50 protein-coding genes and 1 pseudogene (1 of these 51 only partly in view) are annotated in these 57671 nt (G+C 43.4%); 23 read left to right on the top strand and 28 right to left on the bottom strand.

Features of this window, described 5'->3' with window-relative positions:
• The 7 genes and pseudogenes from JKP82_RS10510 to JKP82_RS10480 all read left to right on the top strand — a co-directional run.
• Nucleotides 1-1010, top strand: the 3' portion of a protein-coding gene (locus tag JKP82_RS10510) for an RHS repeat-associated core domain-containing protein (protein ID WP_218396941.1). Its footprint begins 208 nt before the window's first position; only the last 1010 of its 1218 coding nucleotides appear in the window; the start codon falls outside the window, past its left edge; it ends in the stop codon at nt 1008-1010.
• Between the two features lie 739 nt (nt 1011-1749).
• Entirely contained in the window at nt 1750-2070 is a 321-nt protein-coding gene (locus JKP82_RS10505) for a hypothetical protein (protein WP_218396939.1), read from the top strand.
• A gap of 295 nt (nt 2071-2365) precedes the next feature.
• Nucleotides 2366-3117 (top strand): annotated as a pseudogene (locus JKP82_RS10500) (transposase).
• A 251-nt stretch (nt 3118-3368) separates the two neighbouring features.
• Entirely contained in the window at nt 3369-3674 is a 306-nt protein-coding gene (locus tag JKP82_RS10495) for a hypothetical protein (RefSeq protein WP_218396938.1), read from the top strand.
• A gap of 161 nt (nt 3675-3835) precedes the next feature.
• Nucleotides 3836-4777, top strand: a complete 942-nt coding sequence (locus tag JKP82_RS10490; RefSeq protein WP_218396936.1) for a transposase — start codon at nt 3836-3838, stop codon at nt 4775-4777.
• Nucleotides 4778-5000: 223 nt separating this feature from the next.
• Nucleotides 5001-6488, top strand: a complete 1488-nt coding sequence (locus tag JKP82_RS10485) for a P-loop ATPase, Sll1717 family (protein ID WP_159534052.1) — start codon at nt 5001-5003, stop codon at nt 6486-6488.
• A 121-nt stretch (nt 6489-6609) separates the two neighbouring features.
• Nucleotides 6610-6930, top strand: a complete 321-nt coding sequence (locus JKP82_RS10480; RefSeq protein WP_159534050.1) for a hypothetical protein — start codon at nt 6610-6612, stop codon at nt 6928-6930.
• A gap of 286 nt (nt 6931-7216) precedes the next feature.
• Here the strand turns inward: JKP82_RS10480 and JKP82_RS10475 are convergent, their stop codons facing one another.
• Both JKP82_RS10475 and JKP82_RS10470 read right to left on the bottom strand, forming a co-directional pair.
• The gene (locus JKP82_RS10475) at nt 7217-7534 is read right to left on the bottom strand and encodes a hypothetical protein (protein ID WP_218396934.1); all 318 of its coding nucleotides are present in this window, start codon (nt 7532-7534) and stop codon (nt 7217-7219) included.
• A 25-nt stretch (nt 7535-7559) separates the two neighbouring features.
• Complete coding sequence (locus JKP82_RS10470; RefSeq protein WP_159534046.1) at nt 7560-7919, bottom strand: hypothetical protein; 360 nt, start codon at nt 7917-7919, stop codon at nt 7560-7562.
• Between the two features lie 251 nt (nt 7920-8170).
• On the opposite strand from JKP82_RS10470, the gene JKP82_RS10465 reads away from it, so the two are divergent.
• The 3 genes from JKP82_RS10465 to JKP82_RS10455 all read left to right on the top strand — a co-directional run bounded on the left by JKP82_RS10465 (nt 8171) and on the right by JKP82_RS10455 (nt 10291).
• The gene (locus tag JKP82_RS10465) at nt 8171-8524 is read left to right on the top strand and encodes a hypothetical protein (protein ID WP_159534044.1); all 354 of its coding nucleotides are present in this window, start codon (nt 8171-8173) and stop codon (nt 8522-8524) included.
• A 25-nt stretch (nt 8525-8549) separates the two neighbouring features.
• Entirely contained in the window at nt 8550-8879 is a 330-nt protein-coding gene (locus JKP82_RS10460) for a hypothetical protein (protein WP_159534042.1), read from the top strand.
• Between the two features lie 236 nt (nt 8880-9115).
• Nucleotides 9116-10291 (top strand): MFS transporter, encoded by a 1176-nt coding sequence (locus JKP82_RS10455; RefSeq protein WP_159534040.1) that lies wholly within the window; start codon nt 9116-9118, stop codon nt 10289-10291.
• Here JKP82_RS10455 and envZ read toward each other — a convergent pair.
• The 4 genes from envZ to JKP82_RS10435 form a co-directional block, all read right to left on the bottom strand.
• Nucleotides 10282-11598: a two-component system sensor histidine kinase EnvZ gene (envZ, locus tag JKP82_RS10450; RefSeq protein ID WP_218396931.1), complete on the bottom strand. Its 1317-nt coding sequence runs from the start codon at nt 11596-11598 to the stop codon at nt 10282-10284. The genes JKP82_RS10455 and envZ overlap by 10 nt on opposite strands.
• 44 nt (nt 11599-11642) lie before the next feature.
• Nucleotides 11643-12365 carry an osmolarity response regulator transcription factor OmpR gene (gene ompR, locus JKP82_RS10445; protein WP_159534036.1) on the bottom strand — a complete coding sequence of 241 codons (723 nt, stop codon included), beginning with the start codon at nt 12363-12365 and terminating at the stop codon, nt 11643-11645.
• A gap of 111 nt (nt 12366-12476) precedes the next feature.
• On the bottom strand, nt 12477-13574 hold the full coding sequence (locus JKP82_RS10440; RefSeq protein WP_218396929.1) for a DUF2855 family protein: 1098 nt from the start codon (nt 13572-13574) through the stop codon (nt 12477-12479).
• 138 nt (nt 13575-13712) lie between these two features.
• Complete coding sequence (locus JKP82_RS10435; RefSeq protein WP_159534032.1) at nt 13713-14621, bottom strand: phosphoribulokinase; 909 nt, start codon at nt 14619-14621, stop codon at nt 13713-13715.
• 150 nt (nt 14622-14771) lie between these two features.
• On the opposite strand from JKP82_RS10435, the gene JKP82_RS10430 reads away from it, so the two are divergent.
• Entirely contained in the window at nt 14772-17432 is a 2661-nt protein-coding gene (locus JKP82_RS10430; RefSeq protein ID WP_218396927.1) for a DUF2339 domain-containing protein, read from the top strand.
• Between the two features lie 13 nt (nt 17433-17445).
• Here JKP82_RS10430 and JKP82_RS10425 read toward each other — a convergent pair whose 3' ends face one another.
• A complete protein-coding gene (locus JKP82_RS10425) occupies nt 17446-18417 on the bottom strand; it encodes an ion transporter (RefSeq protein ID WP_159534026.1) in 972 nt (323 codons plus the stop codon).
• Nucleotides 18418-18507: 90 nt separating this feature from the next.
• Here JKP82_RS10425 and JKP82_RS10420 point away from each other — a divergent pair, with 90 nt between their 5' ends.
• Nucleotides 18508-19254 carry a sugar-binding protein gene (locus JKP82_RS10420; RefSeq protein WP_159534024.1) on the top strand — a complete coding sequence of 249 codons (747 nt, stop codon included), beginning with the start codon at nt 18508-18510 and terminating at the stop codon, nt 19252-19254.
• A 140-nt stretch (nt 19255-19394) separates the two neighbouring features.
• Here JKP82_RS10420 and purD read toward each other — a convergent pair whose 3' ends face one another.
• The 6 genes from purD to prmA all read right to left on the bottom strand — a co-directional run bounded on the left by purD (nt 19395) and on the right by prmA (nt 26269).
• Nucleotides 19395-20687 carry a phosphoribosylamine--glycine ligase gene (purD, locus tag JKP82_RS10415; protein ID WP_159534022.1) on the bottom strand — a complete coding sequence of 431 codons (1293 nt, stop codon included), beginning with the start codon at nt 20685-20687 and terminating at the stop codon, nt 19395-19397.
• 41 nt (nt 20688-20728) lie between these two features.
• Nucleotides 20729-21544: a class I SAM-dependent methyltransferase gene (locus JKP82_RS10410; protein WP_159534020.1), complete on the bottom strand. Its 816-nt coding sequence runs from the start codon at nt 21542-21544 to the stop codon at nt 20729-20731.
• A gap of 605 nt (nt 21545-22149) precedes the next feature.
• Nucleotides 22150-23748: a bifunctional phosphoribosylaminoimidazolecarboxamide formyltransferase/IMP cyclohydrolase gene (gene purH / locus JKP82_RS10405; protein ID WP_159534018.1), complete on the bottom strand. Its 1599-nt coding sequence runs from the start codon at nt 23746-23748 to the stop codon at nt 22150-22152.
• An 81-nt stretch (nt 23749-23829) separates the two neighbouring features.
• A complete protein-coding gene (fis, locus tag JKP82_RS10400) occupies nt 23830-24123 on the bottom strand; it encodes a DNA-binding transcriptional regulator Fis (RefSeq protein WP_012520109.1) in 294 nt (97 codons plus the stop codon).
• Between the two features lie 30 nt (nt 24124-24153).
• Nucleotides 24154-25152 carry a tRNA dihydrouridine synthase DusB gene (dusB, locus tag JKP82_RS10395; protein WP_013786628.1) on the bottom strand — a complete coding sequence of 333 codons (999 nt, stop codon included), beginning with the start codon at nt 25150-25152 and terminating at the stop codon, nt 24154-24156.
• Between the two features lie 235 nt (nt 25153-25387).
• Complete coding sequence (gene prmA / locus JKP82_RS10390; protein ID WP_159534016.1) at nt 25388-26269, bottom strand: 50S ribosomal protein L11 methyltransferase; 882 nt, start codon at nt 26267-26269, stop codon at nt 25388-25390.
• A 351-nt stretch (nt 26270-26620) separates the two neighbouring features.
• Here prmA and JKP82_RS10385 point away from each other — a divergent pair, with 351 nt between their 5' ends.
• Both JKP82_RS10385 and JKP82_RS10380 read left to right on the top strand, forming a co-directional pair.
• Nucleotides 26621-27313 (top strand): substrate-binding periplasmic protein, encoded by a 693-nt coding sequence (locus tag JKP82_RS10385; protein ID WP_309475327.1) that lies wholly within the window; start codon nt 26621-26623, stop codon nt 27311-27313.
• Nucleotides 27314-27574: 261 nt separating this feature from the next.
• Nucleotides 27575-29224: an amidase gene (locus JKP82_RS10380; protein WP_218396923.1), complete on the top strand. Its 1650-nt coding sequence runs from the start codon at nt 27575-27577 to the stop codon at nt 29222-29224.
• A gap of 84 nt (nt 29225-29308) precedes the next feature.
• Here JKP82_RS10380 and JKP82_RS10375 read toward each other — a convergent pair whose 3' ends face one another.
• The 3 genes from JKP82_RS10375 to JKP82_RS10365 all read right to left on the bottom strand — a co-directional run bounded on the left by JKP82_RS10375 (nt 29309) and on the right by JKP82_RS10365 (nt 30726).
• A complete protein-coding gene (locus JKP82_RS10375) occupies nt 29309-29602 on the bottom strand; it encodes a high-potential iron-sulfur protein (RefSeq protein ID WP_013786614.1) in 294 nt (97 codons plus the stop codon).
• 256 nt (nt 29603-29858) lie between these two features.
• Nucleotides 29859-30542 (bottom strand): flavin reductase family protein, encoded by a 684-nt coding sequence (locus JKP82_RS10370; RefSeq protein ID WP_218396921.1) that lies wholly within the window; start codon nt 30540-30542, stop codon nt 29859-29861.
• Entirely contained in the window at nt 30535-30726 is a 192-nt protein-coding gene (locus JKP82_RS10365) for a zinc ribbon domain-containing protein (RefSeq protein WP_126872096.1), read from the bottom strand. The genes JKP82_RS10370 and JKP82_RS10365 overlap by 8 nt, the downstream gene beginning before the upstream one ends.
• Before the next feature lie 202 nt (nt 30727-30928).
• Between JKP82_RS10365 and JKP82_RS10360 the strand changes: the two genes are divergently transcribed.
• Both JKP82_RS10360 and JKP82_RS10355 read left to right on the top strand, forming a co-directional pair.
• Nucleotides 30929-33061, top strand: coding sequence for an exonuclease domain-containing protein (locus JKP82_RS10360; protein WP_218396918.1), 2133 nt, complete (start codon nt 30929-30931; stop codon nt 33059-33061).
• Nucleotides 33062-33348: 287 nt separating this feature from the next.
• A complete protein-coding gene (locus tag JKP82_RS10355; RefSeq protein ID WP_309475330.1) occupies nt 33349-33579 on the top strand; it encodes a TIGR03643 family protein in 231 nt (76 codons plus the stop codon).
• Nucleotides 33580-33583: 4 nt separating this feature from the next.
• Here the strand turns inward: JKP82_RS10355 and JKP82_RS10350 are convergent, their stop codons facing one another.
• The 7 genes from JKP82_RS10350 to JKP82_RS10320 form a co-directional block, all read right to left on the bottom strand.
• Nucleotides 33584-34027: a hypothetical protein gene (locus tag JKP82_RS10350; protein WP_159534005.1), complete on the bottom strand. Its 444-nt coding sequence runs from the start codon at nt 34025-34027 to the stop codon at nt 33584-33586.
• Nucleotides 34028-34277: 250 nt separating this feature from the next.
• Complete coding sequence (locus JKP82_RS10345; RefSeq protein WP_159534003.1) at nt 34278-35216, bottom strand: hypothetical protein; 939 nt, start codon at nt 35214-35216, stop codon at nt 34278-34280.
• Nucleotides 35217-35680: 464 nt separating this feature from the next.
• Nucleotides 35681-37024, bottom strand: a complete 1344-nt coding sequence (gene accC / locus JKP82_RS10340; RefSeq protein ID WP_129740410.1) for an acetyl-CoA carboxylase biotin carboxylase subunit — start codon at nt 37022-37024, stop codon at nt 35681-35683.
• Nucleotides 37025-37038: 14 nt separating this feature from the next.
• The gene (accB, locus tag JKP82_RS10335) at nt 37039-37506 is read right to left on the bottom strand and encodes an acetyl-CoA carboxylase biotin carboxyl carrier protein (protein ID WP_126872091.1); all 468 of its coding nucleotides are present in this window, start codon (nt 37504-37506) and stop codon (nt 37039-37041) included.
• A 14-nt stretch (nt 37507-37520) separates the two neighbouring features.
• A complete protein-coding gene (aroQ, locus tag JKP82_RS10330) occupies nt 37521-37961 on the bottom strand; it encodes a type II 3-dehydroquinate dehydratase (RefSeq protein WP_218396916.1) in 441 nt (146 codons plus the stop codon).
• A gap of 286 nt (nt 37962-38247) precedes the next feature.
• Nucleotides 38248-39099 (bottom strand): M23 family metallopeptidase, encoded by an 852-nt coding sequence (locus JKP82_RS10325; protein WP_232370707.1) that lies wholly within the window; start codon nt 39097-39099, stop codon nt 38248-38250.
• Between the two features lie 49 nt (nt 39100-39148).
• Entirely contained in the window at nt 39149-40903 is a 1755-nt protein-coding gene (locus JKP82_RS10320) for a protein-disulfide reductase DsbD (RefSeq protein WP_258544381.1), read from the bottom strand.
• Nucleotides 40904-41237: 334 nt separating this feature from the next.
• On the opposite strand from JKP82_RS10320, the gene JKP82_RS10315 reads away from it, so the two are divergent.
• From JKP82_RS10315 to groL, 3 genes are all read left to right on the top strand, one after another.
• Nucleotides 41238-41768: an FxsA family protein gene (locus JKP82_RS10315; protein ID WP_159533995.1), complete on the top strand. Its 531-nt coding sequence runs from the start codon at nt 41238-41240 to the stop codon at nt 41766-41768.
• A gap of 219 nt (nt 41769-41987) precedes the next feature.
• Nucleotides 41988-42278 (top strand): co-chaperone GroES, encoded by a 291-nt coding sequence (locus JKP82_RS10310; RefSeq protein WP_013786601.1) that lies wholly within the window; start codon nt 41988-41990, stop codon nt 42276-42278.
• Between the two features lie 40 nt (nt 42279-42318).
• The gene (groL, locus tag JKP82_RS10305) at nt 42319-43959 is read left to right on the top strand and encodes a chaperonin GroEL (protein ID WP_159533993.1); all 1641 of its coding nucleotides are present in this window, start codon (nt 42319-42321) and stop codon (nt 43957-43959) included.
• A 124-nt stretch (nt 43960-44083) separates the two neighbouring features.
• Here groL and JKP82_RS10300 read toward each other — a convergent pair whose 3' ends face one another.
• Nucleotides 44084-46327, bottom strand: a complete 2244-nt coding sequence (locus JKP82_RS10300; protein ID WP_218396912.1) for a winged helix-turn-helix domain-containing protein — start codon at nt 46325-46327, stop codon at nt 44084-44086.
• Nucleotides 46328-46553: 226 nt separating this feature from the next.
• Here JKP82_RS10300 and JKP82_RS10295 point away from each other — a divergent pair, with 226 nt between their 5' ends.
• A complete protein-coding gene (locus JKP82_RS10295) occupies nt 46554-47810 on the top strand; it encodes a serine hydrolase domain-containing protein (RefSeq protein ID WP_218396910.1) in 1257 nt (418 codons plus the stop codon).
• 447 nt (nt 47811-48257) lie between these two features.
• Nucleotides 48258-50069: a putative bifunctional diguanylate cyclase/phosphodiesterase gene (locus JKP82_RS10290; protein ID WP_218396908.1), complete on the top strand. Its 1812-nt coding sequence runs from the start codon at nt 48258-48260 to the stop codon at nt 50067-50069.
• A gap of 159 nt (nt 50070-50228) precedes the next feature.
• Here JKP82_RS10290 and zigA read toward each other — a convergent pair whose 3' ends face one another.
• Nucleotides 50229-51431 (bottom strand): zinc metallochaperone GTPase ZigA, encoded by a 1203-nt coding sequence (gene zigA / locus JKP82_RS10285; protein WP_159533986.1) that lies wholly within the window; start codon nt 51429-51431, stop codon nt 50229-50231.
• Nucleotides 51432-52140: 709 nt separating this feature from the next.
• Between zigA and ppiC the strand changes: the two genes are divergently transcribed.
• Nucleotides 52141-52419 (top strand): peptidylprolyl isomerase PpiC, encoded by a 279-nt coding sequence (ppiC, locus tag JKP82_RS10280; protein WP_159533984.1) that lies wholly within the window; start codon nt 52141-52143, stop codon nt 52417-52419.
• A 62-nt stretch (nt 52420-52481) separates the two neighbouring features.
• On the opposite strand, the gene JKP82_RS10275 is transcribed toward ppiC, so the two are convergent.
• Nucleotides 52482-54755, bottom strand: a complete 2274-nt coding sequence (locus tag JKP82_RS10275; protein WP_218396906.1) for a TonB-dependent siderophore receptor — start codon at nt 54753-54755, stop codon at nt 52482-52484.
• 184 nt (nt 54756-54939) lie between these two features.
• Between JKP82_RS10275 and JKP82_RS10270 the strand changes: the two genes are divergently transcribed.
• Nucleotides 54940-56436 (top strand): PepSY-associated TM helix domain-containing protein, encoded by a 1497-nt coding sequence (locus JKP82_RS10270; RefSeq protein WP_218396904.1) that lies wholly within the window; start codon nt 54940-54942, stop codon nt 56434-56436.
• Nucleotides 56437-56461: 25 nt separating this feature from the next.
• Here the strand turns inward: JKP82_RS10270 and JKP82_RS10265 are convergent, their stop codons facing one another.
• Together JKP82_RS10265 and JKP82_RS10260 are read right to left on the bottom strand one after the other, a co-directional pair.
• Nucleotides 56462-57160, bottom strand: coding sequence for a hypothetical protein (locus tag JKP82_RS10265; RefSeq protein ID WP_218396902.1), 699 nt, complete (start codon nt 57158-57160; stop codon nt 56462-56464).
• Nucleotides 57161-57269: 109 nt separating this feature from the next.
• Complete coding sequence (locus JKP82_RS10260; RefSeq protein ID WP_159533975.1) at nt 57270-57446, bottom strand: DUF6435 family protein; 177 nt, start codon at nt 57444-57446, stop codon at nt 57270-57272.
• Nucleotides 57447-57671: the final 225 nt, after the last annotated feature.

The raw sequence follows: 57671 nt of genomic DNA, 5'->3' as shown, positions 1-57671 counted from the left end.
TTCTAAATACAGTGGCACAAGCAGCAGCTTGCTTTTACGGCGGTCCATGGGGATGTGCGGCCTATGCTTCTGCTTCAACTTATGCCGTCACCGGAAGTTTAAGAGCTGCATTTACTAGTGGTGCAATTGCTTTTGCGTCTGCTCATGCTTTTCAAAAAATCGGGAATCATTTTAAGACGAAAGGAATTCTTAACGAAAGTAGCAATCGATGGGGTTTTAGTCTGTCTGGCGAAAAACTCCATAGTTTTGGAGGTAAATTATTGACTGCTGGCCAGATTTCCGAACAAATAGCAGCACATGCTGTTGTAGGTGGTATAACATCAGAATTGGCTGGAGGAAAATTTGGACATGGCTTCTTTAGTGCAGGAGTTACCAAAGGTCTTGGAGGAACGTTTTTACCCTCAGGAAGCAATCTAAGCACTGGTGAGGTTGTTGGAGGAACTGTTGTTTCTGCTGTGATTGGCGGTACTGCGTCAGCAATATCTGGTGGGAAATTTGTAAATGGCGCAGAGACAGCCTCGTTCCAGTATATGTTTAATCAGGTTTGGGGATTTAGTATTGGAGGCTCTTATACTACTAAGAAGGGCAAGGTGTCTGGCTTCTCTTTGACTGTAGCATTGGATGGAAATGGCGATTTTTCAATATTATACACACCTGAGGCGGGTGTAGGTGTTGGTAAAGGGTTTAGTCCTTTTCTCAGAGGTATCTTGGGCTTAGAAGATAACTATTACCATAATGTTGATGCCCTTGCTGGACCCGGTGTATCTTCTTCTTTCGGTGCAGGTCCAATAAGTGCTTCAGCTACCTTGCCATATTTGTATCAGCCTTTCGATGGTTCGGAATTCCCTTATGGAAGGCATGGAATCAATTATCCAATTTTTGAAGTTGGGGTCGGCCGAGGTGCGGGAGGTTCGGTAACATACGGTCATGGTATCCCAGTTTATCAGTCTGATATTTTTGGACGAATTGGAAGGCCTATAGGAGACTTTATTTTTGATATTACTCATTAGTGTCATATCTATTGCCATATTCTTAATCTTTGCGATAAAGAAAGAGGCTGACGAACCTTTAATGAAAGTTCTTCAGAATCTTTATGCAAAAGATGAGGAGACTTTAGTACAAAGAAATAAAGGATATCTCACCATGTTTTTTTTTCGTGAGAATACTGACAATGAATATAATTACCTTAATTCAATGAGGGTTATAGAGACTTCAGATGGGGTTTATCTTTTTCCGACGATAAATCATTTTATGGTCAGAAGAATGTATATACCATGGAAGGATTTAAATAAAGTTGGAGAAAAGCGATTATTTCTGATGAAGCGCCGAGTGTTCTCAATAATCAATACCGATATAGTCGTTGCTTTTTAGAATCACTTAAATAGGACACCCGCAATAATCAAAAGTTACATGGACACCCACAATAATTGTCCTAGGGTTCAATTACGTGATTGGTTAAAATAAGCCAAGATAGCGGTCATCAAAGTTTATATGGTGGCCGTGATGCCTAGAACCAGAAATTTTCAAATCAGCTTGTCAGATACCCTCGGCCATTAATTAAATAGGACGTCCGCCTTAACTTGATTAAGCCAGAGGCAAGCACGTGAAGACAATAGAGGTTCAACTACGGATGTTGAATCTCTTATTCTGGAACTGCAGCGCATTGGCTTAGTAATTAACAGTGTGTATCTCAAACTTTCTAGAGTAGTATTATTTATAATTCAATGACCTCCTTAAGTAAGGAAATTTATGAGACTCATCAGTACGTTATTCCTAATCTCTGCATTTTTTTCGACAAATAGCCACTCTGCGAAGAATGTTGATAATAAAATTGTTTCTAGGGTTCATGTCAATACTACAGGGGGCTACTATTTTAAAACTGCGTCAAGCATGGTCGACCCAGATAGTTGTGGAAGTACTAGTTGGTATAAATTAAAAAATGGCTCTTACACAAAAGAGGCCTTTGGCTTACTTTTGACAGCTAAAGTAGCCAATAAGCCCGTTTCATTTTATTTAAATGGTTGTTCAGGAACATACCCTTCAGTGGATTGGATAAATGTGCATGATTAGCCAAAATTAAGAAGCTAAAAGAGGGCATCCACGTGAACTGCTCATGCCAAACTTCCATTACACTCAACGTGAATGTTGTTTTTCCCGCATTTAGGCGCTGATTTTTCCGCTTGGTTAAATCAGCCTGTCAGATACACCTTACTATCACTGCGTATCACGCTGTGTACGCCGTGCATTCTTATGTGGTGAAGATAAGCTTACAAGCCGAAGTTATGAGCACCGCCGCCAATGGGTTGAAGATAGAATTCACAACCTTACTGAAGTATTTTCAATTGATGTATGTGCCTATGCTGTAATGAGCAATCACACCCATTTGGTGTTGCACATAGATACCCAAAAAGTGTAAAAAATGAGCGCGGAAGACGTTATTTGTAAATGGCACCAAGTCTTTAATGGCACTTTACTTACACGTAGCTATTTAACCATTGAAAGTCGCGCAGCTTTAAGAGAAGCACAATTATCAACGGTGAAGGCAACGGTTGAAGTGTGGCGAAAGCGTTTGTGCGCTGTTTAAATGAATATATAGCTAGGCTAGCTAACAAAGAAGACCAGTGTACAGGAAGATTCTGGGAAGGCAGATTCAAGTCACAGGCCCTTCTTGATGAAGCTGCATGAATGGCCTATACGGCCTATGTAGATTTGAACCCAGTTCGAGCATGTATGGCGAGCAAACCTGAGAATTCGAAGCATACCAGTATTAATGCCGCAAAACGGAAGGTAACGGTCAAGTACCTTTTACCGTTCGTAGGTAACCCACGATAAGACATGCCAACTGGTTTACCTTTTTGCTTAGTAGATTATATTCAACTAGTTGATTTAACGGGCAGACAGTTACGTGACGACAAACGAGGTGCTATTTCTAGGAGTGAACCTCCTATTCTTGAGTGATTAGGATTAGAGGCGAGCCATTGGCTTGAACTAACAGAAAAGTTCGAGATATGTTTTAAAAAAGCAGCAGGCAAATTGGATTACCTTGAAAGATATTGTAAGAGGCTAGGAAAGCAACGAACATCCGATAAAGGAGCCGCTATAAGGTTCTTCGGATAATAGGTCTAAGGTATTGGCCGCTTATGAGCCTTATTAGTTAACCCATGACTAAAAAATCCAACCAATCAGGTTGAACGAAAGCATGTGTTAATCTTGAGGCCATTTGCCGCCCGTCAAGAAGAAAACACAGAGTTACAACACGAGTGTATTTAATGGCAAAGAATGGTATTTTATCTTTAAGGATTGATAAAAAAATTATGTTCAATTCTGATTTTGGGAACCATGCTTACGCTAACTTAAAGGGAATTTAGATGAAAAAAATTATGCTGTTGATTGGACTCTATTTGGGAGGGCTAACACTTGCCGCAGCACAAAGCGCGTCCGGCGAAATTGCTCGGATATATGCAAACGATAATAACATTTACTTCAAGCTGAAGAACGACTCCTGTAATCCCAGTAGCAAATACTACTTTTTTTCGATGGCCGATGAGAATGCTGAGGCGTGGTATTCCCTTATGTTAGCTGCTGCTAACACTTCAAAAAAGATCATTGTTCGCGTAGCAAGCTGTCCAACTACCACTAACGCTCGAGTAGTGTATATTTATCAGGATTTCTAGTAGCCGCACTTCTCATAGCAACTCCAAGACATTCTTAAAACTAATTAATTAATTAAACAGGACATCCACCTTAACTGCACCATAACTGGCCCTAGGTTCAATTACGTGTTTGGTTAAAATAAGCCAAAATAGCGGCCAGCAAAGTTTGCATGGTGGTCGTTATGCCTAGAGCCAGAAATTCTCAAATTAGCCTGTCAGATACCCCCTACTATCACTGCGTATCACGCTGTGTACGCCGTGCATTTTTATGTGGTGAAGATAAGCTTACAAGCCGAAGTTATGAGCATCGTCGCCAATGGGTTGAAGATAGAATTCACTACCTTACTGAAGTATTTTCCATTGATGTATGTGCCTATGCAGTTATGAGCAATCATACGCATTTAGTGCTACATGTTGATTCAGAAAAGGCAAAAGTAATGTCTTCTGAGGAAGTGGTTACTAAGTGGCACAAAGTGTTTAACGGCACGCTGTTAACTCGCCAGTATCTGGTTGAGGAAAGGCGAGAGCGCATGCGAGAAGCACAACTAAAAGCCATTGAGGCAACGATAGCGATATGGAGAAAGCGCTTATGTGATATTAGCTGGTTTATGCGTTGCTTGAATGAATACATAGCACGGCAAGCAAATAAAGAAGACCAATGTACAGGTAGATTTTGGGAAGGCCGATTTAAATCTCAAGCGCTACTTGATGAAGCAGCATTAATGGCGTGTATGACTTATGTCGATTTAAATCCTGTTAGAGCAAAGATGGCTAGTACACCTGAAAACTCTAACCATACCAGTATTCAATATCGACTCAATGCCGCGAAACGCAGGGTAGCCCCTAAGTACCTTATGCCGTTTGTAGGTAACCCAAGAAAAGATATACCCAAAGGATTGCCATTCTTGATGATGGATTATGTTCAGTTAGTCGACTTAACCGGTAGGCAAGTACGCGAAGATAAAAGAGGTGCGATAGCGGATACTGAACCGCCTATTGTAGTTCGTTTAGGATTAACTGCAGCGCATTGGTATGAATTGACAACAACGTTCGAACGTTGTTTTTCAAGCGCCGCAGGAAAACTGGAATACCTTGAAAAATATTGTAAAAGCCAATGTATGTAGCGGGTGTCTAGCCGGGCAATTGCTATTAGGTTGTTTGCATAGGATTTAGTTATTGATTAAAAGTGATTACTGGCGGATAAAATTTGACCAAATAACAACGGTTAGCTTACATTATTGTTATACAATTTTTGGAAGCTAATTAAATGGAATTTAGCCAAGCTTATATTGATAAAGCGTCTTACTCATGAGCAGAGTAACGCTGAGAAAAGTATTCGGAAATGAAATGGCTCAAGAAGACCCCAATTTCCTTGAGTACGCGCTAATCAGAAATGAGTATCTAACACCTTTATCAGATATAGATTCGAAGGTAATTATTCTAAATGCCGCTAGAGGTTCTGGTAAAAGTGGTTTACTCATATCCCTTTCAGAAAATCTCAACAAACAGAAAGATACTGTAGTAATAAACCAAGACTATAGAGATATGACGTTTCCTAGGGGAGAGCTGTCTGTCAATGAAGCTATAAATTATTGGAAAAATACAATTTTATCAAAAGTAGTATCTCATATTGGTCAAAACAAAGGTTGGGCGATGTTAGATGATAATATTACTGCTGTAGAGTTAGCTGAAAGTTTAGGTGTGAAAAATAAGAACCTACTTACTACTATTCTCGATAGACTAAAATTTAAAGGTAGTCCTGTAGAGAAATGTGATTTTGACGGTAATATTCCGATTGAAAAAATGTCTAGGATTGTCGCCACGTCTGAAAATAAATATTGGCTGCTCTTGGATGAAATGGATGATATTTACGACAATGGTGATGAAATAAATTTGTTGATTGGACTATTGCAGGCAGTGGCTTATCTGGCTGTAAGATTAGAAAATGTCTGGATTCGGGTAACAATACGACCCCATATTTTAACCAGTCTTAGAGTTTCTAATGGAACGATTCAAAAGTTAAACGAGCACGAATTATCTCTGTCGTGGAGCAAAGAGCAGCTAATAGAAGTTATAGCAAAAAGGCTGGATTTCTATCAGAAGAAATGTTCCTCAGAAAATCAGTTCCTACTTGATTTAGCCATGGTTGATGCAAATAAACAAAAAGAAAGTGAGAAGACCCGTTTAATATCAAATTATTTTGAAGACTTTGATATGAGTTTTTCTGAAGAATCGACGTCAGGTTATCGGGCATTTGCTACTTTGTGCTTTTATCGTCCCAGATGGTTAATTGAGTTTTGTAAAGAAGTTAGAAAGATTACCTCTGAGGGTAAGAAAAGTAACTTGTATCACTATAAAAGAGCATTCGTTCCTTTCGGGAATAGACGTATTCAATTCATTTCGGGTGAATTTAATAAAACAATCCCTTACATAGAGGCGGCCATGAATGCTTTGATTGCCGTTGGTGTTTCAGGTTTCGGAAAATCCAAAAAACTTAGGTCTGTTATAATTAATCAAATTATTAAAACTAACATTGTTGAAGCACCGGAGAATGCACATCAAAGAGTTGCATTAGAAATTGCAAAAAATATGTATAGAACCGAATTTTTAAGAGGGAAGTCGAAAATATCTGGTGCAGGTGGCTATCACAGGTTTTACTACTTTGTAGATAGGCCTGACTTATTGAGTTCTTGGCAACAAGAGGCGGATATCCTCTGGGAGATACATCCTACATTCCAGCGAGCTTTCAATTTGATTGATAGTCAAACGTATAAAGTTTCTGAAGACGTAAAGCTAGTAGGTAAGAAAATACAGGGCGAAGAAGGTGTATTTTAATAGTCTTGGGGGAATCTAGTTAAATGGGTCTTTATTTTACTTTAAATGACGAATGAAAATGTGTACTTGAATTAAATTTTATTAATTTAATTGTACGGAATAAATTTAAAAAGGAATTAATATGAAGAAAACTTTATTGGCAGGCGTTATTTTTCTTATCTGCCCACTTGAGGGGATGGGTGCTTGGTCTGGTAAGCATTCCATAAAGTCAGTTAAAGCGACAAGCGGGGGCGTGGAAGTTGTTCTTTCTGGGTTTACCAATAATAGCACAGAGGTCGTTTGTACTCACAACTCGTTTGTTATTGGCAATAGTAATTCAAATTACCAAGTTAAAACGTCATTTGTATTATCTGCATATATGGCGAAAGAGCCAATTAATATAAGTTACTACAGTTGTCGTTCAAACGGTCAAATCGAAGCTAGTTCTATATTGTTTCAGTAAATTAAAGGCGCTAGATTTCTTAGTGATTTTAAGTGGATTATCATATAAGGAACTTAGTGATCGCGTATCTGAATTAGTATCTAGGCACACAGATAGGTGAACCAGATAAGGCTGCATCGGATGAATCCAGCAATGCTGCCAACCCTGCCCCATTTCAAGCAATAATCAATATTGCAACGTTGGTTGAAAGTAGTTTGTTACTATAGTGTCAGATTTTGCTCAAGACTTCATAGAGTGGTAGCAGTTAACTAAAGAAGCTTCGCTACTCTCTACTAAGCTTCCAGTACTAATATATCGTTATGTCCTTTGCGCTCGCAGTATCTCGCCAAGGTGAATCACTACACTCTACGTATCTAGCTACAATTTTTCTTTTAGAAAGCATAGCAGCTGTTGTAATAGCAGTTACTTCGTCAATGTTTGGTATGCTAGTTGATATCTTGATTAAGCTGCCATTACAACCGTTCTTTTTTTCCTTTAAAGTAACGACAAGTGCCCAGTTGGTTGTGCGTATGCTTGAAATTTCACTTTGTTGGCTATCTATAGAATAAGCAAGTGGTGTAACCAAAGTGCCAATTAAAGCTATTAATAGAGCTCGTTTTATCATCATAATTCCTTTTAGTTGTTAATATCTAATAGTTGCGTAGTGCCATTGTCATTGGCCTTGGGTACCGAGTAGCTCCTTGGGTTACACAAGAGTCATTGTCTAGCCACATATATATCTTTTTGTTGGTGGTAAAAGCGGTTAAGGCAATTGTCATGAAATGATCAAAGTTGTTGTCATCCTTAGGAATAACAATTTCTTTTTCTTTGCCCGAGGTTACGCACGTAGAGCTGTGCTGTTCATTTACCAATTTGATTCTTAAATTATCCCAAGATGTAATTTCGACTAGTTCAATATTTTGATCTCCAGTGCCTGAGCCGGCAGAGAAGCAGTTTAAGGAAAAAGCTAAAGTCGAAATTAATAAAGTTATCCTCATAGTACTTTCCATAATGGTTTGTTTCCATAAAAATGTAATATAAGAAAATAATAGCTCCTCGTCTAGAGAACTATTATCGTACAGATATTATTCCAAAAATAGGTAATAGGTTTGGAAATCAACATGTATTACCTTAGATATTTGAATTGATTTTATTGATACTATATATTGTTAGTGAGGATGAGTTTTCTTCAGGTACGCTTAAGAATATTTAGAGGAAACCATTTTGAATGGTTTTTATTTTATTGTAAGAAAGGAAGCTTATGAAATTAAAAATGATTTTGAACATCACTACGTTCATTATGCTTATTCTTGCAGCCAACATGGCAAACGCCGGTGTAAACTGTGACCGTGGAACAATTAAAAGTGTTTACTTTACTTTTCCAAAAAATGGTGAAGGTCAAGTGAACATTTATTTCAACGATGGTAAGGGTGGGATTTGGAAAAAAGTTCCACACCACACAACGAATGAAGGCCTAGATAGGTTATTTAGTGCTGCAATTTCGTATAAAGTAGCCAATGAAAGAGTGACGGTACGTTATCCAAATTTAGCGTCATGTAACGACATATCTTCATCGGAGACCGATGCTACTGTTACAGCAATATGGTTGAACTAAATATTAAGTAAGGAAAACTGAAGTTATGAGAAATTTATTTATATTGCTTTTATTGGTGGTATCTCCATACGCGCTAGCAGCAAAAGCGAACTCATTCAAAGTTGATCAAGTGAGGGTGGATAGAAATGGTAAAGGCTACGTTCAATTTGTGAATAACTTGGTCGAATCAAGGCCTTCCTGCTCAACACACCTCAAACAGTTGGCTTTCGATGTTAATACCCCAGGTGGGCAAGCAATCTTTTCTTTGGCGCTAGCTGCTAAAGCATCAAACAAAAAAATATGGGCGGTAGGTACTGGCACATGTGATGTATATGGTGTGGTAGAGTCTTGGTCGTGGGGAGTTATCAGAGATTAAACCAAAGAATGTTTTGCCCGCGCTTAGCCGCGGGCTTTTTTCGTTTCCTATCTTGCGCGAGTTATACTAAAGGCGTACTGTAGCGTCCTTGGTAGTCGATAACGTTCTCACGTTAAAATTCGCTCCAAACAAAAAATCAAAAAACGTTGTAGTAAGTCTCTTAACTACAAATCATGCCCTGCTACACCAATATATTGCACTATTTCGTTTAGAACCCTGTTTGTAAAGGAGCATGGATGAGCCGTCGTCCTATTACTGTTGTTATATTTTCCGGTTTTTTCTTACTGGGTATGTTGTTTATATTATGGGGTATTTTACTTCCAGATATTGCGGTCGACCTGCGTATGTCAGAGTTAGTAAGTGGTTTGTTCTTCTCGCTTTTCTCATTGGGTATGATGGTGGGAGCCGTAGTAGGCGGAAAGTACGTTAGTCGCTTTGATTACATGCCATTGTTAGCATCGCTATTGGGTATAAACGCTGTTTTATTATTGCTTATATCGTCATTACACGGGTGGCAATGGGTATTGGTGGTAGCCGTCGTTATAGGCATAGTCAGTTCCTCAATTTTTACTATTGGGCACACCTTAATTGCCCGCTTGTATGAAGAAAAGCGCTTTACCATGATGGGGCTAATGGACTTTATGTTCAGCCTAGGCACATTTGCCGCTTCGTTTTTTGTTACCTTGCTTTATCTTCAAGAAGAAAACTGGCGTAGGCCAATTCAAGTGCTTGCACTCTTTATGCTAGCCCTGTCGGCGTATACCTTTATGGCAGCGCACTCTCAAGCCAAATTACTCCGAGGCCAACCCAAAGCGCAGCGTAAAACCCTCAACTTTGGCGCGGTAATAAAACAACCTATTTTTATTTTTATGGCGTTACTTAGTTTCGGATACGGCGCGGTAGAGTTTGGTAACGCTAATTGGTTTGTAAGTTATGCGCAAAACGGCATTGGGTTTACCGGAGAGCAATCTCGAAACCTACTCGCGTGTTTTACAGCGGGTATGGTTATCAGTCGGTTGGCTTTTCCTTTCTTATTGCGATTTATGTCAGTGCATCGGCTTATTGTTATATTGGCTACAGCGTCGTTGTGCGGCGTATTTGCCATTAAGCTTACCACTGACCTGTACAGTATGGGCGCAGGTAACTTACTGTTAGGGCTTGGATTAGGTGGGTTATTTCCACTTATGTTGTCGGCAGCCATGAATATTGATAGTGACAATGGCCCCGTATTATCTGGCATTTGTATTATTGGCAACTCAACCGGCGTACAAGTGGCCTCTTTTTCAACGGGGTTATGGGCAAATTATGTTCCTCTAACTACTGCGTTTTGGGTAATACCTATAGGTGGTTGCTTGTTGTGGGTTGCTGCGTGGGCGTACAGCCGAATGGTGAAACAGCACGGTTACTTATGAAGGGGTAAATAGAACTCTGCGATTAAACCTTGTTGCGGGTGATTGCGTAGCTCTACACCACCATCATGTGCTTCCACAATACGTCTTATAATTGATAAGCCTAAACCAGAGCCCGATGTACTTCGGGCTTTGTCACCTTGCGCGAAGGGCATGAACACATGCTCTAATTCTGCTGCGGGAATACCAGGGCCAAAGTCGCGTATTTTACAGTAAACCCGTTTTTCATTACGGTTATAAAATGTGGAGATAACAATATTATCTGAGCCGTAACGAAAGGCGTTCTCGATAATATTATCAATAACCCGCTTCATGGCCACACGGCGTAAATCTAATAAAGGAATATCGTTAAGCTTCAACGCGATACGATGCTTCTCTTCAATATGCCGAGCTTGTGCCAATTCGATAATAAGGCTGTTTAGGTCGGTATTTTCTTTTATCTCTTCTGTGTCGTAGCGGGCGTAGTCGATGAATTGATCGATAATCGCATTCATATCTTCAATATCATTAACAATGCCATCTTTTATCCAGTTTTGCGATTCGGGCAGCATTTCAGATGCAAGGCGAATGCGCGTCAGCGGGGTGCGTAAATCATGAGATATACCTGCCGTCATCAAAGTCCGGTCATGTTCTAGCTGCTTAATACCTTGATTCATACGGTTGAAGGCGCGGGTAACTTGAATCATTTCCGTGCTACCTTGCTCTTTAAGCGGCACTGGATGTTCGCCTTTACCTACCGCTAATGCTGCTTTTTGCAAAGAAGACAGTGGCATGGTCATGCGTCGTACGAATAGCCAACCACCCGCTACACTTAATATACCTATCACCATTAAATACATGGTTAACGGTGAAATATTCGCTTCGTTTAAACCGGTTATGGGAATAGCAATCCAGGTGTCGGGGTAGCGAGACAATGAGACCCACACCGTATAGGGGGCATTAGCGTCGGTTTTCTGTGAAACCGTACTAATACGAACATCAGCTAGTTGCTCAAGTTGCTTGCTTACCTGCGACGACATGAACCCGTAATAAACCGCACTTTCTAACCCTTTGGTTCGCGCTTTGCTGGCATCGAGTATCTGAATGTCGGTTTTGGCGAAATAACGAGCTCTGCTGTCGTCATTACTAACTAACAAATCTTCCGCTAATACCGATTTTACTTGTGTGGCAAGTAAGCTGTTTATTTGCTGATAACTAGGTTGAATAAAATAATAGGTAACCGACAGATAGGAAACGACTTGGTTAATAAGCAACAGTACACCAATCAGTAACACTGTTTGACCAAATGCACTTTGGGGTAACAAACGCACTACTTAGACAACCTACGTAAACAACCTGTTTTGGCCATGGTTACTTATGCCTGCTCACCATCAGGAATAAAGACATAGCCTAGGCCCCATACGGTTTGAATGTATCTTGGATTTGCAGGGTCTTTCTCTAGCATTCTACGCAATCGCGATACCTGAACATCTATACTGCGTTCTAGCGCACTGTAGTCTCGTCCACGGGCAAGGTTCATAAGCTTGTCTCGTGATAGGGGCTCTCTAGGATGGGTGACTAAAGACTTCAACACTGCAAACTCACCACTTGTTAGCGTAAGAGGGGTGGTGCCAGCCGTCATTTCGCGAGTCGCCAAATTCAGTTTGTATTCGCCAAATTCGATAACTTGTACGTCTTTAGAAGGTGCGCCAGGGGCTTCACTACTGCGTCGACGTAATACTGCCTTTGCTCGAGCAAGTAACTCTCGGGGATTGAATGGCTTAGGCAAGTAGTCATCGGCACCCATTTCAAGGCCAATAATTCTGTCTACTTCATCGCCTTTTGCAGTAAGCATGATGATAGGAAGTTCGCTACCTACTTGGCGTAAACGACGACAAATAGACAAGCCATCTTCGCCAGGAAGCATTAAATCTAACACCATAAGGTGGAAGTTCTCGCGCTCCAGCAATCTGTCCATTTGCTCTGCATTTCCAGCGCCTCGCACCTGATAGCCTTGCTCCACTAAATAGCGTTCCAGTAGGCTACGAAGGCGCATGTCGTCATCGACAACGAGAATTTTAGACGTTTCCTGACCCATGACATGCCTTTAGTAATAGTTTTCCTCACTATAACTATTCGCTGGCGAATACAAAAGAGAGGAATGCATGAAAGCCTTCCTCTCTTTGTTACAAATAGTGTCTGTTAGCAACTAGTCAAAGCGAACGACATTAAGTGCTTTGGTGTCGGCAGTGCCATTTAGGGTGTCTGAATACAAAGCAATAATTTGTTGCGAGCCTGTGTGTTCTTGCTCAAAAAAGGTATCTTGAACTTTACCTGCAAACCCATGCCAGGCCTTTGCGTATTTTGCTAAAAATGCCTCATGACCCCATTCTTGCTGGCGTTGTTTAACTCGTGCAGGGGCAAAAAATATCTCTGCATCTAAGGCTTTCTTATTTGGTTTTTGCTCGGCCTTCCAATCGGTGGCACCAATAAGCGTTACTTTGGAAAGCTTATCACCAAGGGCGTCGCCAAGTGATGTGATCAGAGCACCGTTGGCAGCAAAATCGAGCAACCAGTATTGTTGACCTTTAGGCAGTGTTTCTACATCGTCGTAGCTGAATACGTGGTCGTAGCAACCAGACGCTTTCACTATGTTTACATTTGCCGCAGAGGTTAACCCAATGACTTGATAATTAGCATGTCTGTGAACTTTTTGATCTTTAAGCAGTTGAGCGGTGCCCAATGCAGTTTTGCTAGATGCGCTAGAGAGCAATAATGACTCACCCTTGCTAAATTCATCTACAAAATCATCCAGCACAAATGAGGTCATATATAAAGGACGGAAATTTAGCTGCCAAGCTTCACGGCTTTCATCATACCCAGGGTCAACGGCACAGCGTAGGTATTGGTCGTACACCGGGCTAATACTTTTACGATTTTCGTGAATATCAGAAAAACCATGGGGGGCGACCTTTCCGGCTTTGATTACCCAGTGGCTTGCCATAGGTAGGTAACCAAACACTTTCTCGCCTGCTTTAATGTCAGCGTGATTTGATGCCACCACAGTGGCAAATCCCCATACAGGTACAATGCCGTAACCTTCATCAGCGGGGAAAAACCCCCAGTAGCCCATGGTAAAACCCAGCGCGGCATAAGTAATATTATTGGCTGAAAAACCAAAGCTGTCAGTTTTAAGCAAAACCTCATCTTCAGCTAAGTCATTGGTGGAAAGGGTTTTGTCTACTACTTGGGTGGAGTCGATTTTGTCTTGTTTCACCCATATCTGCGTACTGGTTACGGTTGTCATGGCGTCACCTTTCATCTAATTTTAATAGACTACGATGCCGTACTTTGTATGGGTTTTCGACTTCAGGTTGTAAATAGATTGTTATAGGGGCGGCGAATATACAGTCACTAACACCCTTTTTTGAGATGATGGCTAATATTACTCGTCTTGGGTATTCAACCAATCCATTTGGTGGCCTGCACGACGCTTTCTATTTAAAATATCTTCCAATAGTGGAGTAAGAATGAGCTCCATCGCTAACCCCATTTTGCCACCTGGTACTACGAGTGTGTTTATACGCGACATAAACGCGCCATCAATCATTTGTAGCAAATAAGGGTAGTCAACATGTTTCATTTCACGCCTGAAGCGAACCACAACAAAACTTTCGTCTTGCGTAGGTATTTCACGGGCACTAAACGGGTTTGAGGTGTCTACAGTAGGTACACGTTGAAAGTTAACATGGGTTTGAGAGAACTGAGGCGTGATGTATTGGAAATAATCATCTAGCCCACGCACGATGCTACTCATTACCGCTTCACGAGAATGGCCTCGGTCGGTAGTGTCGCGCACAATTTTTTGAATCCACTCAAGGTTTACAATAGGTACCATGCCTACCAATAAATCCACATGCTTGGCTACATCATTTTCTTCGGTTTTAACGCCGCCATGTAAGCCTTCATAAAACAGTAAGTCGGTATTTTGTGGTAAATCTTGCCATGGGGTAAAGGTGCCCGGCATTTGATTAAAAGGCACGGCTTCATCAAAGGTGTGCAGGTACTGGCGGAACTGGCCTGAACCCGAGCTTCCGTATTCTCTAAAGAGGGTTTCGAGTAATTCGAAATCGTTGGCCTTCGGGCCAAAGTAACTAATATGTCGGCCCTGTTCTTGGGCTTTGCGAATTTCCACTTCCATTTCCGGGCGAGTAAATCGGTGGAAACTGTCGCCACCAACCACTGCTGCGTTCACATTTAAGTTTCTGAAAATGTGGCGTATAGCATTGGTTGTTGTGGTGGTGCCCGCACCAGAAGAACCTGTTATAGCAATAATTGGATGTTTTACAGACATAGAAATTCGTTTGAGAAATGACGGGTACTAGTTATAAGCTGATGTGGGTTAAGAATCAAGACCACCCTCTTACTGAGAAATTGACTACAAGCACGAATTAGCGCTAACTTGGCGAAAATAAATTACAAAAAGCACAATGAGGAAGTGGCGATGGAATCTTTTCTACTGGGTATACTGGCTTTAGTAACCGTAGCTGGTGCCATGCTATCTTTTAAACATGTGGGCAAGCTGTCACGCATGCAAACTCATATTGATCAATTGGAAAGACGCTTAAGGGCATTTGAGCAAAAATCTACGTCTTCAAAGCCCTCTCCTCGCGTTGAAAGCATAACCGCTCCTAAACGCGACGCCTCGGCTAGCCATTTAGGGGGCGCCTCTAAACCTCGTGCATCGAGCAACCCGTCAAGTCCTCCTACGCTTATTTCCTATGTTGAAAAGCACCAGCAGGGGCTCGTTAACGCCATTAAGGGTAACGGGTTATTATGGCTTGGCGGCTTAGTTTTGGCGGTGGGAGGCATTTTTCTCGCAAACTACGCCATTGAGTCGGGTTTCGTTTCAGCCGAACTTCGCGTGATACTCGGTGGCGTATTTGGTGTTTCTCTGGTGGTGGCCTCAGAATTTTTAGCTCGCCATCGCATTCGCTTTTCTATTTATTCACCGGCGGTATGTGCGGCACTTGCCTCAGGTGGTGTGGTCACGTGTTACGCCATTACGCTAGTGGCCTTCAATTATTATGGTTTTTTATCGCCTTTGATTGCTTTTGCAACGTTAGCGCTTATTGCTTTAGGCGCGGTTTCATTGTCGCTCCGATTTGGCCCATTGCTAGCGTTTATTGGGATACTGGGGGCATTTGCCATTCCAGCGCTCGTTAACACGGGGTCGAATAATATTCCTTTGCTTTTGGCGTTTGTTAGTCTTGTTTCTTTATCTGGCGTGTGGGTGGCGCAAAAGGTCGCCGCGGTTTGGTTGTGGCGAGTGAGCTTTTTAGGGCAATTTTTATGGGCGTTAATGGGGCTATCAAGTACAGAGGCGAGCCACTTTGTTGCTTGGTTATGTTTTAGTGTATTTTCAACATACTTGTTTGCGTTGGTTCGTACATTGGGGTGGTCATTAATGGCTACGCAACATCAGGGAATGTCACTGAGAAGCTTATTTTCTCAACGACAACAACTCGCGGCAATTTCACTGGTTTTAATCGTCATTCATGGGTTTCTGATTCAATACGGCAGCAATGAAAAAATATGGATTAGCGCCTTCACCTTGGCCGCTTTACTGCTTGTTGCGCCTATTCGACACAGTGCCTTTGATATGTGGCCTGCACTTATGTTGGTTACTGGTTTGACGCATTTTGCTATGTTAAGGCCAGCTGAAGGGCCAATAGATCTTAGCTTTATTCTTAGTGGAAAGTATCTATTTTCTCAGATGCTCGCGGTAGGGCTTTGCGTGTACGGGGGTATTTTAGCGAGAAAACACAATACCCATGACACCGCGCGACCGGCGTTTTGGCTCTATATGGTGGTAAGCCCAGTGGCGTTGTATGGGGTAAGTTATGCGCTAGCACCTAGCAAGGTCACCGGCGTACTCTACGGTATTTGGGCGCTTGAACTTGCGCTGATTGCACTAATAAGTGCTTTAGTCACGTGGAGAGTTAACCCCCATATAGAAAAGCTCTCTTTTTCCGTGCTTGCCAATGCGTGTTTAACATTGTGTTTTACCATGGTACTTGATGCCGCAATATTATCACTGGCGTTGGCTATTCAAGTGGCTATGGTGAGTATACAAAGTGCAAAGTATCGCGTAGCGCTACCAGACTGGTTGTTTAAAGCCTTATTGCTTGCCGTGTTGTTAAGACTCACTGGCGCGCCATGGTTAGCGGATTATGCTGACGAACATATTTTCAGCATACATTGGACGGCTGTTGTCTATCCGGCGGTGTTTTTAAGTTTATGGTTAGCACGAAAATACAACCCGTCGCCGACATTAAAGGTGTGGCTGGAAGGCGCGTTATTGCATGTTGTTGCACTGTTTATTACTACCGAGCCTAGTTATTGGTTAATGGGGGCCTACCCAGAGCTATTCCTCGCTTCATACACGGAAAAAGTCTTTTTAGCCTTGGGATGGGTTGCGCTCGCGGTAACCTATTGGCACCGTGCTTGTGTTGCTCAACAGTTGGCTAAACTCTATCGTGTGGCGGGCTTTATCTTAATGATAGGGGCTTTTTGGCTTCACTTAGATATATCAGTGGTGAATAACCCCTTTGTGTTCCCACAAAATACGGGGGGTAATGCAGTACTGAATTATATGGCTTTACAATGGTTAGCCCCAGCGTTACTGCTTAGTACATTGTGGTTGCCACCTTGGTTTAAGGTATTGCCGAGCAGCGCTTCACAGATAAAAGCGCTCATTTCAGGGCCATGCTTAAAAGGTTTTGTGGTGATTATAGGTCTGTTTTTGGTGCTTTATATCAATAGCATCATTCGGCGTCTTTTCCATCATGGACACGTTGAGTTTGGTTTAGGGATAGGTCAAGCTGAGCAATACACCTACTCGGTGGTATGGCTTATTTTGGCGACCTTAACGATTTTCCTCGGCCAATACATGCATAAAGATAGAGCCGTGAAGTTAGGCTTTGGCCTGTTAACGGTTGTGCTACTGAAAGCCTTTGTTATCGACATGTCTAGCCTTGAAGGTTTATATCGTGCCCTGTCCTTCATTGGCTTGGGGTTAAGCTTGGTGGGAATAGGATGGCTATTTCAGAAATTTAATATGGAATCGGATAGGCCTCGTGAACAAGTAAGCCCAGTGACGTAGTGGAGAATGGCGTCTATGTATGCGGCTTCTTGTCGGCGTTAGGTTTTTGAGACGTGCTATGGTGGTGCTGAAGAAGCCGCACTATTAGCTGAGCTTCTTCTTCATCTAGGTCTAACAAATCGCGAACACGTTCAATGTGCCCTTTATCGTGCTCGCTAAATTTCCCATCTTCCAATGCCGTACGAACGGTTTCTTTAAAGCGGTCTCTTTTTAACTGCATTTGAGCGGTAAAACTAGACGACAAAATACCTGCTGGAAGGGCATAAAAGCAGATGCCTAAAATGGTGATTAAACCACCAAAAAGTTTGCCCCCAGGCGTGATGGGAACAATGTCACCATAGCCCACAGTAGTGAGTGTTACCACTGCCCACCATAGTGAAGCAGGTATACTGCTGAATGCCTCAGGCTGCGCAGTGTGTTCAATATAATAAATGCAGGTGGCAGCAATAACGGTAAACAACATCAGCACGCTGAGTGCGGCAATTAATGCATGAGACTCGTTTCTTATGGCAGTAATCAGCGTTTGCATCGAGCGCGAGTAGCGCCCAAGTTTTAATATTCGCAGCACTCTGAATACCCGTAATATCCGTAAATCTAGGGTAACAAACATGCTTAGGTAGAAAGGTAATATGGCAAGCAAATCAATCAGCGCCATAGGACTTTTAAGATAGTACCAGCGCTTTTGCCAAGGCGTATGCAATTGAACGTCTTTTGACGATGCTAGTGCCGAAGGCGGTGCTGCGCCACTACTCCAAATACGAAGTATGTACTCAAGGGTAAAAAGGCAGACAGAAATCACTTCAATAATGTGTAACTCTGTACCCCATTGTGAAGAGGTACCCGGCACGGTAGATAGCATCATGGTAGCGATATTAATCACAATGACGATCACGAGTATCACATCAAAGTACTTACTTGCTTTGTGATGTGATTGAGCATCTTTATAAGAAGCTAAAATATTGTAGCAAGTGGTCTGAAGTGACATAAATGCCTTTGCGTTAAAGGTGCAGTTTAATACTCTACCAAGAATCGGCAGGTAAGCAAAAATACACCGTTAATAAAATAAGGATTAACTATGAAAGCATGTCATTGGCTGGCAGTAGTAATGTGTACAGCTACGTTAAGTGTAAATGCAGATGAAGCACTGCATACCGAAGCTGCACCCACGATTGATGGGGTAGCGAACGAGGCACTTTGGCAAGGGGATGAATGGTATCCTATGAATGAAGTGATCATTGGTGATACGCCCGCTGCCAGTGATTTTACAGGAAAGTATAAACTTCGCTGGAACGAAGATGCCCTGTATTTGTTGGCTGAAATTCGAGATGACCATTTATCTGACACTTATGCCTCGCCCATAGAGCGTTATTGGGATGACGATTGTTTAGAGATATTCATTGATGCAGACGGCTCAGGTGGCGACCACTTCAACAACTACAATGCTTTTGCATACCACTTAGCGTTAGACAACCAAGTGGCGGATATCGGCCCAAGCATGGCAACAGAAAATAAGGGTGAAGCTGTGCCTCAGCTTTATAACGACCATGTTGATAGTGCGTGGAAACGCCAATCAGACGCCCCGTTTGTGGTGCATTGGGAAACCGCAATAAAAGTGTTTGCTGATGATTATGTTCACGGTGAGTCTAACACCCCTTTAACGTTGAAAAAGGGTATGAAGCTAGGCTTTATGCTGGCTTACTGTGATTCGGACGGAGGCGATAGAGAACATTTTATGGGGTCGCACCCTATTACCCCAATCAACGGGGATAAAAACCAAGGATACAAAGATGCGTCTGTATTTGATGTGCTTGAGTTAAAGTAAGCACGGGTTAATACAAACAAAAACGCCGCCTAAGTATTATTAGCTTAGGCGGCGTTTACATGAGCTTTTACTCAGCGCTCCTCTTAACAAGAGATTAAATAAGAGGCTAAATAAGACATCCACATGACATCTATAAGCGCCTAGTCGGCACTAGATTCACGGGCAATGGCACGGTAGCCAATGTCAGTTCTAAAGTACGCGTCTTTAAACTGAATTGCATTTACAAGCTCATACGCTTTTTGCTGGGCTTCAGTGACGTTATTACCCATGGCAGTGGCGCATAGTACGCGGCCACCATTTGTGACCACTTTGCCATCTTCTAGTGAAGTACCAGCGTGAAACACTTTGCCATCTAAATCGGCAGCTTGTTCAAAGCCAGTAATTTCATCGCCCTTGTCATAGCTTCCAGGGTAACCACCTGCCGCAAGAACCACGCCGATGGCGGCACGTTCATCAAACTCAATAGTTTGATTGCCAAGTTCACCCTTACAGGCTGCTTGGCACAAAGCGACAATATCAGATTGTAAACGCAGCATAATAGGCTGGGTTTCAGGGTCGCCAAAGCGGCAATTATATTCAATTACTTTTGGCGTACCATCGGCCATGATCATAAGGCCAGCGTACAAGAAACCCATGTAAGGGTTACCTTCTGCCGCCATGCCTTCAACGGTAGGCATAATCACTTCTTTCATCACGCGGTCGTGAATTTCTTGTGTTACCACTGGCGCAGGAGAGTATGCACCCATGCCGCCTGTATTAGGGCCTTTGTCGCCATTTGCGGCGCGCTTATGGTCTTGACTGGTGGCAAAAGGGAGCACGCTTTTGCCGTCTACCATAACGATAAACGAGGCTTCTTCACCATCTAGGAATTCTTCTACTACAACACGGCTACCAGCTTCACCAAAGGCATTACCTGCTAGCATGTCGCGAATGGCATCTTCCGCTTCTTGCAACGTCATCGCTACAATCACGCCTTTACCTGCTGCTAGGCCGTCTGCCTTAATTACAATAGGTGCGCCTTTTTCACGCACGTAAGCGATGGCAGGATCAATGTCAGTAAAGTTTTGATATTCTGCGGTAGGAATATTATGGCGAGCTAGAAAATCTTTAGTAAAGGCTTTTGACCCTTCAAGCTGCGCTGCAGCTTGTGTAGGGCCAAATATCATTAAGCCTTCGTTAGTGAACGCATCTACTACACCTGCAACCAACGGCGCTTCTGGGCCAACAATGGTTAATTCAACATCGTTACCTTTAGCAAAAGACAGTAAACCAAGGATATCGTTTACATCAATTGCTACGTTTTCTAGCTTAGGTTCTATTGCGGTTCCTGCATTACCAGGGGCAACAAACACTGTTGAAACATCAGAAGATTGCGCTGCTTTGTAAGCTAGCGCATGCTCGCGGCCACCGCCGCCAATTACAAGTACGTTCATTAACTATTCCGTTTTAAGGTTTTGGTTTTACGACTTAGGTTTTATAAACTAGGCTTTTTAAACTTAAGCGTCATGCGATTACTCTCGCCAATGGCAAGGTACTTCTCACGATCTTGATCTTTTAATCTTAGGCTAGGAGGAAGCGTCCATACACCGCGCGGGTGGTCGGCTGTATCTTTAGAGTTTGCGTTGATGTCACTAGCTTCTTCAAGCTCAAAGCCCGCTTTCTCGGCTGCAGCAACAACGAAAGAACGCTTCATATAGCCACTTTTCTCCATCGCTGAGTCGTCAGCAGATTCAGGTAGTTCATGTTCTACCACACCTAGTACGCCACCAGGTTTAAGGGCTTTAAAGAAAGCGCCAAATGCGTTGTCGATGCCTTCAGTACCTTGACCCATGTACCAGTTATGAATGTTGCGGAAGGTAAGCACTACATCGGCACTGCCTGCTTCAGCAATATCAAGAGCTTTGGTTGGGTGGAAAGCCGTGACTTTTACACCTTGATAAGGCGCGCTGTCTTTTACTTTTTGATTGAATTTTTCTAGCGACTTACGGTAATAATCGTTGGTCGATTCGTCAACGAAGAAGTGAGCAGCAATGTACTGGCCCTCTTTTTGAACCAAAGGCGCAATAATGTCGGCATACCAGCCGCCACCCGGTGCAATTTCAACCACGGTCATATCTGGTTTAACACCAAAGAATCGTAATGTTTGCTGAGGATTACGGAATTCGTCACGTACTTTAGCTTGTGCTGAGCGGTGTTCGCTCATGGCTGCATCCGAGATAGCATCTGCGCTTGCATAGGTTGCTGACATGCCAAGCGTGGCTACGAGTACTAATTTGGCTAACTTCTTCATTGTTATTTCCTTATTATCATCGAGGGTAACGGCGATTACGTTAACTGCTAATACTGATAAACACCAGTTTCAGATTAAGCTTAACAACAAACTATTACACCTACCCGACACCCAACATGCTAAATCTGTACTCTGCCGCTTTGCTTTTTCTTGCTTCAGAGTTAAGAGCTCAAAGCTAAGAGCGAGAGCAGAAGGCATTCAAAACACGCGGTAAACCCATCCATGGGCGCTCTGCCACAGCATCCATGCTGTGGAAGGTTTTGAATGCCTTCTGCTCTCACTCCTATCCGCCGGCGTCATGCCTATTGGATTGTGAGTTTTAGCGTGTTCCGCGCTTTTATTCAATTGCAACTGTAGAGCCTAGATATCAAAAGAGGGGAAGTGAATGCCAGTACTAAACCCTCTATGGCATGGATACCACAGGGAACCCTTCACCTATCTCTAACCAGCCATTTGTTTCCAAAGCACGGCACGCAATAAGCTAGCAAGATGTAGTGAGTGAGTACGAGGGTGGAGCCCTCCACGGCAAGGATGCCGTGGCACAGCCCCCATGGACGGGTTTACGGCGTGCTCCAAACTCGTACTCGCTTACTGCATCATCTATTTTAATGGCGGAAGTGGCGCATGCCAGTGAACACCATGGCGATGCCGTGTTCGTCAGCTGCATCAATCACTTCTTGGTCGCGCATAGAGCCACCAGGCTGAATAACAGCTTTAATACCTGCTTCTGCGGCAGCATCAATGCCATCGCGGAATGGGAAGAATGCGTCAGATGCCATTACAGAACCTGCAACTTCAAGGTTTTCATCAGCGGCTTTAATACCTGCAATTTTAGCAGAATACACGCGGCTCATTTGACCTGCGCCCACACCTACTGTCATGCCGTCTTTGCAATATACAATGGCGTTCGATTTCACGTATTTGGCTACTTTCCAGCAGAACATCAAATCACGAAGTTCGTCTTCAGAAGGCTTAAGCTTGGTGACTACTTGAAGATCTTCCATTTCAACCATGCCGAAGTCGCGCTCTTGTACTAACAGACCGCCGTTAACGCGTTTGAAATCGTAACCGTCGGTAAGTTGGCCAGCCCAATCGCCACATGCCAATAAGCGCACGTTTTTCTTCGCGCTAACAATCTCTTTTGCTTCGTCGCTAACCGTTGGTGCAATAATCACCTCTACGAACTGACGATCCACAATCGCTTGCGCTGTTTTCGCATCTAACTCACGGTTGAACGCAATAATGCCGCCAAACGCAGAGGTAGGGTCGGTTTTAAACGCGCGATCGTAGGCAGATAAAATGTCTTCCCCAATAGCTACACCACAAGGGTTAGCGTGCTTAACAATAACGCAAGCTGGCTCTTCGAATTCTTTAACGCATTCTAGGGCAGAGTCGGTGTCGGCAATGTTATTGAACGACAATTCTTTACCTTGAAGCTGAGTGGCCGTAGACACTGACGCTTCTTGAATATCGTTTTCAACGTAGAAAGCAGCGCTTTGGTGGCTGTTTTCACCGTAACGCAAATCTTGCTTCTTGCTAACTTGAACGTTGAACGTACGTGGGAATTCGCTGTGCTCATGTCCGCAGTCGTCTTCGCAATCGGTAGCATCAATACGTGCGCCGAAGTAGTTAGCAATCATGCCGTCGTATTCAGCAGTATGCTCAAACGCTTTAATCGCTAGGTCGAAGCGGGTTTTGTAAGTCAGTGAACCTTCGTTTGCTTCCATTTCAGCTAAAACGCGACCGTAGTCGGCAGCTTTAACTACAATGGTTACATCTTTATGGTTTTTAGCCGCAGCACGAACCATAGTAGGGCCGCCAATATCGATGTTCTCAATAGCGTCTTCTAACGTGCAATCGTCGTTAGCTACAGTTGCTGCAAATGGATAAAGGTTCACTACCACCAAATCGATTGGCGCAATATTGTTTTCGTCCATAACCGCTTCATCAATTCCACGACGAGCTAAAATGCCGCCATGAATTTTAGGGTGAAGGGTTTTTACGCGGCCAGCCATAATTTCTGGGTGACCTGTGTGGTCAGACACTTCTGTTACTGGCAAACCAGCTTCAGCGATGAGTTTAGCAGTACCGCCCGTCGACAGAAGTTCCACCCCAGCGTTATGCAGCGCGGTGGCGAAATCGAGGATACCGGTTTTATCAGAGACACTTAATAGAGCACGTTTAATGGGTTTTGGTGTTTGCATAAAATATAAGCTTCAAAGTTAAGAGTGGTGAAACAAAAAGAGCACCTGTAGGTGCTCTTCGGTGGGCTAGGCCCGGTGATTTTAGTTCATGCCGTACTGCTTCAGCTTTTTGCGAAGCGTGCCACGGTTGATTCCCATCATGATGGCAGCGCGGGTTTGATTGCCGCGGGTGTAAGTCATAACTTCTTCCAGCAGCGGGGCCTCAACTTCGGCCAGTACCATTTCGTACAGATTATCGATGTTGGCGTTGTCCAGTTGCTTCAGGTATTTATTAACCGCTTGCTTTACTGAGTCACGAAGTGGCTTTTGTGCTTGCGTTTGAGAAGGCGTAGTTACTGTAGTAGTAAAAGGTGAAGTCACGTTTTGATCGAACATAATACTGTCTTGCTCTTAAGTTAGTCATTACTATGCTGCAGGAGAAATCTGTCGGGTTTCTCGATTCTGCAGCGCTTCAAAATAAGCGTTTAGTGCTTCAAGTTGCGCTGACGCATCCTCGATAGCGTTGAACGATTTACGAAATTGACGATCCGTATCGTGTTCCGAGAGATACCAGCCCACATGCTTGCGGGCAATTCTTACACCGGCGACTTCACCGTAAAAGCTTTGTACATTAGCAACGTGCTCGTGCAAAATCTCATACTGTTCAGACAATGGTGGTGGCTTAAGGTTCTCGCCAGTTTCTAGGTAATGCAGGATCTCTTTAAAGATCCAAGGATTGCCTTGAGCACCGCGACCTATCATCACACCATCTGCACCGGTACAATTCAGTACCTGTTGTGCTTTTTCAGGAGAGGTAATGTCTCCGTTGGCAATTACGGGTATCGAAATTGCCTCCTTTATACGACGGATAGTGTCGAACTCCGCCTCTCCTTTGTACATACATGCTCGCGTTCTACCGTGAACAGCCAGTGACTGTATGCCGTTTTGCTCAGCAATGCGGGCTATCTCAACCCCATTGCGGTTATCGGTATTCCAGCCGGTACGAATTTTAAGTGTTACAGGAACATCTACAGCGTTAACTACCGCTTTAATGATCGATTCCACCGTACTCGGGTACTGAAGCAACGCGGAACCTGCCAGTTTCTTATTCACCTTTTTGGCAGGACAACCCATGTTGATGTCGATGATTTGCGCACCGTTCTCAACATTAAATTGTGCCGCTTGGGCCATAAGCTCTGGATCAGCACCTGCAATCTGTACAGAACGAATACCTTCTTCGCCCTCATGATTCATTCGTGCTTGTGATTTTGCGGTATTCCATACCTTTGGATTGCTAGAAAGCATTTCCGACACCACAAGCCCCGCACCCATACGTTTACATAGTTGACGAAACGGACGGTCAGTCACGCCAGCCATTGGAGCCAGCATCAAATTGTTATCTAACGTATAGGAACCAATTCGCATATTTCGCCATCTAGAACTGCACAGAATTTATACACCCGGCTAAAACGGGGCGCTAAGTGTACGTGTTTTCGCAATACTTGAAAAGGCTAAAAATCACACAAAATTTCACTCTATGGGCTTGACAGTGAAAAAAAACTGTAACATTAGCCATCTATCACCGTTTTGCAGAGTGAATTTTAATCAAATCTCTCAAAGGCCGCGAATTGAAAGGCATTGAAAGACAAAAAATTTACATTTAGACGAGTTTTTTACCAGACACTCGCGCCCATTCTCCATCAATCGCGCTCTCATCAAGGGCAAAATCGCGGGTATAGGCAGCTTCAATTTTGGTTACTTGTTCAGCAAGAATGCCGGAAAGGGCGAGTAAACCAGATGGTTTACAGTAAGATGAAATAACATCTTGAAGCTCTAGAAGTGGGCCAGATAATATATTCGCCATCACTACATCGGCCTCTAGCGTGGGTTGGTCAGCCGGCAGGTAAACATCAAGCCTGTCTTCAACGCCGTTACGGCGGGCATTTTCTTGTGTGGCTTGAAGGGCTTGGGGGTCAATATCAATACCAACTACCCGCTTTGCACCTAATTTAAGCGCTGCGAGGGCCAAAATACCTGAACCACAACCAAAATCTACTACCACTTTATCGGCAACGTCTATACCGTCTAACCAACGCAAGCACAGGGCTGTTGTAGGGTGAGTACCCGTTCCAAAGGCAAGACCCGGGTCTAGCATCACGTTAACAGCATTAGGGTCGGGCACATCACGCCAACTCGGGCAAATCCATAAGCGGGTACCAAATTGCATAGGGTGGAAATTATCCATCCACTCACGTTCCCAGTCTTTGTCTTCAAGTGGTTCTAGTTTGTATTTAAAATCTGAACCTAGAATGCGCGCTTTGCCCAATCGTTTGATTATGGCTTTCATGTCATCGGTAGCTTCAAACAAGCCCACCACTTGCGTGTCGGGCCACAGCATAATTTCTCCAGGCTTAGGCTCGTACATAGGCGTGTCTTTCGCATCTACATAGGTTACCGCTTGCGAACCGTTAGCGCTTAGCATTTCGCCAATTGATTCAGCGTATTCAGAGGAGGTATTTATTCGTAACTGTAGCCAGGCCATATTCACACAAGTTTAAAGGGTTTGGCTATATTGTACCGCTTGGCTAGTTAAAGCGAAATCATAATGCTGGTAGTAACCCGTCAATTCCCCGTTCGTTTTACCGCTTTATGCAATAGTTTCATGTAATAGTGATTTTTTTCATCAAACTTAAGTCTAAATTTAACTTTTATTAGCCTTTGTTTTTAAAGGGTTTTTGTAATAATTAAGTCTTTTGGTGAATGGTAATTTATTGGCAAGTGTTTATAGTTAATAAGTGTTCCATTACTATTTCACCTTATGCACTATATTGTCGTACTTTTTATTATTTTGTTCTCTTCCAACGCCGCATTTGCAAAGCAAATTGAGGTGGTCGTGGGCTGGACAAAACCTCCCTATGTTATCTCAGAGCAAGATTCAGGCTTTGAGTTAGAACTCGTGCGGGCAATATTGCTTGAAATGGGGCATGACATGGCGCCGATTTACGTTCCTTTTGGGCGCACCGCCAGCATAATGAAAAAGGGCGGGATGGATATTGGACTAACCTTAAATCCAGGTCACGATATTGACCCCGCTATTCTGACTGATGCATACGTTTATTATCAAAATGTAGCGGTAAGCCGTACGGACAGAAACTTTGAAATTAACGAAATACAAGACTTACTCGGCCATAGCGTGATTGCTTTTCAAACGGCAATATCGGTTTTGGGTGAAGAGTTTAAAAACACGCTAGCCCATCAAAAAAACTATATGGAGCTTGCGCAACAAGACAGGCAGGTTAGTTTGCTACTGCTTGGCAGTGTGGATGTTGTTGTACTTGATAGAAACATTTTTGAATACGTTAAACATCAGCTGCCTGTCGAAAAGCAACACGACACAACAATACACGAGTTGTTTCCTGTTTCCGCCTACAGTGCGGCTATTTCTGACGAGCAACTAAGAAACCAGTTTAATGAAGTATTGGCGCTATTTATAAAAGACGGCCGGTACCAATCTTTACTTGATAAATTTGGTCTATTTAATTTTATTGAAGATCAGCCCATGCAACCTGCTAAAAAGTTGAATTAAGCTAAGATGAGTTATTGATTCTCGTGGCTTATCACTTCTAACGTACTACCCTCTACCCCAAATTTTTTAATCCAAAGTCTCTGCTCTAAACGCTGATTTCTAGCGCTTATCACTTTTTGTGTGTCTTCATGGGTCGTGTTTACCGAATAAAATGACACTTTGAACCTAGTTACTTACATGTTGCGTAGTAATCGTTTCAACGCACTACTAAGATATTTAAAATTAAAATGTAGATATCTTAGAAACTTGGGGACGAACCACATGAGGGCTACACTTTTTTACGCCACCGTTATTTTAATTTGCACCGCGTGTGCACCATCTAAACCGAACACAAAAAATGCGTCTGTTGAACGTTCAGACGACAGTGCTTTTTCAGTAGCTGTTGAGTCTTGGTTAGATAAATCTGCACTAGAACAAGCGCAGGCTATAGCAGCAGGTGAGTTGTCATCCGAGGCGTTAGTAAAAGGCTATCTCGCTAGAATCGAAAAGCTTGATGGTGATGTAAATAGTATTTTGGCACTTAACCCCAATGCCATTGAAGAAGCCAGAGCGGCTGATATAGCACGTAAAAATAGAATGCGTAAAGGGCCGCTGTTTGGTATTCCAGTGTTACTGAAAGACAATATTGAAACCAGTGAGCTACCTACTACCGCAGGCGCGATGGCACTTGTTAATAATGACACAAAACGAGATGCCCCCATTGTAGCTCGCCTAAAAGCCGCGGGTGCCATTGTGTTAGGTAAAACTAATTTATCTGAATGGGCTAACTTTCGGTCTGAATCTTCTATTAGTGGTTGGAGCGCCGTAGGTGGGTTAACCCGAAACCCGCATATGTTATCTCGTAGTGCTTGTGGTTCTTCGTCGGGTTCTGGTGCTGCTATGGCATTGCGTTTAGCGTCGTTAGCCGTGGGCACTGAAACCAATGGTTCTATTATTTGCCCTTCTTCAATGAACGGTATTGTAGGGTTTAAACCCACAGTTGGGCTGTTATCTCGTACGCACATTGTCCCTATCTCATATACTCAAGATACCGCAGGTCCTATGACCGCAAACGTTAACGATGCATGGTTAATGGCATCAATCATGGCAGGTGTAGATACAAAAGATAGCGCAACGCTAGAGGCTAGCAAACACATGCTTAATGCACCACAGCAAAGTATGTTGGCGACCGATTTAAAAGGCGTGCGCGTAGGCGTTGTGCGTTACCGTCAAGGGGATAACCCTCATGTGCTTGCTACTTATGAAAAAGCCTTAAATAGCCTAACTGCCGCAGGCGCTGAACTGGTGGAAATTAGCGACTTCAAACAACCTGAAAGTTTTTGGGCCGACTCTTATCAAGTGTTACTTAGCGAGTTTCATTACACATTAAACGAATACTTAGAAGGCAGTCCAGCGGACATTCCTGTACGCAGCTTGTCGGAACTTATCACTTACAATCAAGCTAGCACTCGAGAACTTGCGCTCTTTAATCAAGATATATTCGAAAAAGCAGTGAATACAGATGACATTAATAGCCCAGAATACGCTTCGGCTCTAGCCTTGGTAAGAGAAACTGCGAGAGACAAGGGTATTGATGCCCTAATGGCACAACATAAAGTTGATGTACTTGTGGCACCCTCAAATAGCCCGGCTTTTCTGATTGATGGCGTGTATGGCGATCATTCCCCAATGGGTTTTATTGGAATTGGGTATTTAGCGGCCATTGCAGGTTATCCGCACATTACTGTACCAGCGGGAGAAGTGAAAAACCTTCCGGTGGGAATTAGCTTTATTGGCAAGCAATGGGACGATGAAAAAGTGCTACGCATTGGCAGTATATTTCAAGCAAAGCATGGGGCCTATATAAAGCCTGGTTTGTTACCGAGCCGACTACATAACCCCGCATTGTTAGACGCTGTGAAGGGGCTGTAACTCGTTATAGACCCTTATCTCAAATGCATAAAAAAGCCCCAGCACGCATGAGCGAGGCTGGGGCTTTTTTGATAATTCGAGTTACTAGCCTGGGCGTTTAACCCAGGCACTACACCAACCATTGGCGTTAACCAATTTGTTAGGGAAGATGGCGCAAGGGCGGTGTTGTTCGCCGTCGGCACCTTGAATGTACATGCAGTTGTTACATTTAGCACCGTCTACAGTAGACGCCGCAGTGTAGTTTAATGCTTTCGCGCTTGGATCATCTGCTTGTAGTTGTTCTTGCGCATTCGCACGTAACGCAACGCTTCCTAACGTTAGGCCTATCAAAGATGTACCTGACAATTTCAGAAAGTCACGACGGTTTACAGACTTCATAATTCTCTCCAATTGAGATAATAACGATAATGATTCTTTTTTACTCAGCGCCTAAAACGCAAAAACCTGCCGCAAGGCAGGTTTGAATATTAATAATTATACTATAACCCGTGGCGTTTGGATCTAACACAAAGCAATAAAGATTTGTTGATATAGATTAACGGTTGCCACCTGAACAACGCCTGAACGGCTAGCAAAATCAATGTCCTATAGCATTGACGCAACATTAGTTTGTGCGCCACTGGCAAAATATGAATTATTTTTTAGTTATGCTCGCCTGTGTTAAAGGCACATCGGGTTTTGCGTAAGCATATTGGGCTATCTTTTGCGTACTATGATAAGTGTCCAGACCCGAGATACATGAGGTTTGTAGTGATTCAAGATCTATATACCCATCTTCGGCAATAGCACTTTTTGCAATGTCATCTCCTGCAGTGCTGCTGCCCGCAATAAATACCTCTTGAATCTTACCTATAATCATTTCGGTCTGATTACACAACGTAAAATGCTGTTCTACTTTTAACCCCATTTTCACTGCGCTTTCTTTTACATAAGGCGCGCTGAACGTGTTGCTAAACCAAGGCGTTAGTCCAACCTCCTCAAACTCACTCACCCCATTATCGTATCGCGCCGACGTTTGATGTGCTTTATCAGTCCAACTTGTATGAACATGATTTAGCGTGAACACACCTTGCTGCTTAATATTAGACAAAGAATCTCGCTGCACAGTGTGCGGACGCATAATAATGCCCAGCAATGGTGGGTTGGCACCCACATGAACCACAGAGCTAACAATGGCGAGGTTGTTAACTCGGCCATCGGTGGAGCCAAGCAGTGAGGAAGATTTAAAGCCAGATAAACTATTCACAAAGTTGGCGCGATATCGTTGCGGCAAAGCATTGATATCCTGCAACGAAAAATGGGTACCGCTATCAGCCATTTTCCTGCTCCGCAATAATATTTAAGTCTTCGCCTTGCTGATAAACACCAAGTTCTATAGGTTGGCAACATACTTGGCAATCAAGCACCTGCACTTGACCAACATCATTAACCTCGTCAATTTCTACATCATTGGCTGCCATGCAATATGGGCAAGAGAACGCCATCGATCGCGTTAAGCTCATGATTTCCTCGTATGTGAATTACGTCGTGATAGTTATTACGAGTAAAGTAGAAAACTGGATTGACTGCCAATTAAGCCAGCATGACATTACAAGCTACTACGCAAACGCCCGTGCACCCACGCATGAAATAAAAAGGGAAAAGGTTGAACAATAGGGCTGTATAAATATACACTAATCAAGTATACAATAGTTTGGTTTTATAATGCGAAAAGATTTGCCACTACGATATTACTTAGCCCACTTTTTTGAGTTCTTAGCGTTCTTTAAAGGGGCGAATGCTGCGTTGTTAAGTGATGACGCTAATGGTTTTATAGAAAGCTTTAACCAGCTAGATGCTGATAAACAATGCATCATCGTGCGTGCGGCTAATCGTAAATATGCAGTGATTGATAGGTCGCAGTTTAGTTACGCAGAAATAGCGAACCCTCAACAGCAAATTGATGAGCTGATTGAAGCTAAGTGGTTCGGTGATTTGCACCATGCTTCGCTACAAGATATTGCAGGCGTACTTACTAAAGACGCAATTTTAAGGCTGTTAAGTGAATACGGTGCCACTCAAGGTTTGGCATCATTAACCAAGCCCGTGCTTGTATCGCGTTTAGAAGCATACATTAATCAGCATGGCTGGCCTGAAGGGCTAAATGAGCATACTTACTTAGTGTGTTTGTTTGATGCACCGCTAAAATTTTTATTATTCCTTTATTTTGGTAATACCAAAGGCAGGCTGAATCAGTTCTCTATGCGCGACTTAGGCGTCATGCGTACCCGCGGCGATTCCGTATCAGATGTTACTCGTTTCGACAGTAAAGCAGATGCTGAAGCAGCCTGGTTTTATGCCAGCCAATTAGAAAAGATCCCTTTTCTTTCTTTAGTGCAAGCAAATGCATTAGCTCAAGAGGCGTTCCCCAATAGCGATGGCGTATCAGCCATGTTTTATCGCGATCAGTTTCTTTATGCACTAGCGTTAAAATTACTAGGCGAGCACCGAGAGCAGGCCCTTCTTTTGCTATACCAAGCCCAAAGCGACAAAGCGAAAGAGAAATGGATAAGAGAAAGCTATAAAGACGGCAACACCGATAGTGTTAAAGAAGTACTAGAGCACATTATCGACTCACCACCTTCCGATACGCTGCTGGCCTTTGCTGAAGATTTCTATGCGAGGAAATACCACAAAAAGCGCACCAGTGCGGTGACGGATATGTTAAGAAATGCAAGCCGTACTATTGATATTGATGTTAGCCAAAATCAACAGGTAGAGCGTGGCGTGTTAGCCCATTATAAACGCTTAGGTATTGCCGGTTGGCGCACCGAGAACCGATTATGGCGCAGCTTGTTTGGGCTAACCTTTTGGGCACAGCTATATGAAGAAGATACGCTTGTCACTGAGTTTGATAGACGGCCTCTATCGCTTAAGCAAAACAACTTCTACGCTCGTTTTGACAGCAGTATTGAAGCCTTATTTGAAAGGTTGAATAGCAAAGATAAGTTTCGCCACCACGTTCACAAAATGGCGACAGCCCACTATGGCAAGGTGAATAGCTTATTCATGTGGAGCAGCCATTTGCTTGAACCTATCGATGCACTAATTAAACACGGCGAGCTTAGCGCCATCGTTAACTTGCTTCGAATGATGAGCGAAGATTTTGCCTCTTTAAGCGACGGCTTCCCTGACATCATGATTTTTGATGAAAAGTTACGCTTTGAAGAAGTGAAAGCGCCAGGCGATCAGTTAAGACGCAATCAGTTGGTGTCTATTCAGAGGTTGCAACGTGCAGGGTTTGACGTTGCCGTTACTACGGTAAATTGGCATCGCGACCCTAATCAGCCGTATGTTGTGGTTGATATTGAAACCACTGGGGGCAACAACAGCTACAACCGGATTACTGAAATTGGCATGGTGAAAATTGTTGCGGGCGAGGTGGTCGATACCTATCAAACTTTAATTAATCCGCAGCGACGAATTCCGGCTACCATCACACGTCTTACTGGTATTTCTGATGATATGGTGGCTGATGCTCCATTATTTGTTGAGGTGGCTGAACGTATTGCTAGCTTTACCGACGAGGCGGTATTTGTTGCCCATAACGTTAACTTCGATTATGGCTTCATTAAACAGGAATTTGCACGATTAGAGCTTCCTTTTAAACGACCTAAGCTGTGTACGGTGCGAGAAATGCGTAGGGTAAACCCTGGGCTACCTTCATATTCATTGGCTAACCTTACTCGGCATTTCGACATAAAAATGGAGCAGCATCACCGCGCGCTCTCTGACGCCAAAGCGGCCGCTGCACTGCTTGATATCGTTCTAACAATGTCGGCTGAAACGGTTAAATAAATGTAAGGTTAGGTAAGGTGAACATTTTTTCTATATCGGCGTAGTAGTAGTGTTTAATAACAAGAGCCAGCAGCATGCGATATAGAGAAGAGCAACATACAGAAGAGCAGTACACTGAACAGCGCAACTTCGAAAAAGAACATTCTTTTGAGGGGAATTCGTCAAATGGCTATGTTTCAAAAGGTCATCTTTCAAAAGAGCACTCTTCTAAAGATTATCCATCAGAGCTTTATCCCTTAGCGCGTTGTACTAAAGGGTATCTCACCGAGGTTGAGCAATCGCGCGTCATTGAAATGGCCTGGGAAGATAGAACCCCTTTTGAGGCTATCGAAAATTTGTATGGCTTGCCTGAAAAAGAAGTTATAAAGCTGATGCGTCAGAATTTAAAGCACAAGACATTCAAAAATTGGCGTGCAAGGGTGTCAAGACGCAAAACTAAACACAAAAGTTTACGCCCAGCAGGTGTAGAAAGAGCGTATTGTCCTTCTCAATATAAACCTCAAAGTGCAAATAAGTAATCTGCTATTCCGCGGGTTTCAACGGTTTCACGGTAGTGACAGGCAATAGCAGCATCATAAGTTGCTGGCGCCAAGGCGTGGGGAATAACGGTGTGGTGCGGTCATGCGCAGACATGGTTTCTGAAACTTGTTGCTTATAGGCTTTATAGTCAGGGTTGTTATTTTTCAGACTTTCAATGCGACTTAACACCGAGTCGATAAAGGCAGCGGGGCTACGCTGCGTGTACTGCTTTAAATCTAACACCAATTCACGCACAACATAGGCTTCCCATTCAGAACGATAACCTAGTTCTAGCTTGCTAGGGTCGCGAGAAAGCTCAGCAATTTGTTGGCGTAATTCCACTTCGCTTTCGGGCTTGTCGTAAAGCACGCGCAGGGCAAGCAATACGTCGATAGACAGGCGTGAAACAGGGAGTTGAGATTTTAGTTCTTCGTAACGTTTGGGCACCTTGTAAACCTTTTTACCTAAGTGGTAAAGATTGAAAAACTTTTATTTCTTAGCGTTTGAGTTAGTAAACACTACCATACTTCACTCAGTTTTTTTAGTAAATGGCAGTACGCACAAGCAGTTGTAATCATTAAATAAACGTAACTATTCATCGCTGAACTTTCGCGTGGGGAACCAACGTATTAAAGGGTGCACTGTCAAAGTGCGTACGCGTTCTTGCTGTTTGGCCCATCATTTTGATGGGCCTTTTTTATTGTTGAAATGACACCTTTATACCTGCAAGCAGCCTACTAACGCTGTCTACCACATCGGCACGAATAAACCACTCAGTATCATCAACAAGGGTAATATCACCGCTTAATTCAGCTGAAGCACCGTGCCCGGTACCCAAAAAATCTTCAGTCAGCTCAGCCCTAGGGCCAAAGCCTTCACTTACATAAGAATAGTGAGAAAAATAAGACAAAGGGTAATTTCCCACGCTCGTTTTTCCGCTCAAGCCAATAACAAACTTTGAGCTTGAAGATGACAGCTGCTGAATAGTTTCAACGAACAACGTTTGGGATGGCGTGTATTGAAAGCGATATTCACCCCGAATAAAGTTGTTGTCAGTCATACGCTCGATACTCACTTCGTAGCTATGTGTTTGCCCCATTTTTGCCGAGTATTCTAATTCAACATAATTGAGTTGGTGGAAGCTATCAAACGCGCTGTTGGCGTTGGTATCGTCAAGTTCGCCAATAACCAGTTCTATTTCACTGTCCTCTTGCAAGGCATAAACACTGCGAATGCCTTTAATCCAGCCATCTTTAGATAGCCCTGACGAAGAAACTCGGCCCTTATAAGTGGGGATGATCCCCGCCTCCATTTTTCCATCAGAAAATTCATAGCGTAAATATAAACGCCTAGCGTAAAGGTAATCTGACGTATCACTACCAAAGGTATTATGGCTTGATGCAAAAGATTCTCCGGTAACCACAAAGCTATTTAATGACCACGCATCGTCAGAAGACAGGGAAACAGAAGGGTAATATCGCACTCTATACTGATTTCTATGATCTCGGTCTGAGCGTTCGTCAAAACGAAATTGCATGTCAAGCTTCTGTGAAAAGCTTAAGCGCTCGGCAAAGGCATTGGCGCATACGGAAAATAAGAGAACAACAAATACAGCTGCGTTATCTACCCTTTTCATTTCAGTCGAGTCCAATTCATCAATAAGTTAATTAAGCCTAACCAGCTTATACGAAAAAAAGTGTAACTAGGGTAACTATTTTTGATGGAAAAAAACTGAAAAAAAAGCCGGTGAAAGGCACCGGCTAAAAACTGGAGGTGGACTCCAATGAGGGTAAACACATAAAACACAACTAAAGTTTCAATAGCAGGGAGGGCTAGGAAACTGATGGGGATTATATGCCCACCCCCTTCATTTGAAAAACCTTAAAATTTGATTGTTTTAATCGCAAAAACTGAATGAACTATGTGAACTTTTAATCGCTTAAGCATGGGCAGTAAACCGCATCGCAAAACGGTACAGATAGTAGCGAATAATTTAAGTAGCTTGGAAATATGTTGTAGAAAAAGAAGGGATGTAACAGAAGTAAAAAAGAGAAGATAAAATCAGTGCCGTGCAAAACACGGCACCAAATTTTTATGCTGTTAGGCTATGCCTAATTTCTTCTCAAGGTAGTGAATATTTGTTCCACCAGCAAAGAAGTTTTCATCAGCCATAATAGCGCGCTGTAAAGGAATGTTAGTTTTTATTCCTTCAATAACTAACTCATCTAATGCATGGCGCATTCTGGCAATGGCTTCGTCACGACTTTCACCGAAGGTAATTAACTTACCAATCATGGAGTCGTAGAAAGGCGGCACCGTGTAGCCAGCATAAATGTGAGATTCCCAACGAATACCTAAGCCACCAGGTGAATGGAAAATATCAATCGTACCCGGGCTTGGGATAAAGGTTTTAGGATCTTCTGCGTTAATTCGACATTCAATAGCATGGCCACGAATTTGAATTTGCGATTGGTCGATAGACAGAGGCTGACCAGCTGCTATGCGAAGTTGCTCTTTGATTAAGTCAACGCCGGTAATCATTTCAGATACTGGGTGTTCAACCTGAATACGGGTATTCATTTCAATGAAATAGAACTCACCGTTTTCGTATAAGAACTCGAACGTACCAGCGCCGCGATAACCAATTTCGACACAAGCACGACGACAACGATCGCCAATCTTGTTACGCATTTGCTCAGAAATACCTGGTGCAGGTGCTTCTTCTACCACTTTTTGGTGGCGGCGCTGCATAGAACAGTCACGCTCGCCTAAGTGAATAGCATTGCCTTGGCCATCGGCTAAAATTTGAATTTCCACATGACGTGGATTTTCTAAGAATTTCTCCATGTACACGGTGGCGTTACCAAAAGCCGCGCCCGCTTCAGCTTGCGTAGTTTCAATAGCACTAATGAGTTCCGCTTCACTGCGAACCACACGCATACCACGACCACCGCCGCCGCCAGCTGCTTTAACAATAATTGGATAGCCAATGCGTTTAGCAATGGTTTTATTCTTATCATTGTCGCCAGTAAGCGGGCCATCTGAGCCAGGTACACATGGAACGCCAGCTTTCTTCATAGCACTAATTGCTGACACTTTATCACCCATCAGGTTAATGGTGTCTGCCGTTGGGCCAATGAAGATAAAGCCACTTTTTTCAACTGCTTCAGCAAAGTCGGCGTTTTCTGCTAAAAAGCCGTACCCTGGGTGAATAGCAATAGAGTTTGTGACTTCTGCCGCCGCAATAATGCGAGGAATATTCAAGTAGCTTTCGGTCGCTGAGGCTTTACCGATACAAATCGACTCGTCTGCCAGCAACACGTGCTTTAAGTTTTTGTCCGCCGTGGAGTGTACCGCAACGGTTTTGATGCCAAGTTCTTTACAGGCACGCAAAATACGAAGGGCAATTTCACCACGGTTTGCAATGAGTACTTTATCTAGCATAGTACGAAGCCTGCTTATTCAATGATGAACATGGGTTGATCAAACTCTACTGGGTCTTGGTTATCTACCAGTATTGCTTTAACCACACCAGATTTGTCTGATTCAATTTGGTTCATCATCTTCATTGCTTCAATAATACAAAGTGTGTCGCCAGCATTTACCGTTTGACCCACTTCAGCAAACGGTTTTGCTGTAGGTGAAGATGCGCGATAGAAGGTTCCTACCATCGGAGACTTAACCACATGGCCTTCTGGCGCTGCAGGTGCCGCTGCTTGCGCAGGTTCAGCCGCCGCAACAGGCGCTGCTGGAGCCGGAGCTGGTGCCGCATGAGCCGGTGCAGCAAAGCTATAGTTCATTGGCGCTTGAACACCAGTTGGGCCGCGATGAATTCGAACAGACTCTTCGCCTTCAGTGATCTCAAGTTCGGCAATGCCAGACTCTTCCACTAATTCGATGAGTTTTTTGATTTTTCTAATATCCATGTTCAGTCTCTACGTTAATTTTTTGATTGCGGTAAATTGATGGCGGCGGTCAGTGCTAGTGAATAACCTATGGTACCAAGGCCAACAATGACGCCTGCCGCAACATCTGAGAAATATGAGTGATGTCGAAATGATTCACGGGCATGAACATTCGACAGGTGAACTTCAATAAACGGGATATTGACACTCAATAAGGCGTCGCGAAGTGCAACGCTGGTATGAGTGAAAGCAGCGGGATTAATAATGATTGCGTCGATATTACCCATGGATTGATGAATACGGTCGATAAGGGCATGTTCTGCGTTCGACTGAAAATGGGTAAGGGTGGCATCAGACGATTGTGCCTGCGCGCTCAGATCATCAACGATGTCCTGTAACGTTTGTGTGCCATACTTATCGGGTTCACGTTGTCCTAACATATTTAAGTTAGGGCCGTTCAGTAACAAAATATTCATTAAAGTTGCTGCTATCTTCGGGAAAAAGTCAGTGTATTTGCTATTTCAGCAAACTTTCATGACAGTTGCACGAAAAAAAGACAATTAATCCGGTCGTTTATTCATTTAAACGTTGATTATAGAGATAGTGAAAGATTTCGCAGCAAAATACTGGTCTAATCAGGTGTTTTCGACGCAAAGTTCTCTTTCCAGTCTATGCGTTATCACAGGTGTGTGGCGGTGCATAAGGAAGTGCTTATGTAGTTCTTATGTGATGTTTATGTGCTGATTATGTAAATAGTGGAGTTCATTCGGGTTCATTTTTTAGCGTAAAAGGCACCGACATGTACCTTCCTTCGTACTTCGCCCTGTATACGGCGAAGTGCAAATGGGGCAGTGATGAAAACCCTGTATTACCAGAATAACCAATGAGCTCTCCGGCTATTACCTTTTGCTCTCGTGTTACCACCACACCCTTATATTTCAAATGATAATATTCGCCTGTGGTGCCATCGTCGTGCAAAATTGCAACAAAATTCGCGTGCTTAGCAAACTGTTTGGAAGCGCCGCCTAATTGGCCATCATCTTTCGTATCGATGACCACACCATCGCGAGCCGCGAGCACGGGTGTACCCACGGGGGCAGCAAAATCTAAAGCATAGCGAGAGGCACCTGTATGGCTATAGCCCCCACCAAAGCCTTGCACTATGGGGTAGTTACCTGCGGGGCGTAGCGGCGGCAAATAAGTCACGTTGTCATTATGCACCGCGTTCAGCTTTCCTGAGGTCCAGCTTACTTTCATTGAATGCCAAAACCGTCGAGGGCTTTTTATTACCCCCATTAAAACGGGAGTGTCATCGTTTAAAAATACGTTGGATGTTGACTTGGGAGGAAGCCCACTGGGTGGTAAAGTAGACGTAAGCCCACTGGCTGATAGCGTAAGCACAAGGGGAAGTGGTACTTTTCGCTGAGCATAGACTTCATACTTCCCATTCGTTGGCGCTAAAATACTGATACAAAATCGATTAGCATCGTAGCAACTGGGCGCTTGGGTAGACAGGTTTTGGTTTACGACCTCTTGCGCCAATAGCGTTTTTAGTGGCACACACAAGGTAAAAACAAAAAATAGTGTGAGTGAAAACTGAGACATTAGGGGCATAGCTCACCCTTGCATTACGGTGAAGTGTAGTCACTCACCCATCATAACGTTAAAACGTATTCTCAACATGTTCAGCAAAGGCCGGCGCTTTCATAAATCCGGTTACCCGAGACTGCGTTAGCTCATTACCGCTTTCATCGAAAAACAAAATGGTCGGCAGCCCAAGAATAGAAAACTCCTCTAGAAAAGCTGTGTTGGTGGCAGAGGTATCGGTTAAATCTATCTGCATCCACACGGTATTATTAAGCGCATTAATGACATTAGGAGCAGAGAAGGTGTATTTTTCAAACTCTTTACAAGCCACACACCAATCGGCGTACAAATCCACCATCACCGTTTTGCCTTGTGAATTAGCCGCCGCAATTTGTTGGCGTAAATCATCTAAGTTTTTAACAACGATAAACGTTGGGTGAGCAAGCTGACTATGCTGCGTGGCAGTGTCTTCAGATGAAGTCAGAGTGTTATACGCTAGCAGCGCACTGGCGAACAAGCCTGCCGCAATAACTAACGTTCGCACGTATTTCGCAATGCCTTTTTTACTCGCTTCGTTTACTACAAAATAATAGCCAAATGCCCCTAAACCAAGGGTTGCCCACAGCAGGTTAATGTAATCGCTAGGCCATGCTTTTGGCCATAAACGCTCTACAAAAACAATGGCCACCGACAGCATCATAAACCCAAACGATACTTTTACCACGTTCATCCACTGACCCGCTTTAGGTAGCAATTTAGAACCGGTGATCCCAAATATTATAAGGGGAACGCCCATGCCAATGCTCAATATATATAGGGAAACAAAACCAAGGGTTAAGTCGCCGCTTTGTGCAATAAACAATAAAATGCCGGTTAACGGCGCCGTAGTACACGGTGAGGCGATTAGCCCCGACAATGCTCCCATGGCGAATACCCCCGCCATGCTGCCAGGCGTTTGGTTATTACTTAAATTGGTTAAGCGGGTTTGCCATTTCGCAGGAAGTTGAAGCTCGTATCTGCCAAACATGGCTAAGGCCAGCAAAACAAAAATACCAATAAAAATACCCAGAATGAGCGGATGTTGAAGTGCCGCCTGAAACTGCATACCCGCCGACGCCACTATTAACCCTAATATCGAATAGGTAATGGCCATGCCTTGTACATAAATGAACGTTAACCAAAATGCGTGGCTGGCTTTGGCCTGTTTACCTTGACCAATCACAATACCCGACACAATGGGGTACATAGGGAACACGCAGGGGGTAAAGGCAAGGCCTATCCCTAATGCAAAGAATAGCACCAAGGTAAGGGCTAGGTTTTCTTTGTTGATGAGCTTATCGGCCAGAGAATATTGAGACGCTTGCGAGCTACTCGGGTTGGTTTGCGAGAGACTCTGTTCGTCTGTCGACGCGGTGTCAGTGCCGTTCTTTGAGGCTCCGCTGTTCATGGCGCTGGCAAGGGCATTCAAATAGACGGTTTTAATATTCGGTGCGTAACAAAGGCCCGCATCGGCGCAGCCTTGGTAGCGTATTTTTACTATACCGTCGTTGGTGGCTTGAATAATAGGAACAGTTAACGTGACTTCATCATAAAATACTTCCGATTCGCCAAAGTATTCATCTTCAATGATAACGCCTTTAGGATAATGAGGTTCACCAATGGCGGCGTGCTTTGCCACTAACTTGAATTGCTTTTTATAAAGGTAATAGCCATCTGCGATGGTAAAGGAAAGGCTTAAGGTGTCGTCTGTCTGATTGAAGTCGAATACAAAGGCTTGGTCTACTTTTAGGAATTCTTCTTGGTTGCTGAACACATCGTCGAACCCACCCATGATCTGACTTGATGGCTGATCTGAGGATTGAGTCGAAGTTTGCGCATTAGTTTGCGTATAGCCAGGCAGCGCAAGCGATGCTACAAATAGACAAAATGCGACAAAAGAAAACAAACGGGTGATGTACTTCATATAACGACTTTCTTTATCCTAAAGCTATTGGCCTATAAAAAAGTAAGACCGAGGTGCATACGCTATTCTTTCACAAACCCAGTTTAACACAGCTACCGTCGGTCGCTTGAGTTTGCCACTTAACCCAAAGCGTTGCACCTTCGCTTGTTATTATGGTGTTTACCCCAATACTATTCTATGACTAGATGAAAGAGGAAATGTTGTGCGGTTTTTATTTTTATTGTTTGCCATATTACCCATAGTAGAGATTGCCCTATTAGTTCAAGTGGGCGGCATAATTGGTGGCTGGAATACTATTGGGCTAGTGATATTAACGGCATTCATTGGTGCTTATTTTGTTAAGCGCGAAGGTATAGCAACATTACAAACCGCACAGGCTAAAATGCAGCGTAATGAACTGCCAGGCAAAGAGATGGTAGAAGGCCTAATGCTGGTAGTTGCAGGTATTTTATTGGTTACCCCAGGCCTAATCACTGACGTTCTTGGCTTTATGTTTGCCTTGCCAGGCTCACGCCACCTTATTGCTTCGCAGCTAAGTAAACACATGAAACTACGGGTAGTGACCCAAGCGGGCGGGTTTAACCAACAAACTGGCGGCGGCCAGTACAACCCGTTTGAAAACCCATTCAATCAGCAACAGTCTGGTCAGTCGGGCAGCTCAGATAATGGCGATGTGTTTGAAGGTGAATTTTCAGACAAAACCCAAAATGATACAGATAGACGCCTGAAGTAGTGTGTGCTTTTGGCCTTAAGTGCAGGCTTTGAGCATTAAAATCACTTTTTTTACATTTTTTTGCTCAAAAACCCTTGAACTTACATGGCTACTCCCCCATTTATCCTCGCAGACACGATTTTAACTGCTCGGTAACGAGCAACCCAAGCATACGACATGCAAATAATTGTGTGTCGACAATCATTAACTTGAATAGTGAAATTTTCAGGAGACTTGAAAATGGCAATTCGTCCTTTACACGACCGCGTAATCCTTAAACGCGCAGAGCAAGAAAGCAAATCTGCAGGCGGTATCGTTCTGACTGGTTCAGCAGCAGAAAAATCTACACGTGGCGAGATTATCGCTGTAGGTAACGGCCGCATCCTAGAAAATGGCGATGTTAAAGCGCTAGACGTTAAAGTTGGCGACACCGTTATTTTTAGCGAAGGCTACGGCGTTAAAACTGAAAAGCTGGATGGTGAAGAAGTTCTGATCCTAAGCGAAAGCGACATTCTTGCGATTGTTGAGTAATGACAACTAACGTTAAACGAATTAAGAGAGGAATTTAATCATGGCAGCTAAAGAAGTACGTTTTGGTAACGACGCTCGTACAAAAATGCTTAAAGGCGTTAATACGCTAGCAAACGCAGTAAAAGTTACACTAGGTCCTAAAGGCCGTAACGTAGTGCTAGATAAGTCTTTCGGCGCTCCTACCATCACTAAAGATGGTGTATCTGTAGCGAAAGAAATCGAACTTGAAGACAAGTTTGAGAACATGGGCGCACAGATGGTGAAAGAAGTTGCGTCTAAAGCGAATGACGAAGCGGGTGACGGTACTACTACTGCTACCGTGCTTGCACAAGCTATCGTAACTGAAGGTCACAAGTCTGTTGCTGCAGGCATGAACCCAATGGATCTTAAGCGCGGTATCGACAAAGCAGTTATTGCTGCGGTTGAAGAGCTTAAAGCACTATCTACTGATTGTGCCGACAGCAAGTCAATTGCTCAGGTTGGTACTATCTCTGCAAACTCTGATTCAGAAGTGGGCGACATCATTGCTCAAGCAATGGAAAAAGTAGGTAAAGAAGGCGTAATTACCGTTGAAGAAGGTCAAGCACTTCAAAACGAACTTGACGTTGTTGAAGGTATGCAGTTCGACCGCGGTTACCTATCTCCTTACTTCATTAACAACCAAGAGAACGGCACTGTTGAACTAGACAGCCCTTTCATCCTATTGGTTGATAAGAAAATTTCTAACATCCGTGAGTTGCTTCCTACCCTTGAAGGCGTAGCAAAAGCGGGTAAGCCACTGATGATTATTGCTGAAGATGTTGAAGGCGAAGCCTTAGCTACACTAGTAGTAAACAACATGCGCGGTATTGTTAAAGTAGCTGCTGTTAAAGCACCTGGCTTTGGCGACCGTCGTAAAGCAATGCTACAAGACATCGCTATTCTTACTGGTGGTACGGTTATCTCTGAAGAGATTGGTCTAGACCTTGAAAAAGTTGAGCTAGAAGACCTTGGTACTGCTAAGCGCGTTGTTATCAACAAAGACAATACTACTATTGTTGATGGTAACGGCGACGAAGAAGCGATTGAAGGCCGTTGTGCTCAAATTAAAGGTCAAATTGAAGACTCTTCTTCAGACTACGACAAAGAAAAGCTTCAAGAGCGTTTAGCTAAGCTTTCTGGCGGTGTTGCAGTAATTAAAGTTGGTGCAGCTACCGAAGTAGAAATGAAAGAGAAGAAAGACCGCGTTGAAGATGCACTTCATGCAACTCGCGCCGCGGTTGAAGAAGGCGTAGTACCTGGTGGTGGTGTTGCTCTAGTTCGCGCAGCAGCTAAGCTTGCTAGCCTAACTGGCGAAAACGAAGACCAAACAGTAGGTATTAAGCTTGCACTACGTGCAATGGAAGCGCCTCTACGTCAAATCGCTAGCAACGCCGGTGCAGAAGCATCTGTTGTCGTTAACGAAGTGAAAAATGGCGACGGTAACTACGGTTACAATGCGGGTAACGACACGTACGGCGACATGCTAGAGATGGGTATTCTTGACCCAACTAAAGTAACGCGCTCTGCACTACAGTTCGCAGCATCAATCGCTTCACTTATGATCACAACTGAAGCCATGATTGCAGATATACCTCAAGACGAAGCAGCGCCTGCAATGCCTGATATGGGCGGCATGGGCGGAATGGGCGGCATGATGTAAGCCACCCAAGCTTAATTGCTTGAAGGGTGCTTGTTTAAGCACCTAGATATAAAAGAAACCCTCCATTTCGGAGGGTTTCTTGTTTATACGCAAAATAAAGCGAGTTAATTACTAACCCACCCACTTACTCTATTGATAACTCTACCACGTCTTTTCTTGCTGCCACTCTAAGTGTTATTAGTATGGCATTGTCGTTTACATCGGTAATGTAATCTACGGTTTCGGGTAATTGTCCAAGTAATTCGACCGTGCCGTTTTCTAACATGTATTTCCACAGCTGATAGTGGTCATTAATGCCGTAAACAACATCGTTTTTAACAATGAAATTTTGATGGCTACCTTGAGTTGTTAGTTTGGGTATGAGTTCGTTTTCAATCGCACCGGATATCCACAACTTGTCCGCATTGTCTTTATAAATCAGTTCACCGGTCACCGTTTTTGCTGCCCACGTGACATCGTGATGGGTTAAAACACGAAATTCGCTGTTGGTGAGGTTCAGCTCTACCAAGGTATTTACACCTTTATAAAGTATGTTGGCCACTGCCGTTTTATTTTGGCTGTCCCAGTGAAATAAACTTCTCACGGGGTAATTAAGTGAAATGGCTTCTTCTTCGCTATTTAAGTAAAGGCGAGTTAGCTGGGATGATGCATTCACCAGTAAGCTTTGGCCGTCTGCGGCCCATAGTATATTTCGCACATAGGTATTGGTAGGAAACTGGCTGCGCTGTTTTGTGTAATTACTGTCAGCTGCACTGTGGGGGAAGTCATTCTGTGAACCGGCAGCGCCTTGCGGTATGGTGGTAGTCCATACCTGAGACGTGCCATCGCCCTCAGAAAAGTAAGCAATAAGGTTTCCATCGGGTTGGTACTTTGCCCTATTTTCTTCCTGCATAGAGCGCACCACGGTCTCATAATTAACAGGGGGTAACACATCAGGTTGCTGCGCAACTATTTGAGGTACATGCGCTGAGTGAGAAAATTGTGATAGCGGCACAGAAACAATATCGCTGTCGTAATGCCCTTTAATGGCAAGCATTTTTTTACCGTTGGGGTGAAACAAAGGCGTGCCTATGGCGTCGGTAAGCGGCATGCTTATGGGGCTAATATCACCATCGAACGATACCGTGAAAAGTTGCTTACCTGTGCTAAATATTAAGTGCCCGTCTATGGGTGAAAAGTTCGGGTAAATTGCGCCATACTGCGGGATCACACCGTTAAAATTAATCGGATTGCTGGACAGTAACGTTCCCTCTGGCGCAAGTTTTTCAACATGAAGTACACCACTTTCGTGTACGGCGGTAAGGGCAATCAAGTTGTGGCTTTTTGAGAAGTCGTAAGACACTACGCTGCCGTTATTAACCTCATAAAGTAATGTGCTTTTGTCGGCGCTCACGGAATAGCGAATGAGTTTCCAGCGCCCCTGGTCCTTCTGCAAAAGCGCAATGTCATTTGCACTCATCCAAGTAGGGCTTTTAATTTCAGTATGCTTACACTCCATTAAGGTGGTCGGTGTTTGTGGCGATAGCAATGCTTGCTCAAAATCGACTTGTTGTAATAGGAAGCACTTTTTCTGCTGGGCGGGCGCTGAGCAGTTGTTCTGTTTTACAACGGTGAGTGAAGCGCCATCTTCAGAAAATGCGAGGTTGCCGTAAGTACCTAGCTCGCGTGTCAGTTGGTACTCTTGTTGGGTCTCGATGTTTTTTGCCCATAAATGACTCTTGCACATAACTTCGGGGAAACGCTGAAATACGATGAATTTTCCGTCGGGCGAATAGGTACTCGCTAGCTCTCGGTTATCGGTTGATGTTAGTAAACGAATATCGATAATTCGCATCGCGTTAGCTGGCGAGGGAGTAGGTACAGAGGAAGGCCATAGCATACGAGTGATACTAATCAGCAGCGTAATAACCAGCGCAATAAATAGACTTAAAGTGAAGATCTGCTTTTTATTAAATCCCGCCTTTATTGTTTTATTGTCTTCGGGCATCGCGTAAAGGTGGGTAGGGCTTTTATCCAATGCATCATTGTCACCAACATTCCCTTTTTGCTGATCTTCCCAGAGAATAGCAGCCTCTAAACTGTAGCCCTTTTTAGCATGGGTTTTAATTAGCCCCTGTGCCTTACCATCATCGCCTAAGGCTTTTCTTAACTGCGCAATACAACGCTGTAGGGTGTTGGGCGATACCACTGTGTCTTTCCATACCTGATTCAGCAGCTCTTCTTGACTTACAACTTCGCCTTGGCGCTTAGCAAGGTAGGTTAAAACGGTGAGGGCTTTAGGTGGCAATGTTTGGGTATGCGCATTATGCGTTATTTGGTTTCTTGCCTCGTCAACGAAAAAGCCGCCAATCCAGTATTGTTTGGTCATACACCCTTTAGCCCATAAAGATATAAGTGACAGGCTGGTTAGCGCCTGATTAATCTATATTACCGTACCACTATAAATCATTGATAAGAATAAGGTGTTTCAAGAACACGCAGAAATCAGCGAAAAATCAGGCTTTTTTCATGTATATCTCGTTCATTTCGATAGCGTGGTGGCTGACAGCGAATACGTGCCGCTGACTCGGCGACAAAAATAACAAGGAAAAAGTATGACCACGACAATAAAAGCAACCGCCTTACTTACAATTGCATGCTGCTTGGGTATTGCCCATGTGCCTTCGGTGTGGGCTGGGGAAAGAAGTAAGGTACCGCCTAAAGCGAGTGCCGAAGAAGCTCAAATTAAGCATTGGCGCATGCCAGAAATAGAAAAGCGGTTTTTGGATATACCTGAGTTAGATTCCCCTTACATAGATACATCGCCCGTTAATTTAAATGATGGTATCGCCGTTGGCCAATTCAGCCTCGCAGGTGAAGATCAAACTAGCGATGAAGAGGCAATAATAAAACTCGCTAAAGAGATGGCAACTGGTGAGTACGGAAAATACGACAGTATGTTAATTGCTAAAGGTGGCACCTTGTTGTTTGAGTCTTACTACAAACGAGGAAGAGTAGATTTACCACACCCTCAATCATCGGCCACAAAAAGTTATACCTCATTAGCGCTGGGCCGAGCGATTCAAATGGGATATCTATCGATGGACGATTTAGACAAACCGATAATTAGTTTTCTCAACGATATTGATAGTACCAAGCTAGTGGAGGGCGCAGAAACCATCACGCTGCACCACGCATTAACAATGGCCACAGGTATTGATATTTCGAAAGAGGGGTGGGATGCGATATCTGCGGATCTTGACCGTATTAAAGGCCAAGGTGAAATACAAGCTGTATTAGAAGACAGTGCGCCTATCACTAAAGAAACACAAGTTTTCAAATACGGTACAGGTCCTCGGTTGGTCATGCAGGTAATTGAAGCTGTGGTGCCTGGTTCTGCAGAGGCGTTCATTCGCACTGAGTTGTTTGGTAAGTTAGGTATTACGAATTACGATTGGCGCTTGGCACCTAGTGGTTTGCCTGAGTCAGGATGGAAGGTAAGCGTGACTGCCCGAGATATGCTTAAAGTGGGGCTTTTGGTCGACAATAACGGTAAATGGAAGGGGGAGCGGCTTGTACCGAAAGCCTATTTGGAGCGTGCCACAAGTAGGCAGATACTAACCGGAGACGACGATATTTATGGCGGTGGAGAGCTAGTATCAAATCAAGGTTACGGCTACTTCTTTTGGGGAACAGACTTAGCGCTAGATGGCAGTAAACACCATGCTTTTTCAGCGCAGGGTGGCGGGGGGATGTATATTTTATTGGTAAAAGATTTTGACCTTGTTGTGGTGGTGACTGCCCACGAGCGAGAAGATGTTACACAGCAGTTAGTTGCCGAGCGTATTTTGCCCATATTTTCCAAGCGGTAACGTAAATTTAACCGCATAAAAATCTAGTGCACCCGTTCACTTTCACGAAAAGCGCTGAATTAATCTTCAGCGCTTTTTTTGGTTAAAAAGGAAAGGTAAATATAGGTACTGGTCTTTGTTTGCATGCACTACGTACCTAAAATTGAATATATGCATCATGGCAAAAATTTTAAAACTTACTGTACGTTTGCTTAAGTGCGATTACCTGCTATAAATTCAACAGTGTATTTCTAAAAATAATCGTTCGCCGATAGCGTACTTACATATTAAAAATAACTTGCTCAAAAGTGAGTTCATATTAAAAGAGCAATTTGAACAATGGATGTGAAGAACAGTGGCATAAGGAAGGCGTTACCTGTTTTAACGTTAACGTTTTTTGTTTTTGCTCTAATCCTACTCTGGTGTTTTTTCAAACTTAACCAAAGTAGCTTTTTCCATCAGCTAAATGTGCGGCACTTTAAATATACCTCTGAACTGAACGCGCTAATTTCAGCCCCTGCTGAGCTATTTTCCGAAAGCCACCCTGTTAAGTTAGGCGATATTCGCAATACTATTATTAATATTCGTCAGCAGCCTATTCGATGTTTATCTATGATAGGCAATTCAGAACGTCTACTGATGAACTTCATAGGTACCGAGTCAGTCATTGAAATTTGTCAGCGCGATATTGAAAGTGCTAACGATTCGCTGTTGGCATTAGACCAGTATGAAAATGGTGATATTAGTCGTGATGTCTTGCAACAGCAGATAGTAAAATCGCTGAATGACTTTAGAACGAATTCTACCGACTTTGAGCTACCGGTAGAAAAAACCGTTAAGTTTGTAGCCAATTTTATTTTAACAATCATCATTCTATCATCTGTAGTTGTGCTGCTTTTCGCTGTATTTATTTCCCGCGTTGTATCTGCTGGTTTAACCAGCAGGGAAGAGGCGATGGATGCCCTAGCCCAAAGCGAAAAGCGTAATAAAGCGTTGGCCCATACCGATACATTAACGGGCTTGCCGAATAGAAACTTGCTTGAACATACTGTAGACAAAGCCATTAATATGTCGGAGCGTAGTAACTTGCCCTTCGCGGTGATGTTTATTGATCTCGACCGCTTTAAAGACATAAACGATAGCTTAGGTCACGCGTTAGGCGATAAGCTTCTGGTCACTATGGCGCAGCGAATTTCTAAAGCAATTCGTGCTACCGATGTGGTGGTTCGCTTCGGCGGAGATGAATTTGTGGCAGTAACGGATTGCTTCGAATCAATTGAAACGATTGATTTTATTGCCCATAGAATATTAGACGCCATCAGTAAACCGATGAAGCTTGCGAATAACGACTGTTATATCACCGCCAGTATAGGCGTGGCCTGTTACCCACAAAACGGTGCTAACTCTTCACTGCTGCTAAAGCACGCTGACACCGCAATGTATCAAGCTAAAGAGGCGGGCAAAAACCAATATCAAGCATTTGATAAATTATCGGCCATCAAACAAAACCGCAAACTAAAACTGGTTAATCAGCTTCATTATGCCATTGCAAGCAATGAGTTTAGCTTGGTTTACCAACCCATAATTAGGCTTGTCGATGGCGTTACAGTAGGAAGTGAAGCACTACTAAGATGGACAAACCCAGATAACGAAGCCATTGGTCCCGATGAGTTTATTCCTATTGCCGAGCATTCTGGACAAATTATTGATATTGGCAATTGGGTATTACAACAAGCCTGTGAACAATGTAAAGCGTGGCATGATGCAGGTGCTACGCATCATGCCATGGCAATAAATGTGTCTTCACATCAGCTTAAAGATCAGCATTTCGCGCAAAGGCTCGAAGATATTCTGGCTAGCTTATCGTTGCCAGCAGAGTGTATACATATTGAGGTAACAGAGAATATTGCCATTATGGAAGAACAAGCCTGCGTTGCGTCGCTGTACAGGTTATCTGAGCTTGGTGTGCGACTGTTTCTCGATGACTTTGGTACGGGCTATTCGTGCCTAAGCTATCTCAAGAGTTTACCTTTTGACGTGTTAAAAATAGACAAAAGCTTTATGCCTGCAAATAACACCATTGCCAGCACCATTATCGCCATGGGACACGAACTGGATATGGAGGTGGTAGCCGAAGGCATTGAAACTGATATGTGTTACGCAATGCTACAGAAGCTAAAGTGCCAATATGGGCAGGGGTATTTGTTCCAAAAGCCAGTGCCAGCTAGAGAGTTTGATATCTACAAACAATACAAATGCAGTGTTCCTGAGCTAGCTTAATAGCGCAAACGGTATGTGTTTTTAGTCAGTTGGCTTAGCGTATTGCTACTAAGACAACCACTTGTCACATAAGCACAATAGGCTCTATCGACGTACTCGACTTTTTAATGCTACCAGCAGTAGGGGCGCTTTCGGTTAAGGGGCTAGCAGCTAGCGTCATTATAAACCCTCCCAACGAGGAAATGGATCCGGCAGGGTTCGCCAATAATCCACCCCCTTTATCAGGCTTTCATCGTCTAGTAAGCAAGAATCAAGGATTTTAGTGATTGTGGCTTCATCTAGGTTTTGCCCAATAAATACCAGCTCTTGGCGCATGTCGCCAAAAGGTTCCATCCACTGCTTTTCAATTGAAGCTAGATACTCTTCATCTTCAGGCCATTCAGACTTAGGAAGAGCTTTCCAAAACATACCACCATAACCATAATGGGCAATACCACCGGCTTGGCTCCATTGACCCGCACATTCAGGCCGCGAGGCTAACCAAAAGTAACCTTTAGATCGCAGTAACTTTCCGTAGTTTTCGGTGGTATGCAAAAAGTTATAAAATTTTTGCGGGTGGAAAGGACGGCGCGCATGATAGCTGAAGCTACTGATGCCATATTCTTCGGTTTCTGGCGTGTGCTCACCGCGCATTTCCTTAAGCCACCCTGGTGCAAGTTGCGCTTTTTCGAAATCGAACAATTGAGTGCCTAACACTTCATCAATATCGATACTGCCTCTATTTATAGGAATAATTTTTGCTGTGGTATTTAAACTTTTCAATATGGCGGTTAAGTTCGCCAAATGAGTTTCATTAACCAAGTCTGTCTTACTGATTAGGATAACGTCGGCAAATTCAACTTGGTCAACAAGCAAATCGGCCACACACCGCTCGTCTTCTTCGCCAAGAGACTCACCGGTTTCCTGTAAATATTTGGCTTCTTCGTAGTCTTTACTGAAGTTGACCGCATCAACCACAGTAACCATGGTATCTAATGTAGCAATATCTGATAACGACACACCGTTTTCATCGGCAAAGGTGAAGGTTTCTGCCACAGGAAGGGGTTCTGATATACCCGTGGACTCAATGAGCAAATAGTCAAAGTTGCCCGTTTTCGCTAACCGATTAACCTCTAAAAGCAAGTCTTCGCGCAAAGTACAACAAATGCAGCCGTTACTCATTTCAACCAGCTTTTCTTCACTGTGGTTCAGTGAAACATCGTTTTTAACGATGGAAGCATCTATGTTCACTTCGCTCATGTCATTGACAATAACGGCTACACGTTTGCCTTCGCGATTATTAAGAATATGACTGAGCACTGTCGTTTTTCCTGCGCCTAAAAAACCAGACAGCACGGTAACGGGAAGTTTAGCGTTGTTCATCCTAATTCACCTACAATGATTAAGGTTTATTTTGTTATAATATAACATATCATAAGTGACTGGTTTGAGAATAGTGAATTTGTGTTCTAATTAATGAAGGTGCCGCGCAATGAGGAAACAAAAAGAAATGATATAGCGCAAAAAAAGCGTGCTTATTTATTACGACACAAACCGGCGTACTTCATCCAATTTGGACAGGTGTTGGCATCATCGCAGCGCCATCTTACGCCGCTTAAATCATATTTTTCTTTTAAAAGGTAAGTCTTAGATTCTAGATTAATGATCTCGATATAATGGTAGTTTTCCCAGCGAATGAAGCAAGCATATGAGCCTGGGTTCACGGGGCGAATTCTTATTTCAATGCCGTTCGGATTTGGGCGTGTGATTAAGCAGCTTGTTGCACCGCACTTGTCAGCGTGCGCAGTTGAAGGCACATAAAGCAATGCGAAAAATAACAGGAAAACAATCAGACGCATAAACGCGTAAATCGCAATATTACTTGCTGGCTCATAATGCGGCTCCTGCCTTAACGTAAATTGTATTCTTAATACAATTTTAGCGTGGTATTGGCAGTTTGCTTGCCCAATGAGGGTACATGGCAGCGTGAGGCGCTATTATTAATCTATTGAAGTATCTTTTAAGCCTGAGCAAACGCAAGGTAGTGAATGCGGTATACTTGGCCGTATAAAATTAATTAATAGGTATCTTAATGGCATCTGCATCCGCGTTACACATTCTGGTTAAAACTGAAAAAGAAGCTTTTTCGATATTAGAGCAGCTTAAAAAAGGAAAAGATTTTAGTACCTTAGCTAAGCGCCATTCTACTTGCCCTTCGGGAAAGCGAGGTGGTGATTTAGGTGAATTCCGCCGCGGCCAAATGGTAAAAGCGTTTGATGATGTGGTGTTTAAAAAAGAACTATTGAAGGTACATGGGCCAGTTAAAACCCGCTTTGGATATCACTTAATAAAAACATTATATCGTAGTTAGTATTAAGCAAATTAAAACTACTCAACGCCATTGTTTCCAATGGCGTTGTGATCATTACCAAGTTACAGCGTGAAAGACACAGAGCCAAATACGGTTCTGGGTGCGCCTATGCTAATACGTAAATCGCCGCCGCTGGCGGAGTAGTATTCTTCCTCTAACAGATTTTTTACTGCCAACTGAAATCTTACGGTGCTGTTTTTTCCTGCGCGGGGAACCGCAAGGGTATACCACATTGATAAATCAACTAAGCCGTAACTATCTAACACAAAGCTGTTTGCATCGGTGCCGAATCTATCACCCACATAGAAATAGCCGCCGCCAATACCCAACCCTTCAAGATCACCATGTTGAAATTCATAGGATGCCCATAAGTTAAATGTATTTTCTGCTACGTTGCGAGGTGTGTTGCCGGCAACTGAACCGCTACCTTCAATTTCCGCATCAGTATACGCATAGCCTGCAATCACATTCATTCCCTCGGAGGGTTGGCCTGAAATTGACAGTTCAGCCCCTTGTGAGGTTTGGCCATCGCGTAAAACAGCAACGCCGTCTAGGTCTGCGAGCACGTTGGTTTTATCAATATCATAAACCGAAACACTGGTTTGCAATCGTCCGTTAAAAAACTCCGCTTTAACACCGGCTTCAATTTGTTGTGAGTCTTCTGGGTCAAACGGTTCTGTCTGGCTAACCTCCGTATTAGCTTGATTTATATTAGGCTCGAATGCCTCCGAATAACTCAAAAAGAGGGAAGTGGTATTGTTCAGCTTGTAGTTAGCGGCAATTTGCGGTGAAAACGCGGTGGCTGAATCTAAATCCAGTAAGGTTACACCATCAGATTGCACTTCTTGGGTGACCGAGTCGAAACGTCCACCAAGTAACACACTAAAACTGTCGGTTAATTCAACGTAGTCATTAATGAAAACACCGTACTCTTGCAGTTTTGTCCCTCGACGAGGAAAGTCTGACGGGGTAAGTGAAGTGGGTAAATTGCCATATATTGGATTTGATACATTAAATAAGGGGCCATCGCCACCTAGAGATGTTGGTACGCCATTCGTGTTCGCGGTTAAAACAAAGTTGTCTTCACGGGTAAAATCACGAAAGTTAGCGCCTATGGCAATATTGTGAGTAACGCTTGCAATGTCCATGTTACCTGACACCTTTGCATTAACGTAGGCAACATCAACATCGGCATTTTGGTTTCCGTCGGTACGTCTAAATAAAAATACGCGGTCGCTAGGATCATCAAACTCTGCAACCAAAGATGCACCCAAAATACCAGCGATATCGGCAGGGTTTTGGAATATTACGAAACCATCATCAGTAATGGGGCCGTCGGCGTCAAATACGCCCACTGCAAGCGGCCTGGCTTGTAAATCATCCGCAGAGCTTTGTTCGTATGCGGTACTGACCTTTAACGTCCAATCATCGTTAATATTATGCGCTATTGTGGCGTCAAAAAAGTTGAAGTTGCTTTCAAAAATTTCAAACGACTCACCAAATCGCGTTGAATGAGAGATATCGAGCAAGTTGTTGACTACCTCCCGGCCATTTGGTGTGGGCACCGTAATTGTCCCTCGATCTAATGGTCTTGCTTCATCGCGGTACTCATACGACAAATTAAGCTGAGTTGCGGGGGTCAGATTTATGTTGCCAGAAATAGATAGGGTGTTTCTATCAACATCAGTAAAATCCCGAAATGACTCAGCATCTTGCATTGAACCCACAAGTCGAATTGCGGCGTTGTCACCGATAAGTTGAGACCAATCTACTAGCGCAAATTTATCATTGAATGAGCCTATGCGTGCTTCACCCGAAAGGCGTTGTTCATTAAGCGGTTTCTTCGTAACGATATCTACCAGTCCACCCGGTTCAACTTGTCCGTAAGTAATCGATGCGGGCCCTCTGATAATTTGGGTATACGCAACATTTGATAAATTCGTTTTGAAGTTGGTGGCGCGCCTAAAACCATCGCGGTAAACCGCATTCCTTCTAAATCCACGAATTAAGAAATCATCGTTTGTACCACCAAAACCATCACCTAAAGAAACCCCTGGCGTGTTTCGAAGCGCCTCTGAAAGGTCGGTGATTTTCTGATCGAGGATGAGCTGCTCAGGAATAATATTGACCACTCGAGGTAGCGATAGAAAATCTAATTCAAAACCCGTAAGGGAAGACGATTCCCCTACAACATAGCGAGATTGAGCGGTACCAACAACGGTAATTTTTTCAAGTGAGTCTTCGTTTTTATCTTGTGTGTCGGTAGCTTGAGCGAATGCGAGAGGGCTACTACACGCTAAAGCGATGAGTGTGGCGAGGCGTTTAGGGGCGATCATTTTTTGTCCATCTTGTTAAATAAAAACAAATATTTACAATACTAATTATTCAAATGCAAATAATAATTGTTATCATTCGCTTAATTGTGTTTAAACGCCCATATGATATTGATAATTGTTTTCATTTAAACTAAGCTCGTACGTCTTCTTATACTTGTTATTGTCGGAGCGCAGTGAGCACAGCATGGTTGAAGTCGTTAGCTCAAAGCGTAGAAAGCGTAAGCTATACAATTGGCATATTTGGTTAGGTTTCAATCTTGCATTTTTAACCGCTTTGCTGCTGGCTACTGGCACCATAGCCACAATTTCCAATGAGATTGATTGGTTGCTGCAAGATGATATGCGCGTGTCACCCGAGGGCGAAAAAGTGTCTTGGGGGGAAATGGAGGCCAATGCGAAGGAGCGGGCTAATCCTGATGACATGTTGATAATGCTGACTGCTGGGGAAAACGATCACTTTGCATACAGGGCCACTTTCTTGCGGGCAAATGGCACACGCTACCATGTTCATGTCAATCAATGGACAGGCGACGTTACCGGAACTACACCATTTTTAACGGTTCAGCGTTTTTTTAGAGATCTGCATCGATATTTCTTTATGCCAAGTTTCATTGGTTTACCCATTGTCAGCTCCCTCGCTATTGTACTGATGATTTCACTTTATACGGGGCTAAAAACCACAGGAAGGCTTAAAAAGGACGCGTTTCGGATACGAAAAGGTAAAGGTATTCGGGTGCTGCTAAGCGACTTGCATAAGGTGGCCGGAATTTGGTCGATGTGGTTTATTACCCTCATGGTTATCACTGCATTTTGGTATCTCATTGAATTTGGTTTTCTGGTGGCTGGCGATGGTTTTGAGCCCCCTCGTCCCGGGCCAACAACCCAACGTATTGAGGAATTTGGTGATGCATTACCTTTGTTACCTGCCGATACTATTATTGCGCGCGCATCGAGTGCCTTTCCAAATTGGGCACCCCAGCAAATACTGTATCCTCGTTCACCTAAGCAAGCGATAACTGTTTTAGGTTACACCCAAGATATTTTCGTTAGAGCTAGAGCCAATCGAGTGTTTTTAGATCCTGTCTCGGGAGATGTCATTCAGGTGCAGAAATCGGAAGATATCGCCTTCGATGAATATCTCAATGAAATGGTCGACCCGCTGCACTTTGGCACATTTGGAAAGCTCACCACTAAACTAATATGGTTTACGTTTGGTTTATTGTTAACGGGGCTAACAATTACCGGCGTTATGATGACGTATAAAAGAGTTAAGAAAACGCATATATCGAAGGCGCAAATTAAGACTTTTCCCATCTTATTTGTAACCGCTATTTTTGGGTGTTTTTATGTGAAAGGGCAAATCAATTATAGTGAGAGTGGCGAGCTGATTACCACAGATACTTTCATATACGAAGGCTATATATTGAACAGCGAATTGCGCCAAGAAGGTATAGATGAATACCATTTAGTGTTAAGGGCGCAGCATAAAAAAGGGATACCCATAATCCATTCAATAACAGCGCTTGATCAGAACGGGCAAACTCATGCCGTAAAACAAAAGACCTTTGCATCAACTAGCATATTTAATTATTCGTATCGTCAATCGGATAACCCGCTAGATAACCACATCACGCTGAACGTTGTTTTTGCCTCGGGTGAACAAAAGCAGTTTGTATTGTAGTTGACGATTAAAAGCCCTGATTAGTTTAGGGCACCCAACGTTCGCCGCAAACGCCATGTTTGGTATAAATACGGTACGGGCTGTTAGCGCTGTGAATATCTTCACGTAACGCTGTGCTATGGTCGACTTCGATAAAAGGGGTTTGTGATGCGACACCTTGGCTGTCTAGTACGTAGTAGCGTGACGCGTACTCCGTTAATTGCATTTTATTTTTATGAGCCACGTCGGTAAGGCGTACGCGAGTAACGGCTTTAAATCGAGTGTTGGGGTCGGTAATTGAGAGCAGTTTTTTATAAAAATAGCCCTTATCAGCTTGATGCTGAGAAAACGCATTAAGAACGTTAATTAAGGCTTTTAGCCCAATGGCTTCGCGCTGCAGCATAAAATCGTGTTGGGTATAATTCGCATTTTTCGCTACTTGGCCTGCCGTGTAGACTTGCTCTTCTTCTAAGCCTGTCAGGTAGTCTTGGCCTTCTTCATTGTAATTAATCAACGCTGCGGTATTCATGTTTATCATGTAATCGCTGATACCGGCAGGTAGCACTTCAAACAGCAAAACATCCGGGGTAACTACGCCACGCTCTTCTGGGGCCTGCGGGCCTTTGGGAACGCAACTATCAGAAATGAAATAGTAGTATTGGCCAGCATTCATTGCATGCGCAGAAGGCTGGAACATGGCTAGGCTAACCAAAGTTCCTAAACAAAACAGAAAACACTTACTCATAACGCAAATCCGCAACAGCAAGGCATCACATGATTCGCATTATGCAACACCGTAAAATAATGATGCTATTGTAACCTGTAAGAGTGCTCGGTCGATAGCGAACCTATTTTTATTTGTCACCTTTCTCTATTGCCTGTATTTCACTCCATAAAGTTTCTGACTCTTCTGTTATTTTGGCGTAGCTTTTCATATCACCATTGCGTTGCGCCACCATGGCTTTCTCTAAAAGAGCGTTATATTGCTTACGCATTTTTTTAGTAGGGTTGGAATTAAACATGCCGAACATAGTAGGTTCTCTTTATAAACGAATAGGCTTATTACATACGCTGAGTGTAGCGTGATCACGTGGCATGTTTTAAATATTTGTAATGGAAATTTAGCTTCGCTGCCTATCAATACTAAATTCAATACTTGTTGATTCATAAAATTAATACTCTTGCCAAGCTGCATTAATTCCCGCTATGCCAATCTCATATAAATTCTAGTTATGACTCGTAGCAAAATAATACTA

The organism is Alteromonas lipotrueae (genome assembly GCF_019249215.1).
GTDB classification, from domain to species: Bacteria; Pseudomonadota; Gammaproteobacteria; order Enterobacterales; family Alteromonadaceae; genus Alteromonas; species Alteromonas lipotrueae.
The sequence above is the reverse complement of the archived record's forward strand: the minus strand, read 5'-3'. Positions and strand labels throughout refer to the sequence as shown.

Excerpts from the sequence above, each read along its gene's own strand:
- JKP82_RS10505 (WP_218396939.1), top strand. The coding sequence starts at position 1,750 with ATGAGACTCATCAGTACGTTATTCCTAATCTCTGCATTTTTTTCGACA.
- JKP82_RS10495 (WP_218396938.1), top strand. The coding sequence starts at position 3,369 with ATGAAAAAAATTATGCTGTTGATTGGACTCTATTTGGGAGGGCTAACA.
- JKP82_RS10490 (WP_218396936.1), top strand. The coding sequence starts at position 3,836 with ATGCCTAGAGCCAGAAATTCTCAAATTAGCCTGTCAGATACCCCCTAC.
- JKP82_RS10485 (WP_159534052.1), top strand. The coding sequence starts at position 5,001 with ATGGCTCAAGAAGACCCCAATTTCCTTGAGTACGCGCTAATCAGAAAT.
- JKP82_RS10480 (WP_159534050.1), top strand. The coding sequence starts at position 6,610 with ATGAAGAAAACTTTATTGGCAGGCGTTATTTTTCTTATCTGCCCACTT.
- JKP82_RS10475 (WP_218396934.1), bottom strand. The coding sequence starts at position 7,534 with ATGATAAAACGAGCTCTATTAATAGCTTTAATTGGCACTTTGGTTACA.
- JKP82_RS10470 (WP_159534046.1), bottom strand. The coding sequence starts at position 7,919 with ATGGAAAGTACTATGAGGATAACTTTATTAATTTCGACTTTAGCTTTT.
- JKP82_RS10465 (WP_159534044.1), top strand. The coding sequence starts at position 8,171 with ATGAAATTAAAAATGATTTTGAACATCACTACGTTCATTATGCTTATT.
- JKP82_RS10460 (WP_159534042.1), top strand. The coding sequence starts at position 8,550 with ATGAGAAATTTATTTATATTGCTTTTATTGGTGGTATCTCCATACGCG.
- JKP82_RS10455 (WP_159534040.1), top strand. The coding sequence starts at position 9,116 with ATGAGCCGTCGTCCTATTACTGTTGTTATATTTTCCGGTTTTTTCTTA.
- ompR (WP_159534036.1), bottom strand. The coding sequence starts at position 12,365 with ATGGGTCAGGAAACGTCTAAAATTCTCGTTGTCGATGACGACATGCGC.
- JKP82_RS10440 (WP_218396929.1), bottom strand. The coding sequence starts at position 13,574 with ATGACAACCGTAACCAGTACGCAGATATGGGTGAAACAAGACAAAATC.
- JKP82_RS10435 (WP_159534032.1), bottom strand. The coding sequence starts at position 14,621 with ATGTCTGTAAAACATCCAATTATTGCTATAACAGGTTCTTCTGGTGCG.
- JKP82_RS10430 (WP_218396927.1), top strand. The coding sequence starts at position 14,772 with ATGGAATCTTTTCTACTGGGTATACTGGCTTTAGTAACCGTAGCTGGT.
- JKP82_RS10425 (WP_159534026.1), bottom strand. The coding sequence starts at position 18,417 with ATGTCACTTCAGACCACTTGCTACAATATTTTAGCTTCTTATAAAGAT.
- JKP82_RS10420 (WP_159534024.1), top strand. The coding sequence starts at position 18,508 with ATGAAAGCATGTCATTGGCTGGCAGTAGTAATGTGTACAGCTACGTTA.
- purD (WP_159534022.1), bottom strand. The coding sequence starts at position 20,687 with ATGAACGTACTTGTAATTGGCGGCGGTGGCCGCGAGCATGCGCTAGCT.
- JKP82_RS10410 (WP_159534020.1), bottom strand. The coding sequence starts at position 21,544 with ATGAAGAAGTTAGCCAAATTAGTACTCGTAGCCACGCTTGGCATGTCA.
- purH (WP_159534018.1), bottom strand. The coding sequence starts at position 23,748 with ATGCAAACACCAAAACCCATTAAACGTGCTCTATTAAGTGTCTCTGAT.
- fis (WP_012520109.1), bottom strand. The coding sequence starts at position 24,123 with ATGTTCGATCAAAACGTGACTTCACCTTTTACTACTACAGTAACTACG.
- dusB (WP_013786628.1), bottom strand. The coding sequence starts at position 25,152 with ATGCGAATTGGTTCCTATACGTTAGATAACAATTTGATGCTGGCTCCA.
- prmA (WP_159534016.1), bottom strand. The coding sequence starts at position 26,269 with ATGGCCTGGCTACAGTTACGAATAAATACCTCCTCTGAATACGCTGAA.
- JKP82_RS10380 (WP_218396923.1), top strand. The coding sequence starts at position 27,575 with ATGAGGGCTACACTTTTTTACGCCACCGTTATTTTAATTTGCACCGCG.
- JKP82_RS10375 (WP_013786614.1), bottom strand. The coding sequence starts at position 29,602 with ATGAAGTCTGTAAACCGTCGTGACTTTCTGAAATTGTCAGGTACATCT.
- JKP82_RS10370 (WP_218396921.1), bottom strand. The coding sequence starts at position 30,542 with ATGGCTGATAGCGGTACCCATTTTTCGTTGCAGGATATCAATGCTTTG.
- JKP82_RS10365 (WP_126872096.1), bottom strand. The coding sequence starts at position 30,726 with ATGAGCTTAACGCGATCGATGGCGTTCTCTTGCCCATATTGCATGGCA.
- JKP82_RS10360 (WP_218396918.1), top strand. The coding sequence starts at position 30,929 with ATGCGAAAAGATTTGCCACTACGATATTACTTAGCCCACTTTTTTGAG.
- JKP82_RS10345 (WP_159534003.1), bottom strand. The coding sequence starts at position 35,216 with ATGAAAAGGGTAGATAACGCAGCTGTATTTGTTGTTCTCTTATTTTCC.
- accC (WP_129740410.1), bottom strand. The coding sequence starts at position 37,024 with ATGCTAGATAAAGTACTCATTGCAAACCGTGGTGAAATTGCCCTTCGT.
- accB (WP_126872091.1), bottom strand. The coding sequence starts at position 37,506 with ATGGATATTAGAAAAATCAAAAAACTCATCGAATTAGTGGAAGAGTCT.
- aroQ (WP_218396916.1), bottom strand. The coding sequence starts at position 37,961 with ATGAATATTTTGTTACTGAACGGCCCTAACTTAAATATGTTAGGACAA.
- JKP82_RS10325 (WP_232370707.1), bottom strand. The coding sequence starts at position 39,099 with ATGCCCCTAATGTCTCAGTTTTCACTCACACTATTTTTTGTTTTTACC.
- JKP82_RS10320 (WP_258544381.1), bottom strand. The coding sequence starts at position 40,903 with ATGGGTGGGTTCGACGATGTGTTCAGCAACCAAGAAGAATTCCTAAAA.
- JKP82_RS10310 (WP_013786601.1), top strand. The coding sequence starts at position 41,988 with ATGGCAATTCGTCCTTTACACGACCGCGTAATCCTTAAACGCGCAGAG.
- groL (WP_159533993.1), top strand. The coding sequence starts at position 42,319 with ATGGCAGCTAAAGAAGTACGTTTTGGTAACGACGCTCGTACAAAAATG.
- JKP82_RS10300 (WP_218396912.1), bottom strand. The coding sequence starts at position 46,327 with ATGACCAAACAATACTGGATTGGCGGCTTTTTCGTTGACGAGGCAAGA.
- JKP82_RS10295 (WP_218396910.1), top strand. The coding sequence starts at position 46,554 with ATGACCACGACAATAAAAGCAACCGCCTTACTTACAATTGCATGCTGC.
- zigA (WP_159533986.1), bottom strand. The coding sequence starts at position 51,431 with ATGAACAACGCTAAACTTCCCGTTACCGTGCTGTCTGGTTTTTTAGGC.
- ppiC (WP_159533984.1), top strand. The coding sequence starts at position 52,141 with ATGGCATCTGCATCCGCGTTACACATTCTGGTTAAAACTGAAAAAGAA.
- JKP82_RS10275 (WP_218396906.1), bottom strand. The coding sequence starts at position 54,755 with ATGATCGCCCCTAAACGCCTCGCCACACTCATCGCTTTAGCGTGTAGT.
- JKP82_RS10270 (WP_218396904.1), top strand. The coding sequence starts at position 54,940 with ATGGTTGAAGTCGTTAGCTCAAAGCGTAGAAAGCGTAAGCTATACAAT.
- JKP82_RS10265 (WP_218396902.1), bottom strand. The coding sequence starts at position 57,160 with ATGAGTAAGTGTTTTCTGTTTTGTTTAGGAACTTTGGTTAGCCTAGCC.
- JKP82_RS10260 (WP_159533975.1), bottom strand. The coding sequence starts at position 57,446 with ATGTTCGGCATGTTTAATTCCAACCCTACTAAAAAAATGCGTAAGCAA.